General features: G+C 66.0%; 57 protein-coding genes, 1 tRNA gene and 1 pseudogene (1 of these 59 running past the window's edge). 32 read left to right on the top strand and 27 right to left on the bottom strand.

Annotated features, from left to right (window positions below; translation table 11 throughout):
• Both GS4_RS12135 and GS4_RS12130 read right to left on the bottom strand, forming a co-directional pair.
• Window positions 1-494: thiolase family protein (locus tag GS4_RS12135; RefSeq protein WP_007620898.1), on the bottom strand; the 494-nt coding region annotated here is incomplete at its 3' end.
• A 100-nt stretch (window positions 495-594) separates the two neighbouring features.
• Window positions 595-1,236 (bottom strand): PadR family transcriptional regulator, encoded by a 642-nt coding sequence (locus tag GS4_RS12130; RefSeq protein ID WP_007620897.1) that lies wholly within the window; start codon window positions 1,234-1,236, stop codon window positions 595-597.
• A 308-nt stretch (window positions 1,237-1,544) separates the two neighbouring features.
• Here GS4_RS12130 and GS4_RS12125 point away from each other — a divergent pair, with 308 nt between their 5' ends.
• Together GS4_RS12125 and GS4_RS12120 are read left to right on the top strand one after the other, a co-directional pair.
• Window positions 1,545-2,561: a daunorubicin resistance protein DrrA family ABC transporter ATP-binding protein gene (locus GS4_RS12125; protein WP_007620896.1), complete on the top strand. Its 1,017-nt coding sequence runs from the start codon at window positions 1,545-1,547 to the stop codon at window positions 2,559-2,561.
• Complete coding sequence (locus GS4_RS12120; protein WP_007620895.1) at window positions 2,558-3,319, top strand: ABC transporter permease; 762 nt, start codon at window positions 2,558-2,560, stop codon at window positions 3,317-3,319. Before GS4_RS12125 ends, GS4_RS12120 begins: the two co-directional genes overlap by 4 nt.
• Before the next feature lie 181 nt (window positions 3,320-3,500).
• Here the strand turns inward: GS4_RS12120 and GS4_RS12115 are convergent, their stop codons facing one another.
• The 3 genes from GS4_RS12115 to GS4_RS12105 form a co-directional block, all read right to left on the bottom strand.
• Window positions 3,501-4,571, bottom strand: coding sequence for a beta-ketoacyl-ACP synthase 3 (locus GS4_RS12115; RefSeq protein WP_007620894.1), 1,071 nt, complete (start codon window positions 4,569-4,571; stop codon window positions 3,501-3,503).
• A 121-nt stretch (window positions 4,572-4,692) separates the two neighbouring features.
• The gene (gene pth / locus GS4_RS12110; RefSeq protein WP_040510337.1) at window positions 4,693-5,259 is read right to left on the bottom strand and encodes an aminoacyl-tRNA hydrolase; all 567 of its coding nucleotides are present in this window, start codon (window positions 5,257-5,259) and stop codon (window positions 4,693-4,695) included.
• A 23-nt stretch (window positions 5,260-5,282) separates the two neighbouring features.
• The gene (locus tag GS4_RS12105; protein ID WP_007620892.1) at window positions 5,283-5,945 is read right to left on the bottom strand and encodes a 50S ribosomal protein L25/general stress protein Ctc; all 663 of its coding nucleotides are present in this window, start codon (window positions 5,943-5,945) and stop codon (window positions 5,283-5,285) included.
• Between the two features lie 343 nt (window positions 5,946-6,288).
• Here GS4_RS12105 and GS4_RS12100 point away from each other — a divergent pair, with 343 nt between their 5' ends.
• A complete protein-coding gene (locus tag GS4_RS12100) occupies window positions 6,289-6,720 on the top strand; it encodes a limonene-1,2-epoxide hydrolase family protein (RefSeq protein ID WP_040510371.1) in 432 nt (143 codons plus the stop codon).
• 129 nt (window positions 6,721-6,849) lie between these two features.
• Here GS4_RS12100 and asnB read toward each other — a convergent pair whose 3' ends face one another.
• From asnB to GS4_RS25600, 4 genes are all read right to left on the bottom strand, one after another.
• Window positions 6,850-8,691 (bottom strand): asparagine synthase (glutamine-hydrolyzing), encoded by a 1,842-nt coding sequence (asnB, locus tag GS4_RS12095; protein WP_007620889.1) that lies wholly within the window; start codon window positions 8,689-8,691, stop codon window positions 6,850-6,852.
• Between the two features lie 492 nt (window positions 8,692-9,183).
• Window positions 9,184-9,717 (bottom strand): hypothetical protein, encoded by a 534-nt coding sequence (locus tag GS4_RS25605; RefSeq protein ID WP_007620887.1) that lies wholly within the window; start codon window positions 9,715-9,717, stop codon window positions 9,184-9,186.
• Window positions 9,714-11,504 carry an alpha/beta hydrolase gene (locus tag GS4_RS12085; RefSeq protein WP_007620886.1) on the bottom strand — a complete coding sequence of 597 codons (1,791 nt, stop codon included), beginning with the start codon at window positions 11,502-11,504 and terminating at the stop codon, window positions 9,714-9,716. Before GS4_RS12085 ends, GS4_RS25605 begins: the two co-directional genes overlap by 4 nt.
• Complete coding sequence (locus GS4_RS25600; protein ID WP_007620884.1) at window positions 11,504-11,821, bottom strand: hypothetical protein; 318 nt, start codon at window positions 11,819-11,821, stop codon at window positions 11,504-11,506. The genes GS4_RS12085 and GS4_RS25600 overlap by 1 nt, the downstream gene beginning before the upstream one ends.
• 608 nt (window positions 11,822-12,429) lie before the next feature.
• Between GS4_RS25600 and GS4_RS26200 the strand changes: the two are divergent.
• The 4 genes and pseudogenes from GS4_RS26200 to GS4_RS12060 form a co-directional block, all read left to right on the top strand.
• Window positions 12,430-12,573, top strand: a pseudogene (locus tag GS4_RS26200) (dihydrodipicolinate reductase); the annotation flags it as partial.
• 1,032 nt (window positions 12,574-13,605) lie between these two features.
• Entirely contained in the window at window positions 13,606-14,235 is a 630-nt protein-coding gene (locus tag GS4_RS12070; RefSeq protein WP_007620882.1) for a TetR/AcrR family transcriptional regulator, read from the top strand.
• 26 nt (window positions 14,236-14,261) lie between these two features.
• Entirely contained in the window at window positions 14,262-15,419 is a 1,158-nt protein-coding gene (locus GS4_RS12065; protein ID WP_007620880.1) for an FAD-dependent oxidoreductase, read from the top strand.
• A 338-nt stretch (window positions 15,420-15,757) separates the two neighbouring features.
• Window positions 15,758-16,501, top strand: coding sequence for an SDR family oxidoreductase (locus tag GS4_RS12060; RefSeq protein ID WP_007620879.1), 744 nt, complete (start codon window positions 15,758-15,760; stop codon window positions 16,499-16,501).
• A gap of 12 nt (window positions 16,502-16,513) precedes the next feature.
• Here GS4_RS12060 and GS4_RS12055 read toward each other — a convergent pair whose 3' ends face one another.
• Complete coding sequence (locus tag GS4_RS12055) at window positions 16,514-17,374, bottom strand: arylamine N-acetyltransferase family protein (RefSeq protein WP_007620877.1); 861 nt, start codon at window positions 17,372-17,374, stop codon at window positions 16,514-16,516.
• 71 nt (window positions 17,375-17,445) lie between these two features.
• Window positions 17,446-17,964, bottom strand: coding sequence for a CGNR zinc finger domain-containing protein (locus GS4_RS12050; protein ID WP_245555636.1), 519 nt, complete (start codon window positions 17,962-17,964; stop codon window positions 17,446-17,448).
• 158 nt (window positions 17,965-18,122) lie between these two features.
• Between GS4_RS12050 and GS4_RS12045 the strand changes: the two genes are divergently transcribed.
• The 6 genes from GS4_RS12045 to GS4_RS25175 all read left to right on the top strand — a co-directional run bounded on the left by GS4_RS12045 (window position 18,123) and on the right by GS4_RS25175 (window position 22,021).
• Window positions 18,123-18,584, top strand: coding sequence for a VOC family protein (locus tag GS4_RS12045; RefSeq protein WP_007620873.1), 462 nt, complete (start codon window positions 18,123-18,125; stop codon window positions 18,582-18,584).
• 11 nt (window positions 18,585-18,595) lie between these two features.
• Window positions 18,596-19,522, top strand: a complete 927-nt coding sequence (locus tag GS4_RS12040) for a pyridoxamine 5'-phosphate oxidase family protein (protein WP_007620871.1) — start codon at window positions 18,596-18,598, stop codon at window positions 19,520-19,522.
• A gap of 19 nt (window positions 19,523-19,541) precedes the next feature.
• Window positions 19,542-20,306 carry an alpha/beta fold hydrolase gene (locus GS4_RS12035; RefSeq protein ID WP_007620869.1) on the top strand — a complete coding sequence of 255 codons (765 nt, stop codon included), beginning with the start codon at window positions 19,542-19,544 and terminating at the stop codon, window positions 20,304-20,306.
• A 222-nt stretch (window positions 20,307-20,528) separates the two neighbouring features.
• Complete coding sequence (locus GS4_RS12030; RefSeq protein ID WP_157226603.1) at window positions 20,529-20,939, top strand: GNAT family N-acetyltransferase; 411 nt, start codon at window positions 20,529-20,531, stop codon at window positions 20,937-20,939.
• A complete protein-coding gene (locus GS4_RS12025) occupies window positions 20,939-21,316 on the top strand; it encodes a VOC family protein (protein WP_007620866.1) in 378 nt (125 codons plus the stop codon). Before GS4_RS12030 ends, GS4_RS12025 begins: the two co-directional genes overlap by 1 nt.
• A gap of 357 nt (window positions 21,317-21,673) precedes the next feature.
• Window positions 21,674-22,021, top strand: coding sequence for a CGNR zinc finger domain-containing protein (locus tag GS4_RS25175; protein ID WP_157226608.1), 348 nt, complete (start codon window positions 21,674-21,676; stop codon window positions 22,019-22,021).
• Window positions 22,022-22,204: 183 nt separating this feature from the next.
• Here the strand turns inward: GS4_RS25175 and GS4_RS12020 are convergent, their stop codons facing one another.
• On the bottom strand, window positions 22,205-22,783 hold the full coding sequence (locus GS4_RS12020) for a dihydrofolate reductase family protein (protein WP_007620863.1): 579 nt from the start codon (window positions 22,781-22,783) through the stop codon (window positions 22,205-22,207).
• A gap of 83 nt (window positions 22,784-22,866) precedes the next feature.
• Between GS4_RS12020 and GS4_RS12015 the strand changes: the two genes are divergently transcribed.
• A complete protein-coding gene (locus tag GS4_RS12015) occupies window positions 22,867-23,736 on the top strand; it encodes an alpha/beta fold hydrolase (RefSeq protein WP_040510368.1) in 870 nt (289 codons plus the stop codon).
• Window positions 23,737-23,745: 9 nt separating this feature from the next.
• Here the strand turns inward: GS4_RS12015 and GS4_RS12010 are convergent, their stop codons facing one another.
• Window positions 23,746-24,363 (bottom strand): GAF and ANTAR domain-containing protein, encoded by a 618-nt coding sequence (locus tag GS4_RS12010; RefSeq protein WP_007620859.1) that lies wholly within the window; start codon window positions 24,361-24,363, stop codon window positions 23,746-23,748.
• A gap of 239 nt (window positions 24,364-24,602) precedes the next feature.
• Between GS4_RS12010 and GS4_RS12005 the strand changes: the two genes are divergently transcribed.
• Together GS4_RS12005 and GS4_RS12000 are read left to right on the top strand one after the other, a co-directional pair.
• Window positions 24,603-24,944, top strand: coding sequence for an ArsR/SmtB family transcription factor (locus tag GS4_RS12005; protein WP_007620858.1), 342 nt, complete (start codon window positions 24,603-24,605; stop codon window positions 24,942-24,944).
• Window positions 24,945-24,948: 4 nt separating this feature from the next.
• Complete coding sequence (locus GS4_RS12000) at window positions 24,949-25,434, top strand: SRPBCC family protein (protein WP_007620857.1); 486 nt, start codon at window positions 24,949-24,951, stop codon at window positions 25,432-25,434.
• A gap of 6 nt (window positions 25,435-25,440) precedes the next feature.
• Here GS4_RS12000 and GS4_RS11995 read toward each other — a convergent pair whose 3' ends face one another.
• The gene (locus GS4_RS11995) at window positions 25,441-25,908 is read right to left on the bottom strand and encodes a MaoC/PaaZ C-terminal domain-containing protein (RefSeq protein WP_007620856.1); all 468 of its coding nucleotides are present in this window, start codon (window positions 25,906-25,908) and stop codon (window positions 25,441-25,443) included.
• A 140-nt stretch (window positions 25,909-26,048) separates the two neighbouring features.
• Here GS4_RS11995 and GS4_RS11990 point away from each other — a divergent pair, with 140 nt between their 5' ends.
• The 5 genes from GS4_RS11990 (at window position 26,049) to GS4_RS11970 (ending at window position 30,738) form a co-directional block, all read left to right on the top strand.
• Window positions 26,049-26,306 carry a hypothetical protein gene (locus GS4_RS11990; protein ID WP_007620855.1) on the top strand — a complete coding sequence of 86 codons (258 nt, stop codon included), beginning with the start codon at window positions 26,049-26,051 and terminating at the stop codon, window positions 26,304-26,306.
• 113 nt (window positions 26,307-26,419) lie between these two features.
• On the top strand, window positions 26,420-28,141 hold the full coding sequence (gene ilvD, locus GS4_RS11985) for a dihydroxy-acid dehydratase (protein WP_007620854.1): 1,722 nt from the start codon (window positions 26,420-26,422) through the stop codon (window positions 28,139-28,141).
• 168 nt (window positions 28,142-28,309) lie between these two features.
• Window positions 28,310-29,335 (top strand): hypothetical protein, encoded by a 1,026-nt coding sequence (locus tag GS4_RS11980; RefSeq protein WP_040510331.1) that lies wholly within the window; start codon window positions 28,310-28,312, stop codon window positions 29,333-29,335.
• 183 nt (window positions 29,336-29,518) lie between these two features.
• Window positions 29,519-30,136 carry a ClpP family protease gene (locus GS4_RS11975; RefSeq protein ID WP_040510367.1) on the top strand — a complete coding sequence of 206 codons (618 nt, stop codon included), beginning with the start codon at window positions 29,519-29,521 and terminating at the stop codon, window positions 30,134-30,136.
• Window positions 30,133-30,738, top strand: a complete 606-nt coding sequence (locus GS4_RS11970) for a ClpP family protease (protein ID WP_007620850.1) — start codon at window positions 30,133-30,135, stop codon at window positions 30,736-30,738. Before GS4_RS11975 ends, GS4_RS11970 begins: the two co-directional genes overlap by 4 nt.
• A 34-nt stretch (window positions 30,739-30,772) precedes the next feature.
• Here GS4_RS11970 and GS4_RS11965 read toward each other — a convergent pair whose 3' ends face one another.
• Window positions 30,773-31,165: a helix-turn-helix domain-containing protein gene (locus GS4_RS11965; RefSeq protein ID WP_007620848.1), complete on the bottom strand. Its 393-nt coding sequence runs from the start codon at window positions 31,163-31,165 to the stop codon at window positions 30,773-30,775.
• An 83-nt stretch (window positions 31,166-31,248) separates the two neighbouring features.
• The gene (gene arsC / locus GS4_RS11960) at window positions 31,249-31,590 is read right to left on the bottom strand and encodes an arsenate reductase (glutaredoxin) (RefSeq protein WP_007620847.1); all 342 of its coding nucleotides are present in this window, start codon (window positions 31,588-31,590) and stop codon (window positions 31,249-31,251) included.
• An 87-nt stretch (window positions 31,591-31,677) separates the two neighbouring features.
• On the opposite strand from arsC, the gene GS4_RS11955 reads away from it, so the two are divergent.
• Window positions 31,678-32,271 carry a hypothetical protein gene (locus GS4_RS11955; RefSeq protein ID WP_157226602.1) on the top strand — a complete coding sequence of 198 codons (594 nt, stop codon included), beginning with the start codon at window positions 31,678-31,680 and terminating at the stop codon, window positions 32,269-32,271.
• 21 nt (window positions 32,272-32,292) lie between these two features.
• Here GS4_RS11955 and GS4_RS11950 read toward each other — a convergent pair whose 3' ends face one another.
• Window positions 32,293-33,270: a ribose-phosphate diphosphokinase gene (locus tag GS4_RS11950; RefSeq protein ID WP_007620843.1), complete on the bottom strand. Its 978-nt coding sequence runs from the start codon at window positions 33,268-33,270 to the stop codon at window positions 32,293-32,295.
• 10 nt (window positions 33,271-33,280) lie between these two features.
• On the bottom strand, window positions 33,281-34,771 hold the full coding sequence (gene glmU, locus GS4_RS11945) for a bifunctional UDP-N-acetylglucosamine diphosphorylase/glucosamine-1-phosphate N-acetyltransferase GlmU (protein ID WP_007620828.1): 1,491 nt from the start codon (window positions 34,769-34,771) through the stop codon (window positions 33,281-33,283).
• A 222-nt stretch (window positions 34,772-34,993) separates the two neighbouring features.
• On the opposite strand from glmU, the gene fabG reads away from it, so the two are divergent.
• From fabG to GS4_RS11930, 3 genes are all read left to right on the top strand, one after another.
• Window positions 34,994-35,749 (top strand): 3-oxoacyl-ACP reductase FabG, encoded by a 756-nt coding sequence (fabG, locus tag GS4_RS11940; RefSeq protein ID WP_007620826.1) that lies wholly within the window; start codon window positions 34,994-34,996, stop codon window positions 35,747-35,749.
• 78 nt (window positions 35,750-35,827) lie between these two features.
• Window positions 35,828-35,899: transfer RNA gene (locus tag GS4_RS11935), tRNA-Gln, on the top strand.
• A 41-nt stretch (window positions 35,900-35,940) separates the two neighbouring features.
• Window positions 35,941-36,183 carry a hypothetical protein gene (locus tag GS4_RS11930; protein WP_007620824.1) on the top strand — a complete coding sequence of 81 codons (243 nt, stop codon included), beginning with the start codon at window positions 35,941-35,943 and terminating at the stop codon, window positions 36,181-36,183.
• Window positions 36,184-36,241: 58 nt separating this feature from the next.
• Here the strand turns inward: GS4_RS11930 and GS4_RS11925 are convergent, their stop codons facing one another.
• The gene (locus GS4_RS11925; protein WP_007620822.1) at window positions 36,242-36,655 is read right to left on the bottom strand and encodes a nuclear transport factor 2 family protein; all 414 of its coding nucleotides are present in this window, start codon (window positions 36,653-36,655) and stop codon (window positions 36,242-36,244) included.
• A 76-nt stretch (window positions 36,656-36,731) separates the two neighbouring features.
• Window positions 36,732-37,037: a hypothetical protein gene (locus GS4_RS11920; protein ID WP_157226601.1), complete on the bottom strand. Its 306-nt coding sequence runs from the start codon at window positions 37,035-37,037 to the stop codon at window positions 36,732-36,734.
• 49 nt (window positions 37,038-37,086) lie between these two features.
• Between GS4_RS11920 and GS4_RS11915 the strand changes: the two genes are divergently transcribed.
• Together GS4_RS11915 and GS4_RS11910 are read left to right on the top strand one after the other, a co-directional pair.
• Entirely contained in the window at window positions 37,087-37,572 is a 486-nt protein-coding gene (locus tag GS4_RS11915) for a MarR family winged helix-turn-helix transcriptional regulator (protein WP_040510327.1), read from the top strand.
• Between the two features lie 45 nt (window positions 37,573-37,617).
• The gene (locus tag GS4_RS11910; protein WP_007620815.1) at window positions 37,618-38,322 is read left to right on the top strand and encodes a TetR/AcrR family transcriptional regulator; all 705 of its coding nucleotides are present in this window, start codon (window positions 37,618-37,620) and stop codon (window positions 38,320-38,322) included.
• A gap of 59 nt (window positions 38,323-38,381) precedes the next feature.
• On the opposite strand, the gene GS4_RS11905 is transcribed toward GS4_RS11910, so the two are convergent.
• Both GS4_RS11905 and GS4_RS11900 read right to left on the bottom strand, forming a co-directional pair.
• Entirely contained in the window at window positions 38,382-38,741 is a 360-nt protein-coding gene (locus tag GS4_RS11905; protein WP_007620813.1) for a hypothetical protein, read from the bottom strand.
• Between the two features lie 118 nt (window positions 38,742-38,859).
• Entirely contained in the window at window positions 38,860-39,648 is a 789-nt protein-coding gene (locus GS4_RS11900) for a dioxygenase family protein (protein ID WP_007620811.1), read from the bottom strand.
• 83 nt (window positions 39,649-39,731) lie between these two features.
• Between GS4_RS11900 and GS4_RS11895 the strand changes: the two genes are divergently transcribed.
• The 3 genes from GS4_RS11895 to GS4_RS11885 all read left to right on the top strand — a co-directional run bounded on the left by GS4_RS11895 (window position 39,732) and on the right by GS4_RS11885 (window position 45,021).
• Entirely contained in the window at window positions 39,732-40,229 is a 498-nt protein-coding gene (locus tag GS4_RS11895; protein ID WP_040510360.1) for a GNAT family N-acetyltransferase, read from the top strand.
• A gap of 37 nt (window positions 40,230-40,266) precedes the next feature.
• Window positions 40,267-43,851, top strand: a complete 3,585-nt coding sequence (gene mfd, locus GS4_RS11890) for a transcription-repair coupling factor (RefSeq protein ID WP_007620807.1) — start codon at window positions 40,267-40,269, stop codon at window positions 43,849-43,851.
• Between the two features lie 105 nt (window positions 43,852-43,956).
• A complete protein-coding gene (locus GS4_RS11885; RefSeq protein ID WP_007620805.1) occupies window positions 43,957-45,021 on the top strand; it encodes a nucleoside triphosphate pyrophosphohydrolase in 1,065 nt (354 codons plus the stop codon).
• A 27-nt stretch (window positions 45,022-45,048) separates the two neighbouring features.
• On the opposite strand, the gene GS4_RS11880 is transcribed toward GS4_RS11885, so the two are convergent.
• The 5 genes from GS4_RS11880 to efeU all read right to left on the bottom strand — a co-directional run bounded on the left by GS4_RS11880 (window position 45,049) and on the right by efeU (window position 50,566).
• Complete coding sequence (locus GS4_RS11880) at window positions 45,049-45,804, bottom strand: MerR family transcriptional regulator (protein WP_007620803.1); 756 nt, start codon at window positions 45,802-45,804, stop codon at window positions 45,049-45,051.
• Entirely contained in the window at window positions 45,797-47,047 is a 1,251-nt protein-coding gene (locus GS4_RS11875; RefSeq protein ID WP_007620802.1) for an MFS transporter, read from the bottom strand. The genes GS4_RS11880 and GS4_RS11875 overlap by 8 nt, the downstream gene beginning before the upstream one ends.
• A gap of 61 nt (window positions 47,048-47,108) precedes the next feature.
• Entirely contained in the window at window positions 47,109-48,428 is a 1,320-nt protein-coding gene (gene efeB, locus GS4_RS11870; protein ID WP_007620800.1) for an iron uptake transporter deferrochelatase/peroxidase subunit, read from the bottom strand.
• Entirely contained in the window at window positions 48,425-49,639 is a 1,215-nt protein-coding gene (efeO, locus tag GS4_RS11865; protein WP_007620799.1) for an iron uptake system protein EfeO, read from the bottom strand. Before efeO ends, efeB begins: the two co-directional genes overlap by 4 nt.
• Window positions 49,640-49,651: 12 nt before the next feature.
• Window positions 49,652-50,566 carry an iron uptake transporter permease EfeU gene (gene efeU, locus GS4_RS11860; RefSeq protein WP_007620797.1) on the bottom strand — a complete coding sequence of 305 codons (915 nt, stop codon included), beginning with the start codon at window positions 50,564-50,566 and terminating at the stop codon, window positions 49,652-49,654.
• A 165-nt stretch (window positions 50,567-50,731) separates the two neighbouring features.
• On the opposite strand from efeU, the gene GS4_RS11855 reads away from it, so the two are divergent.
• Entirely contained in the window at window positions 50,732-51,496 is a 765-nt protein-coding gene (locus tag GS4_RS11855; protein ID WP_007620795.1) for a lytic transglycosylase domain-containing protein, read from the top strand.
• A 152-nt stretch (window positions 51,497-51,648) separates the two neighbouring features.
• On the top strand, window positions 51,649-51,877 hold the start of the coding sequence (gene eno, locus GS4_RS11850) for a phosphopyruvate hydratase (RefSeq protein ID WP_007620793.1). It continues 1,058 nt past the right edge of the window; only the first 229 of its 1,287 coding nucleotides appear in the window; the start codon lies at window positions 51,649-51,651; its stop codon lies beyond the right edge, outside the window.

The following is a 51,877-nucleotide window of genomic DNA, read 5'->3' as shown; positions in this document are numbered from 1 at the left end:
AAGCAATTGCCGCGATCGGTCATGTCCATCGTCACCGACAACTGCTCGGCGCCGATCACGAGCACGTGGTGCGCGCTGCCGCCACGGATCATGTCGGTCGCCAGCGCCATGCCGTAGCCGAAGCCCGCGCACCCGACGGTGACGTCGAAGGCGGGCACGCCATTGGCGCCGAGCTCGGTCGCGACGGCGGTGGCTCCCGCCGGGGTGAGCAACAGGTGGGTGTTGGTCGCCAGGATCACCGCGTCGATGTCCGAGCCGCTGAGCAGTGCGTTCGCGATCGCCTTGCGGCCGGCTGCCACCGACATCTGCATGACGTCTTCGTCGCGCCGCGCGAAGCGTCGTGTCTTGATTCCGGTACGCGTGTAGATCCACTCGTCCGAGGAATCGATCTTCTCGCAGATCTCGTCGTTGGTGACGACGCGCTCTGGCCGGTATGCACCGATACCGAGCATGCCGATGTTGTTGATGCCGGTGGTGTCCGCGATCAGAGGCATGGGCTTCCTTCCGTTATGCGAGCCGACATAGACCGTCTCACATGAGTGGGCTACTCGGAAGTAGCCGCGATGTGAACGGTTGTCGGTGCCCGCGAGATGTTCATCGCAGCAGAGCGCGATAACGTTCCCGATCCGCCGACATCTGATGTCCGGGGTCATCGGGAGCGGGAACCCAGTCGGGCTGATCGTCGGTGAACATGGCGAGTTCGCCCGACTCGATGTCGTCCAGCAGTTCGATGAGCCAGCGCAGTTCCGCTCGTGCTTCGGCAGCCCACAGGTCGACCCCGCGCAGTGCGTGCGGTGGGACGTAGGGGTCGGTCGCGCCGGAGCCCCTGTCGAACTCCGCGACGGCTGCTTCGAGTGCGGTGAGGCGTCGACCCAGGAGGTCGACACCCGTCGCGCGGTCGAGCAGCGCGACGAGACCGAACCCGGCATGGAAGTCCCGTCGATCGAATGAGTTCACGGTGGTGATCGACCACTCCAGCAAGCGGTGCAGCTCGGCGCGCCCGGCGTCGGTCGACTCGTAGACGGCGACATCACGTGTGCCGTCGGTGAGATCGTGGCGGCGCAACAGGCCATCGGAGGTCAGCGACGCCAGGCCGTGGTAGATCGAGCCAGGCCGAATGCTCGCCCATTGGTCCACCTGCCACGACAGCAATTCGCGCCGGATCTGATAGCCGTTCACCGGCTCGAACAGCCGGACCGCTCCCAGCAGGAGCAGTCGGGTGACGGACGCGCGCATGCCTCGCAGCGTAACCATCGCCGATGCTCGCGTCTCCCGCCTCGGCCGTCGCCGTCACCGCGACTCGGGCCGACAACCCGAACGCCTTGTCATCGACCGATGACTTCTGGTCGGTCGAGTGGTCTCTTCTTCGTCGGGACCGTGAATTCCCACGCCAGGTGTCGGATTCTGGCGTTGACTTCCGACTGAGGTGTTGACATAGTCCTGAATATTCAAATTTGAACATAAGCGCAGACGGGCGCGACACCGTTGCGCGTATCGAGTGGATGGCACAGCCCGGGCCATCCGAGAAGTCGAGGGGAGAGAACATGATCCACGCACGCGGCCTCGTGCAGAAGTTCCACACGGGACGAGGCAAACAGAAGCGGGAGGTGCTCGCGGTCGACGGAGTCGACCTCGACATCGAGGAAGGCGAGGTCGTCGGGTTCTTGGGACCGAACGGTGCGGGCAAGACCACGACGCTGCGGATGTTGACCACATTGCTGCGGCCCACTGCGGGGACCGCGACGGTCAACGGCTACGACGTCGTCGCCGACTCGGTGATGGTCCGGCGCAGCATCGGGTACGTGTCGCAGGCCGGTGGGACATTCAGTCAGGCGCAGGCCGGCGACGAGGTGGTCGACCACGGCATGCTCTACGGGCTCTCGCGCGCCGAGGCGACCGAGCGTGGCAAGGCGCTGTTCGCCCAGCTGCAGCTCGACGGACTGTGGGAACGTATGCCCAAGAACATGTCCGGCGGGCAGAAACGCCGACTCGACATCGTGATGGGGCTGGTCCACGAGCCGACGCTGGTGTTCCTCGACGAACCGACAACCGGGCTGGACCCGCAGGCCCGGGCGAACCTGTGGGAACACATCCGCAAGTTGCGGTCCGAGCGTGGTGCCACGGTCTTCTTGACCACCCACTACCTCGACGAGGCCGACGAGCTCAGCGATCGGATCATCATCATCGACAACGGTCGGATCGTCGCCGCAGACACCGCCGACAACCTGAAGGCCCAGGTCTCCGGAGATCTCGTCGATCTCGAGGTCGCCGACGACGATCATGTGACGACGGCAGCCGAGAAGCTGACATCCATCGCGACCGCGGTCGAGACCGATGGTCGTCATGTGCGTGGCCGTGTCCGTCGCGCCGGCCGCGCGGTGCCGGGGCTTCTCCGCGACCTCGAATCGGTCAGCATCCCACTGGATTCCATCGAAGTCATCCGCCCGACCCTCGACGACGTCTTCCTCACCCTCACCGGTCGGTCGTTGCGAGACGCCGATTCGACCACCACATCAGACGCGCCCGACGGCGCCGAGCAGTCCGAAGGAGCCCGGTCGTGACCTTCTTCCGCGAGAGTTTCATCGTGTTCCGCAGGCAGATCCGGATGAACCTGCGCAACCCGGCGTGGGTGCTGATCGGCGTGATGCAGCCGGTGCTCTACCTGGTGCTGTTCGGGCCGCTGCTCAAGCCGCTGGTCGGGCAGTTCCCCGGTGGCGCCGACAACGCCTACACGTTCCTCGTACCGGGACTCCTGGTGCAACTGGGCATCTTCGGCGCATTCTTCGCCGGATTCAGTCTGATCGGGGAGTGGCGCGAGGGGGTCATCGAGGCCGAGCGCGTGACGCCCGCCAGCCGCACCGCACTGCTCACCGGGCGGTTGATGCGTGATGTCCTGCAGCTCTTCGTGCAGGCGGTCATCCTCGTCCTGCTGGGCTTCGCGATGGGGCTGCGCGGATCGTTCGTGGGGATCGTAGTCGGCATCCTGATCACGCTGCTCGTGGGTGGTGCGTGTGCCGCGGCCTCGAACGCATTGGCACTGACCACGAAGAGCGAAGACGTGATGGCGCCGGTGATCAACATGGTGATGATGCCGGTACTCCTGCTCAGCGGAATCCTGCTGCCGATGACACTGGGCCCGCAATGGTTGCAGAAGGTCAGCGACTTCATGCCGTTCCGGTGGATCGTCGACGCCGTGCGTGACACCTTTGCCGGCGAGATACTGACGTCCAGCGTCGCGTGGGGGCTGCTCACCGCAGTGATCCTGTCGGCACTCGGAACCTGGTGGGGCACCGCGGTGTTCCGCAAGGAGAACGCCTGACCCCTCGAACACGTTCGCGCTCACCCGGTGTCGGGTGAGCGCGAACGAGGTGGTGGTTCAGACGTCCAGGGTCAGTCCAGGTCGTCGAAGCTGGTCCGGCTGGGAGCCGGGGGTAGCGTCACGGCGTCATCCCAGGTCGTCGAAGCTGGTCCGGCTGGGAGCCGGGGGTAGCGTCACGGCGTCATCCCAGGTCGTCGAAGCTGGTCCGGCCGGGAGCCGGGGGCAGAGTCACGACGGCACCCGCGTAGCTGAGGCCGGCACCGAAACCCAGGAGCAGCGCGGTCTGCCCACCCTTGGCCTTACCGGTGGCCAGCATCTCCTCCATGGCCAGCGGGATGGAGGCGGCCGAGGTGTTGCCGGTGTTCTCGATGTCGTTGGCCATCGGGATCTCGTCGGCGAGTCCGAGGTTCTTCTTCATCAACTCGTTGATCCGCGCGTTCGCCTGGTGCGGGACGAAGACCTCGATGTCGTCGGCGGCGAGTCCGGACGTCTCCAGGACCGAGGACAGCGCCTTCGGCAGGGTGATCGCGGCCCAGCGGAACACCTTGGACCCCTCCATCGTCACGTACATCCGGCCGACGGGGTCGGTCTCGGGATCGAGGTGCTGCATCCGCTCGGCGCGGTCCATGTACTCCGGGATGTCCAGGTTCTGGCCGATGGCCTCGGCGTTCTCGCCGTCGCTGCCCCACACCGTCGGCGAGATGCCGTTCTCTTCGCTCGGGCCGACGACGACAGCGCCGGCGCCGTCGCCGAAGATGAAGGCCGTACTGCGGTCGGTCGGCTCCATCACCACTGACATGGTCTCGACGCCGACGAGCAGCACGTACTCCGCGGAGCCCGCGCGCACGGTGTCGGCGGCGATACCGAGGCCGTAGCCGAATCCGCCGCACCCAGCCGCGACGTCGTAGGCCGGGATGCCGTTGAGGCCGATGTCGTAGGCGACGATCGGGCCGCCGTGCGGGATCTTGGTCTTCCAGCTGTTGGTCGCGAGGATCAGCGCACCGATCTTCTCGGGCGGGATCCCCGAGTTGGCGATCGCGCGGCGCGCGGCCTCGGCGGCCATGGTGCGGGCGTTCTCGTCTCCGCTGATCCAGCGACGGTTGCGGATGCCGCTGCGCTCGTAGATCCACTCGTCGGAGGAGTCGAGGACGTCGCAGATCTCGTCGTTGCTGACCAATCGACGCGGACGGTATGCGCCGATGCCGAGCATCGCGACGTTCTGGTGTCCGGTCTTAGCTGCGATTCCTGCCACGATCTGTGCCCCTTCGGATGAATGTTCGCCGGTACGCGCCGTCCCCTTCGACGCGACCTGTGGAGACTCTAGACCTGCACTCCCTGATGCATGTGTGGACCGAGGGCGCGGATGGTCCTCGTCACCATGTGTGGACGGTGTTCTGTGCCGTCTCGAGTGGTCTGCTGACCAGGAGTTCGACCGCATCGCAGCCGTGCTCCACCAACAACTCGACGTCGGCCCGTGCCGACGTCGGGAACGGGCGCAGCACGAAGTCGGCAGGATCCTGCCGACCAGGCGGTCGCCCGATGCCCATCCGCACCCGGAGGAAGTCCTTGGTGCCGATGGATTGGGCGATCGACCGCAGGCCGTTGTGGCCGCCTTCACCGCCCCCGGACTTGAGGCGGACCGCCCCGAAGTCGATGTCGAGTTCGTCGTGCACGACGACGAGGTCTGCGGCCGCCACGGAGTAGAACTTCATCAGCGGGGCGACCTGCCGGCCCGACTCGTTCATATAGGTCCGGGGCTTGGCGACGAGCACCTGCTCGCCGCCGAGAACCAGCGACGCCAGCTCCGCCCCGGACTTCTTGTGGACCTTCCATCGTTCGCCGGCCGAGGCGACGAGGCCATCGGCGACCATCGCGCCGATGTTGTGCCTCGTCTTCTCGTATCGCGTACCCGGATTGCCCAGACCCACAACCAGCTTCACTGCCATGAAGAGTGGTCGACGACCTACTCGGACTCGTCCGAGGCAGCTTCCTCGGACTCGCCTTCGCCCTCGGACTCCTCGTCGGTACCCGGCGTTTCGGCTCCGGCCTCTTCGGCCTCTTCTTCGAGATCGGAGGCGGTCGGAGCCTCGTTCACGGCCACGATCAGGGTCTCCGGATCGCTCAGCAGGGTGACGCCCTCCGGCAGTTCCAGGTCGGAGGCGTGCACGGCGACGCCCGGCTCGGCGCCCTCGACCGACACGGTGACCTGCTCCGGGATCGAGAGCGCGTCGGCCTCGATCTCGACGTAGCTGGCGTCCTGGACGACCAGGGTGCCCGGTGCGGCGTCGCCCTCGACGACGACGTTGACCTCGACGGTCACCTTCTCGCCGCGGCGGATGACCAGGAGGTCGACATGCTCGATGTAGTTGCGGATCGGGTGCACGTCGACCTGCTTGGTCAGTGCGAGCTGGCTGTCGCCCTCGATCTGGAGGTCGATGACCGAGTTGGTTCCGCCGTGGCGCAGGATGGCGGCCAGCTCCAGCGCGGGCAGGAGCAGGTGGCGCGGGTCGGTGCCGTGGCCGTAGAGCACTGCGGGGACGTTGCCCTCGCGGCGTGCGCGGCGAGCTGCACCCTTGCCCTTGCCGGTGCGGACGGCGACCGTGAGCTTGGTGGTCTGAGTTGCCATTGGATCTCTCCTCGTTCGATGGCGGATCGGGGTCCCGGTCACGGCGTCTGCGCACCGTCACCGATTGATCGACGCCGGGTGTCGGATACCCGCGCGAGGAGATCGCGATGGTCGCGCCGATAACGGTGACTGGGTCACCCTCGCCGAGACAACGGGAGCCAGACTAGCCGATGGCCTGGGCCGATGTCACATCCGTCCAGGTGGGCGCCCCCTCCCGCGATCTCATTTCGTCCGCGACCTCGACTGAGGTCGCGGGAACGAGACGAGGTCGCAGGTGCGGGAGGTGCGATCGGCGGTCCCGCGGACCATCGCCACGGCCGACCCGCACGGGCATACTGACCCCATGACCTCTCAGACCCCCTCCGAGATCACCACTGCGTTCCTCGATGCGCTCGCCCGGCGTGACGTGAACGGCGCGGTCGCGCAGGTCCACGACGACATCCAGTACACAAATGTGTCGTTGCCGACCATCCGCGGCCGTCGCAAGGTGGCCAAGGTGATCAAGGGACTCGACAAACCGTCCATCGGGTTCAACTACCGCTACCTCAACATCGCCGAGGACGGCGCAACCGTCCTCACCGAGCGCATCGACGAACTCCGGTTCGGCCCGGTCGTCATCCAGTTCTGGGTGTGGGGTCGCTTCGAGATCCGTGACGCCCAGATCGTGGTCTGGCGCGACTACTTCGACTACTTCGACATGACCAAGGGGCTGCTGCGCGGTCTCGCCGCGGTCGTCGTCCCGGCTTTCCAGAAGCCCCTGCCCGCGCCCGCCTGATCGCCCGCGCCTGGCTCAGCGGATGGTGCGACGAGCCAGGCCCCCGACAGCAACTGCCGCCGATCGGAGCGACGTGCATGATGCACGCCGACCCGTTCGGCGGCAGAGGTCGTCAACCGGACGACACGGTCACGCCAGCTGGAGCTCGGGCGAATACATGTCGATCCAGTGGTACAGGTCGAGGACCCGATCCATCTGGTTGCGCTGCTCCGACGCGATCTCACTCGCAGGGGGCGTCAGCAGGTCACGGACACGTTGACGGTCGACGATGTCGAACACCGAATGGTCGCGCTCGGCGAGCACGTCGGCGACCTGCTGCTGCAGCGACTCCGTGTATTTCAGGTCCTGCGTCGACGGGTACGGGCTCTTCGTGCGGTCGATCACCGACTGCGGGAGCACGTGTTCGGTGGCTTTACGCAGGATGCTCTTCTCCCGACCGTCGAATGTCTTGAGGCCCCACGGCGTGTTGTAGACGTACTCGACCAGCCGGTGGTCACAGAACGGCACCCGCACCTCGAGTCCGACGGCCATCGACGCACGATCCTTGCGGTCCAACAGCATCCGGACGAATCGGGTCAGGTGGAGGTGACAGATGATGCGCATCTGACGCTCCTGCTCCGTCTCGCCCTCGACGGTGGGGATCGCGTTGACGGCGGTCGAGTACTGGTCGTCGATGTAACCGGGGAAGTCGAGGGTGCTGGCAAGTCCGTCGTTCAGCAGTCCGAACCGGTCCTTGGAGATCGCCGACTGGAAAGCCAGCCAGGGGAACGTCTTCGACGTCGTCGAGTCGGCATCGAAGAACCACCGGTACCCGCCGAACACCTCGTCGGCCGACTCGCCCGACAGCGCCACGGTCGACTCGCTTCGGATCGCCTTGAACAACAGGTAGAGCGAGGTGTCCATGTCGCCGAGCCCGGCCGGGATGTCCCGGGCGCCGATGACGGCACGGCGCACCGCCGGATCGGAGAGGTCGGCCGAGTCCAGGACCACGTCCCGGTGCATCGAGTTCACGTGCGCGGCAACATCTCGAACGAAGGGGGAATCGGGGGTGTCCCGCATCTCGTCCGGCCGGAATTGCGACTCCTGGTCGACGAAGTCGACCGCGTAGCTGTGGACGTTCTGCCCCTCGGAGCCGAGCTTGGCGGCCGCGAGTCCGGTCAGCGCGCTGGAATCCAGCCCGCCGGAGAGCAGCACGCACCGCGGGACGTCGGCGACCAGCTGACGCTCGACGATGTCGGTGAGCAGTTCTCGGACGTGCGCGACCGTGGTCTCCTGGTCGTCGGTGTGCCCGCGCACCGGCAACGACCAGTAGGTCCGGGTGTCGACGCCGTCGCGGCGCACGGTGACGATCGTTCCCGGTTCCACCTCGCGGATGTGCTTCCAGAGAGCCCACCCCGGCGCCTTGGTCATCGCGAACAGTTCGCGGAATCCGTCGGCATCGACCTCGCGCGGAACCCGCGGGTTGGCCAGGATCGCCTTCGGCTCCGAGCCGAACACCACACCGTCCGACGTGCGGGCGAAGTAGAAGGGCTTGATGCCCAGTCGATCCCGCACCATGATCAGCTCGTCGGTGCGGCCGTCCCAGATCGCGAAGGCGTACATGCCGTTCAGCTTGTCGACGATCGCGCTACCCCAGTGCAGGTAGCCGCGCAGGACCACCTCGGTGTCGCTCTCGGTCTCGAAGTGCTCTCCGGCGCTGCGGAGTTCGGTGCGCAATTCCTCGAAGTTGTAGGTCTCGCCGCTGTAGACGATCACCACGTCGCCGGCATCGGTGTGCACGGTGATCGGTTGATGCCCGCCTGGTAGGTCGATGATCGCCAGTCGGCGATGGCCGAGCCCTACGTGGTCGTCGAGATACGTGCCCGAATCATCAGGTCCGCGGTCGGCCATCGTGGCCGTCATCGCGTCCAGGATGTCGCGTTGTCCCCTTATGTCCGAGTCGAATCCGACCCAGCCGGTGATACCGCACATGACGCCTCCCATTTAGTTAGACAAGCTAAATAAAGCCGTAACACGGTTCTAACACGGATCGGGGAGGTGTGCCAGAACGGTGGTCGATGCCACTGTCGCTTCTTATCGGTTCTCCATCGCAAGTTCCAGTCGTTCGCACTGGCAAACAGCCCGACCGGTTATGGGCCGGCGCATCCGCGTGAGGCGACACACCGAGAACACCCACCTCGACAACGAGATGAGCCACGACGATCAGAGCTGTGAATACGTCCGAGACTTGATCGATAGCGATGTGATGCGTTCGGGCCGGACGTGCGAGGCGTGCGGAGCGCCGGTCGGTCTCGAACCGTCTTCGGCTACACCAATACAACGTGCTTTAGGCACTTGGGACGGCCGACACTCTTCACGACATCCTGGCGCGTCTGACAGTCGACGTTGTGCTCACCGATGACACTCGGGTCGCGACGGTCGGGTTTCTCGTTGCAGTCGAGTGTGCTGAGGGACGCGGCCCCGTCATCTACCTATCTGGTACTTGTCGTCGCCGGGAAAACGGATGCATGGTGAGCTCGAGCTGACGGAGTATTCCGGGGAGCCGGTGTTCGAGCTGATGTTCACCGATACGACGTACTTGTCGGTGTTGGTGACGGCCCGTTCGTCGGGTTCGGTTGTGTCATTTCCCGGCATCTCGGTGAATCCTTGCGTTAGCAGGGTATCGAGTCCGCGGTTGATCTCGTCCTTCTCGGAGGCCGTCGGGGTGCTGAGCGTCGCTTCGACGCGGACACTCCACGGAGGGCCGCTGGCCATGTATGACGGCGGCTCGGATTTGCATCCCTTGAGCCCGTTGAGTGGGCCGGTGGGGTCGTCTTCAGGGAAGGGGGTGTTGGTCGGCCAGTCGGGTAGGACGCTGTGGAGATTTGTGTTGACGGTGTGCCACGCTTGGTCTTTGGAGATGTCGGCTACGTGAAGCTCGTCGTCACCGCCGCACGCGGAAACGAGCGCGAGCGCTGCGATTGACGCTGAAAGCAGCCCAGTTGCGCGATGTTTCATCGGTTCCACAGCCTCAACGGGATGTCGGCGCCGGGAATGAGCATGCCGCCCAGAACTCGCAGTTGGAACTTTGCGTAGTCGCCTGCGGCCGCGACTGCATCGTCGGTGGGGCGGTCGTCTTCTCGGTGGACATAGGGGGTGGGGTGATCATCGTTGATGGCTTTGACCATGTTCTGAAATGCGGTGGATCGTTTGTCGTTCCAGTAGTCGCCGTGGCCGGATGGGCCTTCGACAAGTCCTCCGGGGTGTGCTGCATTGTCACGGTCGTAGTAGCCGGTGTCCAAGCGTGTGACGCCGGGAAGCACGTCGGGGTCGCCGCCGTGGGGGCTGCCGGGTATGCCTTGGACGTATTGGATGAGATCTCCTGGGGCGGTGAGGGAGAAGCGTTGCACGTTGGGGTTCGGGTTGTGCCATGGGCCGTCGAATACTCCGGTGCCGGCCGAGGATGCATAGATGACTTTGTCTGCGCGCAGACCCAGTTGTTCGGCGGAGCCGACGACAGATCCGCCGTAGGAGTGTCCGATGAAAGTGGTTTGTGCGCCGGGGGCGTGCTCGGCTAGTTCGATGTCGAGTTCCTTGCCGAAGCCGACTAGGCGTGGTGCCATATCGCGGGCGAAGTCGGGATCGACTGCGGAGCCGTCGAGAGATGCTGCGAAGCCGGTGACGGTGGCCGTGTTGACTCCACCCAGAAAGTTGGGCCAGCCTTCGTAGCCCATCTTCTGGGGGAGGTCGCCGTCCATGTACACGAACACGGGTCCTCGTGTCTCGTGTGCGAGGTCCCAGGCGGCGTTGTAGTTGACGCCGCTGCCGTTGAGGTTGGACCCGGTGCCGGGGACGTAGACGGTTGCGTTACGGGTGCCGGGTCCGTAGTTGCCGATCATCTCGATGAATCGACCGTTCTTGGTGTTCTCGAATGAGATGAACTGTCGCTCGACCATGTGGTCGTCGGGGCTGTCTTTGCCGAAGTCGTTGTCGCGGTCTCCGGCGACGCGTGGGTCGTTCTTCTGTTTGAGCATTGCTTCGAGCATCTGTGCGCGTGGGCTGTTGCCGTTGCCTGCTTGGCGTTCGTCGGCCAGTGCGTTGCGGATGCTGATTTCGTTGGCGTTTGCGCGTACCGGGAACGGGACTCCGTTGAGGTTGCCCATGGTGTGTGGATCGGCTTGCACGAGGCGGCGTACGTCGTCGTCGGTCATCTTCGCGAGGAAGTTGCGTACCTGTGTCGGGTGCATGGTCTTGAGTCGGTCGACTACGTCGTCGGGGTCGGCTTTGGTCCCGTCGGGCAAGGTCACGTCGGGTTGGCCGTTGACCATGGCGGCGAGATCGCCCTTGAGGTTGGCGATGCGTGTTCCGTAGTCCTGGTCGAACTGTCCGATGACGTTCAGGCCGTTCTTGATGCTGGCTTGCAGCGTTTTTGCAGTGTCGGCTTTGTCGTCGTCGGGGTGTGTGACGTCGCCGGTGTCGGAGACGGTGAAGCCGCCAGCTATGGCGCCGTCGACTTCGCGGAGAACGAACTCTCGCGAGTGCGTGAGGTCCTGTGCGGCGTCTTTGGCTTCATCGGCGATCTGGTTGAGGACGTTGCGGACTTCATCGGCGTGGTCGCGTTCCTGGTTGACTTTGGTGCCCGCGGCATCGTGGGTCTGCCCGTGCCAGTCCTCAGCTGAGTCCATAGCGCGTACGACGGCATCGAGGGCGCCGTCGAGTGTGCTTGCCGCAGTTTGTGCTGCGTCCCCCGCAGCGGTGATGGTGTGGGGGTTCCATCCTCGTAGCGTTGAGATGGTTGGTGGCATCAGCGGCTCGGTAGGTTGCGGAACTTCGTCGCTGAGGTTTGATCGTCTTGCTCGACCTGGCCTTTGAACTTCTGGAGGTTCGCGCCCATCGTCGTCAGACGTGAACCAATCGATCGCACCGTGGGCTGAGCTGCGGCCGGCGTAGCGCGGAGTTCGTCCATGACCTTGCTCGACGAGCCGATCACACTGGACATCGCCGCCAGGCTAATAGCGGTGACGTCACGCCCCTGTGCGCTCCATGTGTTAGCGGTTGCGGTGATCTGTTCACCGTCGATGCCGAACTTTGTCGGCGCCGGCGGTCGTGGTCCCGGTGGCATTCTGCCTCCCCTCAAAGCGACATGGTCAAAGATTCCTACGAACCGTTGGTTTGACGCAACTGAGCCCTCGCGGGTTCGGACTATTTAGTTCAAACGGATGAACCCTGGCGGAGCAGCGATGTCGGCAACTCCGGTCGGAGCTAGATCGCTAGATGCCTCGTATCTGCGAAAGGGCACGCGTGTTTCACAATGGGGAGCTGTCCCTGGGACTGGCAGCCTGCGAGCTTGTTGCGTAGTGCGCTCTGGTTCGCGACAGCGCGGGCACCGCGGTCGCTTCGCCGACGGTCTGCCGGAGAGTACCGGCGACTCAGTGTCTCAGGTATGCGACGACGCCCATGACGCCGGCCGAGGTTGGTGATGTTCGCGAGCCCCAGTTTGTCGAAGATCGAGTTCAGTTGTCGGATGACAAGGTGGCGGGACTGGTGGCAGATAGCTGAGGCAAGTCCCAGTGCGCCCGGCCGGCGCGAGACGAGCAGGGCCCGTCACGTATCAGTGTTGATATACAGCGGTTCCGGAGAGCCAGGTGAGGAGGAACCGACCCGCTGGGTCGGCAGCGCGCTCGACGACGTGCGCGACTTACCGGCCGAGGCGCAGGACGATCTTGGTTGCTTGAGAATCCGAGCGACTTCGCATCGATCGGCAAGACGGTGACGGCCTTCCCGGTCATCAACTCGATCCGATCCGACTACGAGGCTCGCTTGGGGATCATCACCAGCGCCGATCTACCGCTGCGTCCGTTCGCCCGGCGTTTCCCAGCGCTGAGGCCGCGATTGGAAGCCGCATATGAGAATTTCTGTCCGAGCTGGCGAGACGCTGTGGCTTCCAATCGCAGGTCGAACCGGACGGCGTTGGAAGAATGCGTTGAGAACCGACACCACTGTCGCTTCTCATCGCAAACTTCCGATTCTCTATCGGAAGTTCATTCTCCCGCAGTCTGGCAGTCCCTCTTACCGCCAACAGCGCCACCAGTCTCCAGGGCCATCAGTCGCGAGGTGCCATCAGTCACGAGGCTGCTTTCCGCATCGGTCACCGCGCAACGCATCGGATGGGCGGCGAGCGTTGGCCATCCCGTACGGCGCCGGGTTGCGCGAACGGTACCGATGGCGGTGGTGCGGGCGGAGCGATAGTCGGCGTGGATGGTAACCAAGCTGCAGTCAGTGTTCCGGCACTTGTCGAGAGTCCGAATTCGTTCACAGTCTCCCCCTTGGTCGAAATCTTCCTTCAGTTGCGGCTCCGGCGATGTCGGTCGGGTCTCCTTCCGTCGCCGGAATTGCGGCCAGTCAGCCGATGGTGAGATTGGCGTCGGTGCAGGTCATTCATCCACGTGACTCCTGACAGGCCAAGGCGTGAATGGTTGATGTGCACGATTCGTCCTGGACCAAGACGACCTTGCCGTACGAGAGGGTGTGTTGGCGGAGGCTGTAGAAGATCCCCCTGACTGGTGCGACGGTGGATTCCGGCGTCGTTCTCGAATACGACCAGATACTTGCTGTTGGCCTTGCCGCTGCACCGCGGTCTATGCGGGTGTAACGTTCCGCGCCGCTTGGCATCCGAAGTGCGTGAGGCTCGATCCGGCATGGGTCTCGGCCTGCACGCGATGCTGCCCGACGACGTGAAATGCGAATGCCCCGGCGCAATCTGGAAGACGCGTGCTCAGCTGTTCCGGCTCGAATCGACTCATTGGGCTGATTTTGTTCTTCACGACACCACGATGCTTGCGCGCACCGCCAGTCCGTGGCAGCCTCGATGCAAGCAAGTACTTGCTTGCATCGAGGAGGTGTGAGGTGCCGACGACCACGCGGCAGAGGATCATCACCGAAGCGTTACGTCTGTTCGGGGAGCGCGGCTATGCCGCCACGACCATCGCGCAGATCGAGGACGCTGCCGGGCTGTCACCCGGATCGGGATCGCTGTATCGACACTTCCGATCCAAGGATCAACTGCTGTACGAGGCGGTCGGAGAGACGCTGGCCGACCGTGGTGAATGGGCGCAGTATTTCGACCCCGACTTTTCCGTCACCGAACTCATGGCTCAGATTGCGCCGGATGCCGATCTTGTCGACACGATCACACTGTTGTGCCAGGTGGGACTCGGTCGCCTGGAACACGACAGGGACGTCACGCGCATTCTCTTCCGAGATAACTCCATCCCATCTGATGTGCTGGAAGTGTTTCGGCGCAACGAATTTCTACAAGCGCTCAGCGCGATCTCTCGCGGCCTGGCCGAACTGGCCGGCCCCCACCCAGCGGAGCAGGACTGGGACGCTCTGGCGACTGTGGTGCTCAGCGCGGTAAGTCAGTTCTGGGTGGAGAGCGACGCATACGGCGGACTCCACCCCTCCGGAATCGGCACTGAACGGTACCTGCGCACTCTTGCAGCCACGATTGCCGCGCGTTTGACGCCACAACCCTGATCTACCCAATCGAAGGAGAGGAAACTGTGGCACATCCCATCACCGTCATAGGAGGCGGCCTGGCCGGGCTGACCGCTGCGATCGCCTGCGCAGAATCGGGCGCGCCAGTTCGCTTGTACGAGGCCCATGATCGGCTGGGTGGTCGCGGCCGCGCCACCACCGGACAATACGTGGCTCACGAAGGCGCCCATGTCTTCTATGCCGACGGGCCGCATTACTCGTGGCTGAAAAAGCGTGGCTTTGTCCAAGGGGTGGGGTGGCCAAGCCTGCCGAACATGGTCACGCTCCTACACTTCCGTGCCGACGGGCGTGTCCGTGCATTACCGCCGTATTCGATGCTGCGCGCCCAAGCACGCAAGTGGCTCACGGCGCCAAGCGATATCGATTTCCATAGCTGGGCATCTGACCGGTGGGGGGACGATACCGCCCGCCAGATGGCCAACGCCATCGCAGTGGTCACCTATGACGCCGACACTGGTCGTCTGTCGGCTGCGTTCGTGTGGGAGCTGTTTCAAAGAGTCTTCGGTCCCAACGTGCCGGCGATTCGGTGGGTGCAGGGCGGCTGGCAGATGGTGATCAATCGGATGCAGCAGCAGGCCAAAGAACTTGGCGTGGAGCTGCACACTGGGACGCGAGTGGATTCGTTACCGAGCGACGGCCCAGTGATTGTGGCCACCGAACTGTCTGCCGCACGTCGGCTGCTCGGCGATGACACTCTTGACTGGACCAGCGGTCACGCCGCACTGCTCGACGTGGCGATCCCTCGTGACCGCCACGACGCCAATCTCGTCTTCGACCTCGACGAAGGCGGATTTCACGAGAGCTACAGCATGCAGGATGAATCGGTAGCTCCGCCGGGCGAGGCTCTCTTTCAGTTGCAGATGCCGGTCCGTATGGGTGAAGCCCACGCCAGCGCCCATCGGCGACTTGCTGGGTTTGCCGAACAGGCACTACCGAACTGGCAAGATCGCGCAACCTGGCATCGCACCGCGATCGCGAAGAACCGCACGGGCGCGCTGGACTTGCCGGGACAGACGTGGCGCGACCGACCAGCCATCGACCGCGGTGACGGGGTATATCTCGTCGGAGACATGGTCGCCGCCCCCGGCATGCGGGGCGAGATCTCCATCAACAGCGCGGTTGTCGCAGCAGCGGCTGTTACCGAAGACGCCAATCGGACGTAACGACAGCCTCGCAGATGAAACCCGGTCGTCGGGACGACGCCACCAGTCACCTGCCCCGATGGGCCAGTCCGGGAAGTGGCGTCGTCGCCCGATCCCGAATCAGACGACTAGGCGAGTGGTCTGATCTGGCCGCTGTCACGTCTTTCGGAGCGACATGCACCACGTCCGAGATGACGTCGGAGAGTCGGGGGCCCTCGCAGTCGCGGTGTATGACGACCGATGGCTCTAGGTACCGAGGATGCCCAGCGACAGGCTGGACAGACTCACTGCAACGAAGTCGCTCGACGCAGTTCGCAGATGCGGCGATAATCGGAGCACGGACTGCGAAGGAGCCCACGATGAGGATTGCCGTTGCCGGCGGTACCGGTCTGACCGGTCGACATGTCGTCGACCGACTGGGATCTCAGGGACATCAACCGGTGGTGTTGGCACGTTCGGCCGGTGTGGATCTCGTCGCCGGGACCGGAATCGACGACGCGCTGGCAGGGGTCGACGCGGTCATCGACGTCAGCAACATCGTGACCCAGTCCCGCCCGAAGGCGGTGGAGTTCTTCGAGACCGCCGGCCGGAATCTGACGGCCGCTGCGAGTCGTGCGGGTGTCCGACATCTGGTGACGCTATCCATCATCGGGATCGATGACGTCGACACCGGGTACTACGCGGGAAAGCGTGCACAGGAACGAATCGCGCGGGAATCCGGTGTGCCGTGGACGATCTTGCGTGCCGCGCAGTTCCATGAGTTCACCGATCAGCTCCTCGGATTGGTGCCAGGGCCGATCGCGGTGATCCCGACGATGCTCAGCCAGCCCATCGCAGTCGCCGAGGTCGCGGATGCATTGATCAGCGCCGCGACCTCGGAGCCGGTGGGGATGGCTCCGGAGCTCGCCGGACCGCGCCCCCGACATCAGCCGGAGTTGGCCCGTCGTCTCCTGCGGGCCCGCGGTTCTCGCCGTCTGGTCGTCCCGATCCCCATGCCCGGGGCCGCGGGGCGTGGGATGCGTGACGGCAAGCTGCTGCCACAGGGCGACGGGCCGCGCGGAATCCAGACTTTCGAAGAATGGCTCACGCAGCAGGGATCCTGATACGGCGCAGGCTTACGAATCCAGCACCTCGTTGACCCGCTTCTCGAGTCCGTCGAGAGTGGCGACATCGATCCCGAAGCGGTCTTCGAGGAGTTCGACGACCTCCGCTGCCGAGTCCAGCCGTTTCTTGGTCGACGTGCCGTCGCGGTGGTGGACGGACACGTTGCGGCCGCGCAGGTTCCAGCGTTCGTCCTCGGCGACGAGTGCGGCGGTGAGGCCGACGACGAAGACCGACCGGGGGTGGGTGGACACGTACCAACTGCCCACCTCACGGTCGATCCGTGGGACGGTGTCGGGGGAGAAGTGGTACAGCGGGCGCCAGGTGTCGCGGATGAGTGCTTCGAGAGCCAATCCGTTGCCGAAGGACGAGATCCGGTAGGGCTCGAGGCGTGTGGACTGCTCCTCGTCGATGACGAAACGGATGGGGGAGGGTAGCGTCTGGCCGCCGAAACCGACGTCGACCAGATACTCGTCGTCGGAGTCTGGAACGGTCACCGCCAGGACGTTGTGTGTGCGGGCCGGTAGCGGGGCGTCGTCATCGAGCATCCACACCACTCGCCCGCCGAGATGCCGTACACCGAAACCGATCTCGTCGAGAACGTAACGCATCAGCCCGTTGTGTTCGTAACAGAAGCCACCGCGTCGGCGCCGGACGAGCTTGTCGGTGAGGGCGTCGACGCCGAGGTCTGCGACGGGGACACCGAGCAGCGGGTCGATGTTCTCGAACGGGATGGTCCGGGTGTGTGCCTCGACAACGGTGCGCAGCGTCTCCGCCGTCGGCGCGACCGGTTCACGATGGCCGATCCGTGCGAGATAGGCGTCGAGATCGATCGCGGATTCGGTGGGTTCGACGAGATCCTCGCGTGGGCTCATCTTCCCATCGTCGGACTTCACGTGCGGGTGAAGTCAAGGACTTTCGCCGACAGCGAAGATTCGCGGCGCGTCTAGTCGTGCAGGGCCCGATGGCGACGGACCTTCGCGCGGTTTCCGCAGGCCTCCATCGAGCACCAGCGTCGGGTGCCGCTCCGGGTGTTGTCGAAGAACCACAAGACGCAGCCGCCGCAGGGTTTTATCCGATGTGGTCGGTCGTTCAGCAGGACGATCAAGTCGTGTGCTGCCTTCCACGCCAGCCACTCGTCGGGGTCGTCCACCTCGACGACTGTGCTCACCCCGTCTGCGTCCACGCGTTCGCGCAGATGTCCACGAGCGAGCAACGAGTTGAAGGCGTCGTAGGCCGATGCCTCGGTCGGACGTGGCAGAACGGTCCTGATAGCGGCCCGCGCGGACACCAGGGCACGGGTCGCGCGGTGGAGATCCGCGACGTCTGGACGACCGTGGTCGGCCATCCACGACCGGACGAAGTCAGGGTCGGTCAGGGCGTCGTGCGGCTCGCCCGAGATGACCCACTGCGTGTTGGCGAGATCGAGCGGCAGCGGTTCTCCTGTCAGCGGCCGATTCAACACGGTTCGAGTGTAACCGTCGTTCGGCATTGAGTGGCACTTCGCCTTGGCTGACGATTCGAAACCTAGCGCACAGCTGGGCCTTGTTGCTTGACCGATCAGCATGTAACTGTCTAACATCAAAACGACAGAATATCCAGCAATGCGACCAAGGAGCCTCCATGACGACGACCACGCCTCGCCTCATCACCGGCCACGTGGGTCTGAACGTGACCGACATCGACCGTTCGACCGCGTTCTACCGACAGGTGTTCGGGTGGGATGTGCAGGGTGAGGGGACGGACCCCGATCGGCGCTGGGCGTTCCTCGGTGACGATGGAGCACTGCTCGTCACGCTGTGGCAGCAGAGTTCGGGACGGTTCGACCCCGCCGGGCCGGGGCTCCATCACCTGTCGTTCCAGGTCGGTGACGTCGAGGCGGTTCGAGCGATCGAGTCGCGGGTTCGGGAGTTGGGCGGAACAGTGCATTTCGACGGTGTCGTGGTCCACGGGGAGGGCGCGTCGTCTGGTGCCATTTTTTTCGACGACCCCGACGGGACCCGGTTGGAGGTGTTCACACCGACGGGCGTGGACGAGACCGCACCTGCGCCGTCCGGTGAGGCGCCCACCTGTGGCTTCTTTTGAGTTGACCGGCGATGGCGATCTTCCATGACGGTGAACTGCGCGTTCAGGAGCGGGCCGGCGAACACGAGGTCGCGGTCAAGGTCGGCCGTGGCCTCGTCGGCGCCGAGATCCCCGATGTCGCTGCCGACTTCCTCGAGCAGCAGAGGCTGCTGTTCATTGGCCACCGCGACCCGCGGGGTTCCGTGTGGGCGAGCGTCCTCAGTGGCCCTGCAGGGTTCATCTCCGTGTCCGACCCACGCAGTGTGCGCATCGGCGCGGTGCCGCCGGAGGGGGACGTGCTCGCCGGGTCACTTGCTTCCGGCACGCATGATCTGGGCCTGCTGGCCATCGAGTTCGCGTCGCGACGACGGATGCGAATCAACGGACGAGGGCGTTCTACTGACGACGGCGTGCAGATCACGACCGATCAGGTCTATTCCAACTGCCCCAAGTACATCAGCGATCGGGACCGCGTCGAGGCACCTCCCGGCGGTGTTCCGGGGCCAGGGGCCGTTCGTCATCTCGATCGACTCGACCCGGTGCATCGAGAACTCATCCGCACGAGTGACACCTTCTTCATAGCCACCGCTCACGTGACCGCCGGAGCCGACGTCTCACACCGGGGTGGCAACCCCGGCTTCGTCGCGGTGGCCGACGACCGCAATCTGAGTTGGCCCGACTATCGCGGCAATTCGATGTACCAGACCCTCGGGAACCTGGATGTGGACCCGCGTGCCGGACTGCTGTTCGTCGACTGGTCGTCGGGAGATCTCCTGCAGCTCACCGGCACCGCCGTCACCGACTGGTCGGCGACCCGTAGCGCCGAGATCCCCGGCGCCCGACGGATGGTCGACTTCATCGTCGAGCATGTGGTGGAACTCCCGGCCGCGCTCGGCGGCAGTTGGCCACTGGCGGGGCTGGCCCGTACGAACCCGCCCATCGCTGGATGGCTGATCTGAATGCGGATACGGTCGATCCGTGACCTCGACCGTTCGCGAGTACACCACGATCAGCCATCCGGAACCGAACACCCGTATCTGGCACGAGGTGACCGGTGACGGGCCTCCGACCGTTCTGCTGCACGGAGCGTTTGCGGGCGCATCGTCGTGGGGTGCACAGGTTCCGGCATTCGTCGACGACGACCGGAGGGTCTACGTCCCCGAGCGTCACGGGCATGGCCGCAGCCCCGATGTGACCGCGGAGTTCCATTATGTGGACATGGCGCTGGAGACCATCGTGTATCTCGACGAGATCGTCGGAGCGCCCGCGGACATCGTCGGCTGGAGTGACGGAGCAGTGGTCGGCGCGATCGTGGCACTTCGCCGTCCCGACCTCGTCCGAAGGCTGGTCTTGATCGGGCAGTACTTCAACAGCTCCGGTCGTGCGTCCGGCGGAATCCTCGATGAGCTGGACTCCGCGGATTCCGACCTGATGGAGTTCTTCCGAGCGGCGTATGCCGAAGAGTCGCCGGATGGTGCGGAGCATTTCTCGATCGTGTTCGACAAGACGATGGCAATGATCGGCTCAGAGCCGGAGATCCCGATCGAAGACCTCGGTGCCATCGCAGTGCCGACGCTGGTGCTCCAGGGCGATCGGGACGAGGTGACGCTCGACCATTCGCGTGAGGTCGTCGATGCCATCGATGGCGCGCGGCTGGCCGTCATTCCCGGCACCCATCTCATCCCGCTCGAGGCGCCGATTGCCGTGAACAGTGTGATCCTGCAGTTCCTGGACGCACCGTGATCGCGAGTCGCGGAGACGACCAGGCTTGTCGATGATCCGGCTGCGTAGGTTGTGTCGGGCAGTCTGACCACGGTGGACGCGACCCTGCTGATCGCAGCGCTGGGCATCGAACCCCCGGTGCAGAACTATCAAAGCTGGGCGAACGCACCACGATTTGATTGACTTCTAGGTGTGCGCATAACCGACGACCCGCTGCCAAGCGACGTCGCGCAGCTGCGGTGGATGTGGACACGCGAGATCGACCCGACAGTGCCGCAGTGGGCCGGCAACGCCGAATTCTCTGCTGCCGTAGACCGATGGATGACCCACCCCGACCGGACCGTCTGGATCGCTTCCGAGTACTCGACCGCTGCGGGCATGGTCTGTATGACCGAGCACACACGGATGCCGCGCCCTCGCGCCGCATTCAGTTCCCGGTGGGGCTACTTGGGGCACCTGTACGTGCGCCCCGAATTTCGGCTACGCGGCATCGGGTACAGGTTGCTGGTCAACACGGTGCAGATCGCCGAGCAGCGCGGCTACAGCAAAGTCATGCTGTCTCCAACTCCGCAATCGATCCCCGTGTACTTGCGCGCCGGATTCACCCTCGACAACGACACCATGATTCTCACGATGGAGACTGGAGCGCGCTGATGGCGATGGCGTCGACGTGGGAGATCTTCCCCGCTGACCTGGACCGGTCTGCTCGCTTCTACGTGGGCCTGTTGGGCTTCACCGTCATCAGCGACGCTCGGGACAGCACAGACCCGTATCTGGCGTTTCGGTGCGGTGAGGTCGTCATCGGAGCATCGCTACGTCCGGCCCCGACGTCGGTGGCGCATCGGCGGCCACCGATCGGCGTCGAACTCGGACTGGAGGTCGACGATCTCGACACCACCTACGCCGCTGTCCTAGCCGCGCACTGGCCGCTGGCCGACGACATACAACACCGCCCATGGGGCGTCCGCGACTTTCGCATCCTCGACCCCGACGGCTACTACCTGTGCATCCGCGAACACGAGTACTTCTGACGACCGCTCGGGCATCATGCTCGCCGCCGCCCGGACTCGGTTACCCGCCACATTCCGCAAGCCCCGCACTGCAGGTATGCAACCATGCCGAGGCTGGTGTTGTGGGTCGAGGCAGTCAACCATTCGTGCGGGCAATCCATCGTCGGCATGCACCCAGCGTGATGTAATGGCATTGTGCATTTCAACCATGACGGTAGGGACGTTGTTCGCTTCGCGGCGGGGCTAGTCAACAATCGACCTGCCAGCCTGCCGGACCTCGTTCATCGTTGCGCTGCAGCGGAGATCGTCTTTGATGCGCAACAGCCCACCCCCGCGGACTTCACGCCGATCAATCAGTTCCTCGACGAGTGGGACGCCATGGCCCGTAGTGGATGGCCCCACCCACGCACAGACAACCTCAACGCGCTCATTGCCACCTACGTGGGCCCGCCACGGCTAACAGACCACCACGGAAGCACGGACTGGCACCTCCACTTCCGGGGCGACAACGTATCCACGACCACCCAACTGGCCGCACTCCTGTGTGTAGGCACCGCATTCCACCTCGCTGCGCGCGGTATCGACCGACTCGGTGAATGCGCGGCAGACGGGTGTCCTCGAATCTACGCAGACACCTCCCGAAACGGGCGTCAACGGTACTGCTCGCCCGCGTGTGGCAATCGCATGGCGGTGCGTCGGTATCGCCAACAGGATGCCGATCGTTGATCACATGGGCGCCGGCCGATAGAGCTGGTGCCACGCTCCTCCATCAGAGTGGTCGCTTCACTGTTCGGTGCCGGTCCTGGGCGGTGCGGGCGTGTTGACGTCGAGCAGGTGAGCGCTCGGCGGCGGCAGTTCTGGTCAGTGGTCTTCGATGACGCTCCGCGATCGCCGTGCTTTGAGAGCTTCTCAGTGCAGGGTGGGTCGGTAGGTCAGCTCCTGCGTGTTGCCGTCGAACACCCGGCTCGCGACGAGTTCGAGGTCGAAGTCGGCAACGTCCCGGAACACCGGGAGCACACCGGTCTCGCCGGTGAGGACCGGGAACACGGTCAGCTGGATGTAGTCGACGAGGCCGGCCGACAGAAGTGCGCGATTCAGCGAGAGGCTGCCGTGTGATCGCAACGGTTCGTCCGACTCCCGCTTGAGTTGTCCGATCACCTTCACCGCATCGCCGCTCACGACGGTCGCCCCCGGCCAGTCCAGGGGCTCGGACAGCGTCGACGACACCACCGTGACGGGGAGATCGCGCATCTTGGTGGCCCACGCGTCGAAGACCTCGGAATCGTCGGAGTGTGTCGCATACATCTCGGCGAAGTCGCGATAGGTGTTGGCACCGAACACCATCCGCGAACCGGGTTCGTACTGTGCGGCCCGGTGCTCGAGGAACTCCGGGCCCTGCTTGCCCCAGTACCCACCCCAGTCGCCGTTCTCGTAGCCGGCGAATCCGTCGAGACTGGAAAAGATGTCGAAGGTGTACGTCGCGGTCATGGCTGTCTCCCTCTGTTCGGTCTGCGAAGAGAGAGACCGTACGACCGCGCGGAACTCATCGGTGAGGACCTAAGGTGATCGCCATGGGGGTCGAACTGCCGGAGCCGACGTATCTGACTGTCGATGGTGTGGCCGTCGCAACCTGGGTGCTCGGTCCCACGGCGGGTGCTGTCGACGATGTCGTGATGTGTCACGGAACGCCCTGGTCGGCCCAGGTCTGGGCCGGCATCGCCCACCACCTCAGCCGTGATCGTCGAGTCTTCCTGTGGGACATGCCCGGATACGGACGCTCGATTGACCCCGGTGCCCCTCTCGATCTGGCGACGCAGATGGCCAGATTCGCGCAACTGCAGACCCTGTGGGGTGCGTCCCGCCCGCACATCGTGGCGCACGACATCGGGGGAGCGGTGGCGCTCGGCGCCCACCTGCTGCACGGCAGCGAGTACAAGTCGCTGTTCCTCTGGGACATCGTGACTCTCGACCCGTGGGGATCGCCGTTCTTTCGGCTCGTCGCCGACAACGCCGCGGTGTTCGAACGCTTACCCGCGGCGTTGCACACGGCTCTCGTGCGTGAGTACATCGCCGGGGCCGGTAATCATCTGCTGAGCGATGAATGGCTCGACCGACTGTGCCGACCGTGGATCGACGAGGTCGGGCAGACGACTTTCTACCGCCAGATCGCGGCGCTCCGACCTGAACACACCCGACCGCTGGTGGATCGACTGTCGAAGGTCCGGTGCCGGACGAGGGTCGGGTGGGGTGCCGACGATCCGTGGATCCCGGTCGAGCAGGCGGGCCGACTCCGCGAGTTGCTGCCCGACGATCCCGAAGTCGTCGTGCTCGACGGCGTCGGCCATCTCGCTCCGGTGCAGGCGCCGACCGAGGTTGGCGCAGCGATCAGCGACTGGCTTGCATTACTCCACACCGGCGGCGACGCGCACCGGCGCAGATGAATCCGCCGGTCACTCCGGGTGATCGACCTGCACGAGTTGCTCGGCGACCTCGACGACCGGGGTGTTGGTCTCCTGCGAGAGTCGCCGCAGCATGTCGAATGCACCGAACGCGCTGATGTCGTAGCGCTCCATCAGCATGCCCTTGGCCTGACCGATGATGTCGCGGGTGGCCAGCGCGCTGTGGAATTGCTGCCCGCGTCGGGCGGCGCTGAACGCGATCGCAGCGTGAGCGGCCAGCACCGTCGCGATGTCCTCGAGGTCGGCGTCGAACGACGCCGCGGTCTGAGAGTGGAGGGTGAGCGCGTCGAGTTCCCGCTCGGCGGTGAACAGCTGGATCGACAGTGTCGATCGGATGGGTGTCTCGGCCACCACGGCGGCGGCAAGCGCGGGCCAGCGGGTATCGGAGGTGAAGTCGTCGATCCGCACGGTGTGCTGTTGCCAGATCGCGTCGAAGCAGGGGCCGTCGCCGTGCTCGTGCTGCAGGGCGTCGAATCGACGCGACAGGTCCGGTAGCAGCAGTCGAGTCGAGTTCGGCGGCGGCGCTGTTCGATCGTTGCGTCCGGCGAACGAGGGTGACTGCGGCGTGATCGACTGTCGGCAGCAGCTCGATGGCGTGGTCGGTGACACTCGTCAGAACCTGGTCAGGACTGAACTCTCGGTCCGACGCCCCATGAACTGCACGAGCCAGTGCGCGATCTCCGCGTGGATGTTCACCGACTTCTCACTCCTCTGTCCCTGCGCGGTCCTCCGCCCCGGCGGTTGTCGATCATCTCAGATCTCTGTCAACCGCAGGAGATCTCCGCTCGAGGTCGCTCACCCGCGAACGAGGTATTGCACATACAACCAAACGGTTGTATGTTTGGCTCGTGTTCGAGTCAGACGAGGACAGAGCCGACGCTCTGTTCCACGCGCTCTCCGATCGGACCCGCCGCGACATCATGCGACGGGTCCTGGCCGGCGAGCACTCGGTCTCTGCATTGGCGGCGGCATACGACATGAGCTTCGCCGCAGTGCAGAAACACGTCGCCGTCCTCGAGCGGTCGGGCCTGCTGGTCAAACGACGCAGTGGCCGTGAGCAACTCGCGTCCGGGGATGTCGAAGCAGTGCGCGCGGTCTCGTCGATGCTGTCCGATCTGGAACAGGTCTGGCGAGGGCGGATCGCGCGGATCGACGAATTGCTCGCCACCGACCATCGACCGAAGGAATGACGCCATGCCCGTATCGACCGTCGAACACGATCTCGACGCACTCACACTGACCATCACCGCGGAGTTCGCCGCTCCGCGCGATCGGGTCTGGCAGGTGTACGCCGACCCCCGCCAGCTCGAGAAGATCTGGGGACCACCGGAGTTCCCGGCGACCGTCGTCGACCACGACCTCACCCCCGGCGGCCGCGTCACGTATTTCATGACCGGCCCGGAGGGAGAGAAGTTCGCCGGTTACTGGGAGATCATCTCGGTCGACGAGCCGTCGGGCTTTCGCTTCGCCGACGGTTTCGCGAACGAGGACTTCACCCCGATCGAGTCGTTGCCGGTGTCCACCAACGACTTCAGCTTCGTCGAAGACAACGGGACGACCGTTGCCACCTACGTGAGCACGTACGAGACGGCCGAAGGGCTGCAGAAGGTCCTCGACATGGGTGTCGTCGAGGGTGCGTCGTCGGCCATCAACCAGATCGACGACCTGCTCGCCGTCTGACGGGCATCACGAGAGCCGTGGGCCTCGTGCGGTATCGGCCCCGGGGCGTGCTCGCACGAGTACCTCGACGGTCATCGACAGCACCGGCTTGTCGGCCTGATTGACCAGCACGACGTCGTTGGCCACCTGGGCACGCCCCTTGTCGTCGACGGCCACCTCGCGCACGGTGTTGGTACCGGACAGTGTGTCGCCGACCCGGACCGGTCGGAGGAAGCGGACCTCGACCAGCCGTCGTCCCGCGATGACGTGCCACTGCGCGTAGACGGCGTCGACCGCGAGCCGTTGCCCGATGGCCAAGGTGTGTATGCCGCTCGCGATGAGGCCACCGTAGACACCCGATTCGGCAGCCGCCCGGTCGATGTGGAACGACTGCGGGTCCCACTCACGCGCGAAGTCGACGAGTTCCGCCTCGCTCACGGAGTGCTTTCCGAACCGTCGGGTCTCGCCCACGGTGATGTCCTCGGCGTAATCCACGGATCGCAGCGTATCCCCGTGTGGTCGAGCCTTCGCAGGTCGGATGACCGTGGCGGTTGTGCGAGGTGAGCGGGGAGCCGACGATGGGAGGGCACGGTCACGCCCCCATGACTCGAATACGACGGTGACGAGGAGACGACATGGACTACGACGAACCCATCCGGATCGACGACGATCGCACGGTCATACCTGTCTCGCGCGCCACGTGGCGCGGCCGATCCGTCGCGGTCGGGATCTTCACGGTGACCCCGACGGGCACCACCTGGACTCCGTCGCCGGATTCGGGTCGGGTGGCGATCATCGGTGTGATGACGGGTCTGATCGCGGCGACCCTCGGGAGCGCCGCGGTCTACAAACAGCCGCCCTGGCCAAAACTCACGCTGACAGAACATCGATGACCTGACCGCGCGCAGCATCGGAGGCGACATTCACCGGTGACCGCAGGGCGCCGGAAGGCGCGGGTCTAACCTCGAATGGAGACAGCCCACCCGTAGCCCAGGTCAGGAGTGTCATGTCGACTCCGAACGATCCGTCCACCTCCACGTCGCCGGACGTCAAACCCAGAAGTCGCGACGTCACCGACGGTCTCGAGCGCACCGCCGCACGCGGCATGCTCCGAGCCGTGGGGATGGGCGACGACGACTGGGTGAAGTCCCAGATCGGGGTCGGATCGTCGTGGAACGAGATCACACCGTGCAACCTCTCGTTGGAACGACTGGCGAAGGCCGTCAAGGAGGGGGTCCACGCCGCAGGTGGATACCCGATGGAATTCGGCACCATCTCGGTGTCGGACGGGATCTCGATGGGCCACGAGGGGATGCACTTCTCGCTGGTGTCGCGCGAGGTGATCGCCGACAGCGTCGAGACGGTGATGAGCGCCGAGCGCCTCGACGGCTCGGTCCTGCTCGCCGGCTGTGACAAGTCATTGCCCGGCATGTTGATGGCTGCGGCGCGACTCGATCTCGCCAACGTCTTCCTCTACGCCGGCTCGACGCTCCCTGGATTCGCCACCCTCTCGGACGGAACCGAGCGTCAGGTCACCATCATCGACGCCTTCGAGGCGGTCGGGGCGTGCTCGCGAGGCCTGATGTCGCGTGAGGACGTCGACACCATCGAGCGGTCCATCTGTCCGGGCGAGGGCGCGTGCGGTGGCATGTACACCGCCAACACCATGGCCAGCGCTGCCGAAGCCCTCGGGATGTCGTTGCCCGGCAGTGCCTCTCCGCCCGCACCGGATCGTCGGCGGGATGGATTCGCCCGGGCCAGCGGAGAAGCGGTGGTGGAACTGCTTCGTCGAGGGATCACCGCGCGCGACATCCTGACCCGGGAAGCGTTCGAGAACGCGATCGCGGTCGTCATGGCCTTCGGCGGCTCGACCAACGCGGTACTGCATCTGTTGGCGATCGCCCGCGAGGCCGAGGTCGAACTGACCCTCGAGGACTTCGCCCGGGTGGGGTCCCGCGTGCCCCACCTGGCCGACGTCAAACCCTTCGGACAGCACGTGATGACCGACGTCGACGCCATCGGGGGCGTGCCCGTCGTGATGAAGGCCCTCCTGGACGCCGGTCTCCTCCACGGCGACTGCCTCACGGTCACCGGGTCGACGATCGCGGAAAACCTCGCCCACATCGCGCCGCCTGACCCCGACGGCAAGGTGCTGCGGGCGATGTCCGAGCCGATCCATCCGACCGGCGGCATCACCATCCTGCGTGGATCGCTCGCTCCTGGTGGAGCAGTCGTGAAGTCGGCGGGTTTCGACTCCGACGTGTTCGTCGGGACCGCACGCGTCTTCGAGCGCGAGCGCGCCGCGATGGACGCGCTGGAGGATGGCACCATCACGGCGGGCGATGTCGTCGTGATCCGCTATGAGGGGCCCAAGGGCGGTCCGGGCATGCGCGAGATGCTCGCGATCACCGGCGCCATCAAGGGTGCCGGACTCGGCAAAGACGTGCTGCTGCTGACCGACGGTCGTTTCTCGGGCGGCACGACCGGACTGTGCGTCGGGCACGTCGCCCCGGAAGCGGTCGACGCCGGGCCGATCGCATTCGTGCGCGACGGCGACCAGATCCGACTCGACGTCGGCAAGGGCACACTCGATGTGTTGGTCGATGCTGCGGAGTTGGAATCCCGGCGCGCGGGGTGGGAGCCGTTGCCGCCGAGGTACACCCGCGGTGTGCTCGCGAAGTACCAGAAGCTCGTCGGATCCGCCTCGGAGGGTGCGGTACTCACCTGATCTGCGGTACTCACCTGACCTGCGATGCTCACCCTGTGCCGCGGTGGTCATGCGAGAGCCGCGACGGTCCCTGCCCCCTGTGACCCCTGCCCCCTACTCCGGAGGTAGGGGGCATCTGGCTCGTTCTGGTGAGGACGGTCGGTGGGGTGCGGCCATAGCGTCGCGACCATGAGCCTCTTCCGCACACAACGGGTCCTGATGACGACGGCCACCCTGATGGCGCTGCTTGCAGTGTTCGGCCTGGTGGCGATGATGATCGACGACCGAATGCTGCTCGGTGTGTCCGTATGGACCAAGCCGGTCAAGTTCGGCATCGCCTTCGCCCTGTACACGGCGACCCTTGCGTGGCTGCTCGACCATCCACACCGGGGGCGCAGGTGGACCCGCTATCTCGCTCCGTTGTTCGCCGTCACGGCGATCATCGACGTCGGGTTCATCGTGTTGCAGGCGGCGCGCGGTACGTTCAGCCACTTCAACACCGCGGGTGACCCGATCAACCATTACGGACAGATCATCTTCGCCAGCGGTGTGCCGGGACTCTTCGTCGCCAACCTGTCCATCGCGATCATCCTGCTGCGCCAGCGGATCGGCGATGCCGCGATCACCGTGGCGATGCGGATCGGGATGGTGGTCTCGGTGATCGGGATGGGCTTGGGATACCTGGTCGCGCTGGCCGGGACGCAAGTGGTCCGTGACGCGAACGGCGATCTGGTCGAGTTGGCCGGCGGTCACACCTTCGGCGCCAATGACGGCTCGTCCGGCCTACCCATCGCCGGATGGAGCACGGTCGCAGGTGATCTACGCATCCCGCACTTTCTCGGGCTGCATGCAATGCAGGTGCTGCTCGTCGTCGCTGCACTGTTGGTGCTGGCTGCACGACGTTCTCCGTGGTTGCGCGATGAGCGTGTCCGCGCGCGACTGGTGGCTGTGGTGGGGACGGGATGGGCTGCCGGCGTGGCGATCACGCTGTGGCAGGCCCTGCGCGGTCAATCGATCATGCATCCCGACGCGCGCACGTTGCTCGTCGGATCGGTGGTGGCGACGGTCTGCGTCGCGTGCGTTGCCGCGGTGGTGGGGTCGGCGCGTTCCGCGACCACGACACCTCAATCGGGAGTGGTCGAGGACGACCACTCCCGCGCAGCATCCACCACTGCGTCCCCCGCCAGTGCGGTCTCCGGGTCGATCAGCCACTGAACCTGAACCATGAGCCCGTTGAGGACGGCCAGCGAGATGGCGTCGACCGCGCAGCCGAGTTCGGGGCCGCTGCGCAGCCGTCGTCGTGACGCGAGCCGACGGGCGTCGCTGCTGTGAGCAGAATCGTTCTGCTCACAGCAGCGTGTCATGGCGTCGGTGCGACGGCCGGCGCACAGTCGGGACATGAGCACCGACACCCAGACCGAACCACTGGTGACCTGGACGGCGGAAGAGCTTCTCGCCCATCGGGTCCTCCTCCTCGACCGCGCTCTCGACGACGAGAACGGGAGTCGACTCTGCTCCCAACTCGTGCTGCTCGCCACCGCCGACCCGGTGACCGACATCAGCCTGTGGATCAACTCGCCGGGTGGGTCGGTACCGGCGATGCTCGCGATCATGGACACGATGCGGCTGATCCCGAACGACGTCTCGACCGTCGCGCTCGGGATGGCCTACAGCGCAGGACAGTTCCTGCTGTGCAGTGGCACCAAGGGCAAGCGCTATGCCATGCCCCACGCGAAAGTCCTCCTGCACCAGGGATCGTCGGGGATCGGTGGCTATGCGCCCGACATCGAGCTGCAGGCCGACGACCTCCGTGCCGTGCGGGACACAGTGCTGGAGCTCATCGCCCAGCAGACCGGCCAGACCATCGAACGCGTCTTCGCCGACTCCCTGCGCGATCACGTCTTCACCGCCACCGAGGCCATCGACTACGGATTCATCGACTCCGTGGTCACCGACATCACCCAGATCCGTCCGGACACCCGGTCGCGGCTGGGATTGGGGAGCGCGCTGCGATGAGCACCTACACGATTCCGAACGTCGTCACCCGCAGCCCGGCGGGCGAACGGGTGATGGACGTCTACAGCCGGTTACTGGAGGAACGAATCCTCTACCTCGGCACCGAGATCGATGACGGTGTCGCCAATGCGCTGATAGCGCAGATCCTGCATCTCGACTCCGACAACCCGGAACAGGAGATCGCCCTCTACATCAACTCGCCCGGCGGATCGGTGACCGCCGCGTTCGCCCTCTACGACACCCTGCAGTATTGCAACGCACCGATATCGACGACCTGTGTCGGACAGGCGTTCTCGGCCACCGCACTGCTGCTGGCCGCCGGTGAGCGCGGCCGTCGGTTCGTCCTCCCGCATGCGCGGGTCCTGCTGCATCAGCCATCCGGACAGGGACGTGGCACCATCCCCGACCTCATCCTGGCGGCCGACGAGATCCTGCGGGTGCGATCGGAGATCGAGACCGCGCTGAGCCGGCACACCGGCCAGGATGTGGAGACCCTGCGTCGGGACACCGATCGCGACCGGGTGCTGCGGGCGAACGAGATCGTGGAATACGGTCTGGCCGACCACATCATCGACAGTCGGGAGAAGTCGGTCCGGCGGTGACGGCTCTCGTGTGGCCGCGCCGGCCGGCCCGCGCTCAGGCAGCCAGTGCGATGACGTTGCTGCGCATCGCCGACGGTCGGCGGACGGTGTGCGACGCCGTGTCCGGCCCGGACGCGGAGCGACCGGTCGGGACGCTGGTCAGCACCGGCGGAGCGGACAGCGCACGAGCGACCTCACGGGTGAGGTCGGCGATGCCGAGATCGAGTGCGCCGAGGATCGCGGACAGGATCTCCGAGGACGGGTCCTTGAGGCCGCGTTCGAGTTCGGAGAGGTACTGTCCCGACACCCCTGCCCGACGCGCAGTGTCGGCGAGCTTCTCGTCGCGGAGCCTGCGGTGGCGGCGGAGGATCTCGCCGACGATCTCGCGCCACAGGGGATCCGGCAACCGCTTCGACGGTAGCGATGGTCGGATACGAGTGCCCTCCATGGAGCGAACGCTACCGACTCGGTGCGCCGGGACAGAGCCTGTTCGCTGTGAGCCGAACGCCGGTGTCGCCGCTCGGGGCTCGGCTAGATGATCTCGTCGAGCTTCGCCAGCGGCCGGGCCAGACGGGTTCCCTTGTCGGTCACCACGAACGGACGTTCCACGAGGATCGGATGCTCGACCATCGCGTCGAGGAGTTGGTCCTCGGTGAGCGAAGGGACATCGAGTTCGGTGTAGAGCGGGTCGCGGCGTCGGGCGGCCTCGTGTGCTGTCAGACCCGCGTCGGCGAACAACTTCTCCAGTTGGGCGCGCGTGTACGGCTCGTCCAGATACTTGACGACGGTCGGTTCGATGCCCGCATCACGGAGGCCGTCGAGGGCCTTGCGGGACGTCGAGCAGCGGGGATTGTGATAGATGGTGGCGGCCACGGGCTCAGCGTACCGACGACCGATCGGTGTCGGTCGATCGATCCACGCGACGCGTCGGATGCGGAGGTCTGCGGCTACCGTGGGCGGATGTCCGATATGCCGCGGTTCGGGAGGATCACCCGTTCGATGCTCGTCGTCGGTGTACTGCTCGCCGCGGTGATCGGATGGTCGACCGTGCGAGCCGCCCCGGCGTGCGCCTGTTCCTGCGTTCCGCTGTCCGAACGCGACGCCGTCAAGCGGGCGTCGGCGGTGGTCTTCGGCGTACCCGTCGAGAAGTCCGAGGGCGCCGATCAGACGACGCGGTACATCGTCGAGGTGCGGCAGAGCTACAAGCAACGGGTACCCGAGCGGATCACCGTGGTCACGGCGTCGAGTTCGGCGGCCTGCGGTGTCGACCTGGAGGTCGGCGTGGAGCGTGTGATCATGCTCGGCGGCGGCTCGGCGGGACCGGTCAGGCCCGCTGACGGCGAATGGTCGGCGTCGCTGTGCAGCAACCTGAAATGGATCTCGCTCGGTGAGGCGCTGCTCTACGGCGGCCCATCGATGGAACCCTTCCCGGCCGATGATTCGGAATCGGGCCCACCCGTCGTCCCCATCGTCATCGGAGCCGTGGCCGTGCTGCTCGTCGGAGCGGGAGTGGCCGGTTGGTGGTGGCGTCGGCGCGCGGCGGGAGAGGAGTGACCCGCCCGCCGCGCGACGATGTCAGGCGACGCCGTCGAACAAGCTCGTGACCGAGCCGTTCTCGAACACCTCACGGATGGTCTGCGCCAAGAGGGGCGCGATGGACAGCACGGTCAGGTTCTCGAAGTGCTTCTCGGGGCTGATCGGCAGGGTGTCGGTCGCGATGACCTCCTTGGCGCCGCAGTTGGCGAGCCGTTCGGCGGCCGGGTCGGAGAACACGCCGTGGGTGGTCGCGATGACCACGTCACCGGCACCGGCGTCCTTGAGCACCTTCACCGCACCAGCGATGGTGCCGCCGGTGTCGATCATGTCGTCGATCAGCACACAGGTCTGGCCCTCGACGTCACCGACGACGCGGTTGGACTTGACCTGGTTGGGCACCAACGGATCCCGTGTCTTGTGGATGAAGGCCAGCGGTGCACCGGCCAGCGCGTCGGCCCATTTCTCGGCGACGCGGACGCGGCCGGAGTCGGGGGAGACGACGGTGATGTTGTCGGTGCCGTAGTTCTCGCGCACGTAGTCGGCCAGCTGGCCCTGGGCGTGCATGTGGTCGACGGGACCGTCGAAGAAGCCCTGGATCTGGTCGGTGTGGAGGTCGACCGTGATGATGCGGTCCGCGCCGGCGGCCTTGAGCAGGTCGGCGATCAGACGGGCCGAGATGGGCTCACGCCCGCGATGCTTCTTGTCCTGACGGGCGTAGGGGTAGAACGGCAGGATCACGCTGATGCGCTTGGCGGACCCCCGCTTGAGCGCGTCGATCATGATCAGCGCCTCCATCACCCACTGGTTCAGGGGGAAGGGGCAGCTCTGCAGGACGAAGGCGTCGGAGCCGCGGACTGATTCCTCGAAACGGACGAAGATCTCACCGTTGGCGAAGTCGCGTGCGGTCTGCGGGGTCACCTTGATGCCGAGCTCGTCGGCGACCGCCTGCGCGAGGTCGGGATGGGCGCGGCCAGAGAACAGCATGAGGTTCTTCTGGTTGTCCGTGGTCCAGGTCATGAAAACTCTTCTACTCGGAAGTGGTGCTGTCAGGGGTCGGGCTACCCGGTGCGCGCTGGGCATCGAGCGCGGCCCGAGCCGCGTCGGTGTCCGGGCGCTTGCGCACCACCCAGTTCTCGATATTTCGTTGTTCCCCCGCCGAGACGGCGAGGGCCCCCGGCGGAACATTGTGCCGCAGGACTGTCCCGGCTCCGGTATAGGCCCCGTCGCCGACCTCGACCGGTGCGACAAACATGTTGTCAGACCCGGTCCGGCAATGGGAGCCGATCACCGTGCGGTGCTTGTGGACGCCGTCGTAGTTCACGAAGACACTCGATGCCCCGACGTTGGTGTACTCGCCGATCGTCGCATCGCCGACATAGGTGAGGTGGGGCACCTTGCTACCCGCGCCGATCTCGGCGTTCTTGGTCTCGACGAACGTTCCGATCTTGCCGCGTGCGCCCAGGACGGTGCCGGGGCGCAGATACGCGAACGGGCCGACAGTGGCGTCGGCGCCGATGGTGGACTCCGATCCGTGGGTCCGGATGACCGACGCACCCGAGCCGACCGCGACGTCGCGCAGCGTGGTGTCAGGACCGACGACGGCGTCGGCGGCAACGGTGGTGTGGCCCTGCAGCTGGGTGCCGGGCTCGATGCGCACATCCGCGTCGATACGGACGTCGACGTCGATCCAGGTGGTGGCGGGGTCGACGACGGTGACGCCGGCCAGCTGGTGCTCGCGGATGATGCGGCGGTTCAACTCGGCAGCGAGCTCCGACAGCTGGACACGGTCGTTGCAGCCGGCGACCAGCACTGCGTCGTCGACGGTCAGCGCGCGGACCGGACGGTCGTCGGCGCGCGCGATGGCCACGACATCGGTCAGGTAGTACTCGCCCTGCACGTTGTCGGTCGAGAGTCGGGTCAGCGACGACCGCAGGATCGATGCGTCGAACGCGTAGATCCCCGCGTTGACCTCGTCGATGGCGAGCTGATCGGCGTCGGCGTCCTTGTGCTCGACGATCGCCTCGACCTGGGCGCCGTCGGCGGAGCGCACGATACGGCCGTAGCCGGTCGGATCGTCGGCGATGAAGGAGGTCAGTGTCACCGCGGCACCGACGTCGGCGCGATGGGTGTCGAGGATTGCGGTCAAGGTGTCGCCCGTGAGCAGCGGGATGTCGGCGGCGGTGACGATGACGGTTCCGTCGAAGTCGTCGGGGAGTGCGGCCAAGCCGGCCCGAGCGGCGTCGCCGGTGCCGAGCGGCTGGTCCTGGGGTGCGATCAGGATCGGACGATCCAGCTCGCGGGCGTGGTCCTCGACCGCTGCACCGACCAGTTCTCGCTCGTGACCGACCACGGCGACGAGGTGTTCGGGCTCGAGGGTCGCGGCACCGGTCAACGCGTGACCGAGCAGGGAGCGACCGCCGAGGGTGTGCAGGATCTTGGGCGTCTTCGACCGCATCCGTGTCCCGGCACCCGCCGCCAACACGATCACCGCGGTCGTCGGCGCGGGCTTTGCCGTCATCAGAACCTCCGGCTGTCGGGTAACCGGCCGGGTCCACGCGTCGACGTGCCTGCCGGGCAACGGCCCGATACTACGCAGTCCGCGGTTGCATCCGTGACCTCCCCTGAGTGCGGTGTCGCCTGATAGAACCGTGTGGGGAACGACCCTCGTGTCCCGCGCCACGGCAGGTGCGGTGCGACATGTCGATCACACCGTCCACATCGAACCAACGGAGGCACATCGATGACCACTCAGAAGACCGCGATCGTCACCGGATCGGCGCGGGGGATCGGCGCTGCCGTCGCCAAGCGCCTGGCCGAGGACGGACTGGCCGTCGCGGTGCTGGACCTCACCGAGGAGTCCGGCGCCGACACCGTGAAGGCGATCACCGACGCGGGAGGTAAGGCAGTCGCGATCGGCGCCGACGTGTCGAACGAGGAGTCGGTGAACGCGGCCGTCGCCAAGGTTGTCGAAGAACTCGGCCCGCCGACGGTCGTCGTCAACAACGCAGGCATCCTGCGCGACAACCTGCTGTTCAAGATGTCCGTCGACGACTGGGATGCGGTGCTCGGCGTTCACCTGCGCGGAGCATTCCTGGTGACCAAGGCTGCGCAGAAGCACATGGTCGACGCGGGGTGGGGCCGCATCGTGAACCTCTCCAGCACCTCGGCGCTCGGCAATCGTGGCCAGGCCAACTACTCGGCCGCCAAGGCCGGCATGCAGGGCTTCACCAAGACCCTCGCCATCGAGCTGGGCAAGTTCGGCGTCACCGCCAACGCCATCGCCCCCGGATTCATCGAGACCGAGATGACCGCGGCGACCGCCGAGCGCGTCGGCGTCCCGTTCGAGGACTTCAAGAAGGCCGCTGCCGCGCAGATCCCGGTCAACCGCACCGGCGTTCCCGAGGACATCGCGCACACTGCGTCCTTCTTCATCAGTGAGGGCGCGGGCTTCGTCTCCGGCCAGGTGGTCTACGTCGCCGGCGGCCCGCGCGACTGAGCTGCCCCGCCGCTTGCTGCGCTGGTGAGACGGCCACGGCCACCGACAGTGGCTGTGGCACAATCATCAGCGCAGTATTCCCCCATGGTGTAATCGGCAACACTTCTGATTTTGGTTCAGGCATTCCAGGTTCGAGTCCTGGTGGGGGAGCAACGTATCGAGAACGACCCGGACGCTCAGGCGAGGACTGGATGCGATTCCTGGAACCTTTCACCCCCGAGCAGCGCGCGTTGATCCGGTCGAGCGTGCAGACGCACGGTGGCCCGAGCGGTCTCGTCGAACTGGAATCGCACGGGCGGCCCGAGCCCGGCTATGCAGAGCGGGTCATCGATCTACTGGGCAACGACGTGCAGGTGCGACCCGACGGAACGCCCGAGGGGAACGCTGACGAGATCAGGGCGGTCATCGAGGCCATCACCGAGTATTGGACCTGAACGGACGCGTTGAGGGGCCCGCGCTGTCGGCGACGTGCTGTCGGTCGGGGCCGGGCCCTCAGAGCTGTTTGTCGAAGCACTTCTCCAGGACTCGCGTCGCGATTCGCCAGCCGTCGGCGGTGTGCGACCAGGTGTCCCGGTACCAGAGGCCGAGGAGGAACGTCGACGAGTCGGGAGTCTGCATCGGGTTGAGACACAGGGTGCGGCTGGTCGCGGAGTCACCGTCGACCGCGATGTCGTGGTTGCCCAGGAAGTGGCAGTAGGCCGAGAACGCCGGCAGGACCTCACCCAGCCATCGCTTGACCTCCGTCGGGTTGCCGACGATCCCACCCATGACGCTGTAGTCGACGGTGGCATCCGTGGTGAACACGTGGTCGAGATCGTCGAAACGGCGAGCATCGACCGCGGTCGAGTAGTCGGTCAGGACCTGCGTGATCTCGAGTCGCGCGGAGATCTCCTCGATCGTCATCATGGCCGCGAGTCTCGCACCGGGAGAGCGTCGGTGAGGCCGGATCGCCGGATCGGGCGGTGCGTCGGCTGCCTGCGACTCAGCTGTCGATGAGGGCGGCCAGCCGCGCGGACCGGGGTGTGAAGACGTCGAGGACGCCGGCAGATCGAATCGCCGGCAGCAGCTCGAGCAACTGTGCCCGGATCGTCTCGTTGTCGGGGTCGTCCGCGGGCAGCCGGTCGAAGATCTTCGCGTTCGCGACGAACGCGGCCACCGAGCCCTTGCGGACCTCGACATCGCCGAACTGGGCCTTGTCGACGCCGTCGGCGAGCACATCCTCGGGACGGATCGGTCGCCGATCGGGATGTGTCGACGCCCTCTCGAGATACTTGTCTTTTGCACGCATACGGTGACGGTACTGGCCGATGCGTGCATTTGTCACGTACTTTCGGTGTATGACCTCTCTGTCTACGACACCGAGTGGCAGAGGTGCGCAGGTCGAAACCCAACTGGGTCGACTGTTGCTGCGCACCAACCGGAGTGGCTTGTATCCGGCGTTGGTGCGGGGCATCGACGGTGTGGATGCAACGACGTACCCGGTGCTGTCGGGACTGTTGCGGATGGGACCGACGACCGCGACGGCGTTGGCCGCGGAGATCGGGTTGGACCGCAGCGTGGTCACCAGGTACCTGTCCCGACTGGAATCGTCGGGGTATGTCGACCGCGCGCCGGACGGCAGTGATGGGCGTGCGACGCGGATCGAACTGACCCCACAGGGAACCGCGGTGGTGCATCAGCTCCGGCAGGAGCTGCGAACCGTGTGCGACGGCATCCTGGACTCCTGGGAACCCGACGACGGTGATCGGTTCGCCGCAGACCTCGAGCGATTCGTGGGCGCGCTGCTGGGGGCGGCTGTGGGGCGCGACGGCGATCCATCCTGATTCGGCCGAGTGACCCGGGGCTACGGCACCGTTACCCTGTAGCGCATGGCCATCAGCCGTCCCACCGACAGCACCGGCGAGGTCCAGCGTGCGCCGCGGGCCCGTATGACCGGCGCGCAGCGTCGATTGCAGCTCATCGAGGTCGCGCGCGGACTGTTCGCCGAACGTGGCTTCGAGGGCACGTCGATCGAGGAGATCGCGCAGCGCGCCGGAGTGTCGAAACCCATCGTCTACGAGCATTTCGGCGGCAAAGAAGGGCTCTACGCGGTGGTCGTCGACCGTGAGATGGAGACCTTGCTCGAGATGGTCACGTCGTCGCTGAGCAAGAACCGTTCGCTCTACCGCATCCAACAGGTCGCCCTTGCATTGCTGACCTACATGGAGGAACGCACCGACGGTTTCCGGATCCTGGTGCGCGGAGACCGCACCAGCACCGACGAGACCACCACGTACTCAAGCCTTCTCAACGATGCGATCAGTCAGGTCGAGCACATCCTCGGCGAAGACTTCGAGCGTCGCGGCTTCGATCCCGTGCTGGCGCCGCTCTACGCGCAGGCACTGGTCGGCATGGTGTCGGTCACCGCGCAGTGGTGGCTCGATGTGCGCGAGCCGAGCAAAGAGGTGGTCGCCGCCCATCTGGTGAACCTCTGTTGGAACGGCCTGACCCGCCTGGACCCCGACCCCCGTCTGGTCGGCCCCGACTACATCGAGCCGACGAGCCGGACCGTCGTCGACGACCCGGATTCGTAGCGCGAACACGCGGATTTCGCGTGTTCACGCTTCGGATTTCGTAGTACCCAAACGCCGACCTATCCGAGCCCGTACTCCAAGAACCCCGCCAGCAGCGCGATCACTCCGCCGGTGAACCCCACCGCGATGAAGTACGCCCAACCCGCTCCGCGTGTCCGTGCCGGAACGATGGTTGCGATCCCGGTGGCGACCAGCGCAGTCCACGCGAGCAACCAGGGCACCCAGTACGTAGCGGTGAACGGTCTGTTGATCGGCCCCACTGCGTCCAGTGGGACGGCGGTGGGCTCGGGAAGGTCCAGCCAGCTCCGGATCAGTTGCCCGAGAGGGACGACCGCGAGTATGCCGACCACGGTTCCGACGGCAACAGCGAGAACGATCCACACCGTCTTCGTGCGCGTGAAATCGGGCGTCGCGACCATCGGATCATTCTACGTGGGTGAGGACGAACCGAATCGGTAGTACTGAACGACTCTCAGAGACGTTTCGGACTACGAAATCGCGGGCGGGGCGGGCTCGAGGTCGCCGAGAGGAGCGGGCTCAGGCCAGCACCAGACTCCGTTTCGCGAGTCCCATCCAGAACCCGTCGATGGCCTGGTCGGGCTTCTGCTCGACATCGTCGCTCGCCCCGAGGGCGACGAAGAGCGGCGCGAAGTGCTCGACAGTCGGGTGGGCGTACGGCATCCCGGGCGCGCGATTGCGGAAGTCGATGAGCGACTCCACATCTCCGGCACCGAAGCGTTCGTGAGCCCAGGCGTCGAACTCGGCCGACCAGGTCGGGGGAGTCGCCTCCGGACGCACGTCGGTCAAGAAGGGCAGCCCGTGAGTGGTGAACCCGGAGCCGATGATCAGCACACCTTCGTCACGTAGGGGTGCCAACCGACGTCCGAGATCGAGCAGACGTTCGGGATCGAGTGTGGGCAACGAGATCTGGAGGACCGGGATGTCGGCGTCCGGATACATGACCGTCAACGGAACGTAGGCGCCGTGATCGAGCCGACGCTCCTGGTCGTGTGCGACGGGCTCGCCGTCGGGCATCGACGCGGCGATGCGGGTGGCGAGGTCCGGTACGCCGGGGGACCAATACGTCGTCTCGTAGTACCGGTCGGGAAAGCCCCAGAAGTCGTAGGTCAGCGGCACCGACCCATCCGTCGAACCGATGGTCAGCGGTGCGGCCTCCCAGTGCGCCGACACCACCAGGATGGCCGACGGACGGTCGATGCGCGCGGAGAGTCGCTGCAGCTGACCGACCCAGCGCTCACTGTCGACGAGTGGAGGCGCCCCGTGGCTGAGGAACAGCGCGGGTGGTCGAGAGACGGAGGTCGACATGGTCACAGAATACCTAACTGGACCGCGGTCCGTTTGATTCCCGCGATGCTGTTCCGACCTACTCATGCGGCATGCTGGCAGCCATGGTGAGCATCCGACCCGCCGTCGACGCGGACTGTCTTGCGATCGCCGGCATCTACACCCACTACGTCGAGCACACCGTCGCGACCTTCGACTACGACCCACCCTCGGTGACTGCGTGGGAGCACAAGCTCGCGACCGTCACCGCCGCCGGTCGCCCGTTTCTCGTCGCCGTCGACGACGGGGTCGTGCTCGGATTCGCCTACCTGGGTGGCTTTCGTGACAAGCGGGCCTTCGACTGGACCACCGAGGACACCATCTACCTCCGACCCGACGCCGGCGGTCGCGGACTCGGGACCGCGCTCCTGCGGGCCCTGATCGACGAGGCAGACCCCGACAACGTCCAGCAGATCATCGCGGTGATCTCCGCCGAAGGTGGCGAGGCGTCGATCGCACTCCACGCCAAGCACGGATTCGTCGAGGTGGGACGCACGCCGTCGGTCGGCTACAAGTTCGATCACTGGATCGACACGGTGTACATGCAGCGCGCTCTGACCTGACGATCGTCTGTCACCGGGGGTGCATACAATCGAACGAGTGTCGTCACCTTCTGCCCTCTCCGGGCTCGCCTCGCTGACATGCGCCGACCAGGCCATCGCCGGACTCGCGAAGCGTCGTGACGACGATCGTCTCGACATCACCGCCCCCGACGCCGCCCGACCGTTCGTGGTCACATGCCTGGCGCAGCGGACCGCCGCTCCGATGCTCGTGGTCTCGGCGAACGGTCGCGAGGCCGACGACCTGACCGCGGAGCTGGCCGAACTGCTCGACGATCCCACTTCCGTCGCACAGTTCCCGTCCTGGGAGACGCTGCCGCACGAACGCCTCTCACCCAGCGCCGACACCGTCGGTCAGCGGCTGGCAGTGCTGCACCGACTCGCCGAGCCCGGTGAGCACCCGCTGCGTGTGGTCGTCACCACCGTGCGGTCGCTGGTGCAACCGATGGCCCCCGGCCTGGGCCGACTCCGCAGCCTCGATCTGCGTGAAGGGATCGAGGTCGACTTCGACGATCTCCTGGCCCAGCTGGTCGAGATGGCCTACGAGCGCGTCGACATGGTCGGCCGACGAGGCGAGTTCGCCGTGCGCGGCGGCATCCTCGACGTCTTCCCGACCACCGCCGACTACCCGGTCCGCGTCGAGTTCTGGGGCGACGAGATCACCGACCTCCGCGCGTTCTCCGTCGCCGACCAGCGCAGTCAGCCCGAGATCGACACCGCGACGGTCCGTATCCACCCGTGTCGTGAGCTGATCCTGACGCCGAAGGTCCGCGCCCGCGCCGCCGACCTCGCCGCTGATGCCGGCGGCGACGAGAAGCTGGCCGACATGCTCACCAAGCTCTCGGAGGGCATCCCGGTCGAGGGCATGGAAGCGCTCATCCCGGCCCTGGTCGAGGGCGAGATGCAGATGCTCTCCGAGGTCGTGCCGGACGACACCCTGGTGCTCGTGCTGGACCCCGAGAAGGTCCGGACCCGCGCCGCCGACCTCGCGGCCACCGGCAAGGAGTTCCTCGAGGCGTCCTGGACGGCGGCAGCTGTCGGCGGCGACGCGCCACTCGACGGCGAGAGTGCGGGCGGCCTGGGCATCGACCTGCAGGCCAGTGCATACCGCGCGCTCGACGACGTGGAGAAGACGACCCTCGGCGCCGGACGTTCGTGGTGGACGATGAGCCCGCTGTCGTCGGGGAGCGGTGACGAGGTCGAGCTCGCGGTCACCGCAGGTCCCGCGCCGCGCGGCAACGACGCCGACATCCGTACCACCTTCACCGAGCTCCGCGCGCACGTGACGGCCGGCGGGACGGCCGCGATCGTGGTGGCGGGCAAGGGCACCGCGGCCCGGGTGGGCGAGCGCCTCGCCGACGCCGAGGTGCCTCATGTGGTGGCCGAACCGGGCGCTCGTCCGGAACCGGGGAGTGTCGCGGTTCTGCACGGCACGCTGCGCAACGGGCTGGTGCTGCCCGATGCGGGGCTCGTGGTCGTCACCGAAGCCGACCTCACCGGTACCCGCGTGGCCGGGGTCCGCGACGGTCGCCGGCTGCCGGCGAAGCGTCGCAACCAGGTCGACCCGCTCGCGCTCGCCGCGGGCGACCTCGTCGTCCATGACCAGCACGGGATCGGCAAGTTCGTCGAGATGATCGAGCGCACCGTGTCGGGCGCACGACGCGAATACCTGGTCATCGAATACGCACCGAGCAAGCGCGGCCACCCCGGTGACCGGTTGTTCGTCCCGATGGATGCCCTCGACCAACTGTCGCGCTATGTCGGCGGCGAGCAGCCGTCGTTGTCCAAGCTCGGCGGCTCGGACTGGCAGAACACCAAACGCAAGGCCCGCAAGGCGGTTCGCGAGATCGCCGGCGAACTCGTCGCACTCTATGCGGCACGGCACGCGGCCCCCGGGTTCGCCTTCAGCCCCGATACACCGTGGCAACGTGAGATGGAGGACGCCTTCGACTTCACCGAGACCGTCGACCAGATGACGGTGATCGGCGAGGTCAAGGGCGACATGGAGCGAGCTGTCCCGATGGACCGCGTCATCGTCGGCGACGTCGGTTACGGCAAGACCGAGATCGCTGTACGGGCGGCGTTCAAGGCCGTCCAAGACGGCAAGCAGGTCGCCGTCCTCGTACCGACGACCATTCTGGCGCAACAACATCTGCAGACCTTCTCCGAGCGGATGGCCGGGTTCCCGGTCCGGGTGCGCGGGCTGTCCCGATTCACTGACTCCAAGGAGTCGCGCGAGATCGTCGACGCGATGGCCGCCGGCGAGGTGGATGTCGTGATCGGTACGCACCGCCTGCTGCAGACCGGCGTCACCTGGAAGGACCTCGGTCTGGTCATCGTCGACGAGGAGCAGCGCTTCGGCGTCGAGCACAAAGAGCACATCAAATCCCTGCGTACACACGTGGACGTGCTGACCATGTCGGCGACCCCGATCCCGCGAACGCTCGAGATGTCGATGGCCGGCATCCGCGAGATGTCGACGATCCTGACGCCCCCGGAGGAGCGTCATCCGGTTCTCACCTACGTCGGCGGGTACGTGCCCAAGCAGGTGACCGCCGCGATCCGTCGAGAACTGTTGCGCGACGGCCAGGTCTTCTACGTACACAACCGAGTGTCGAGCATCGACAAGACGGCCAAGCAGATCTCCGACATGGTGCCCGAGGCGCGCGTGGTGGTCGCCCACGGGCAGATGAACGAGGATCAGCTCGAGCGGACGGTCGCCGGCTTCTGGAACCGCGAGTACGACGTGCTGGTCTGCACCACCATCATCGAGACCGGCCTCGACATCTCGAACGCCAACACCCTGATCGTGGACCGCGCCGAGAACTTCGGTCTCTCGCAGCTGCATCAGCTCCGTGGCCGTGTCGGCCGCGGACGTGAGCGCGGGTACGCATATCTGCTGTACAGCCCCGAGAAGCCGCTGACCGAGACCGCATACGACCGGTTGGCGACGATCGCGCAGAACAACGAGCTCGGCGCGGGAATGGCGGTGGCGCTCAAGGACCTGGAACTCCGCGGCGCCGGAAACGTCTTGGGCGCCGAACAATCGGGCCACGTGGCTGGTGTCGGGTTCGACCTGTATGTCCGGCTCGTGGGGGAGGCTGTCGAGGCCTACCGGGCCGCCGCCGACGGACAGCCGGTCACCTCGCAGGAGTCCACCGAGGTACGGATCGATCTGCCGGTCGATGCCCACATCCCGGTCGAGTACGTCGACTCCGACCGCCTCCGTCTGGAGGCCTACCGCAAACTCGCATCTGCGACCGACGACGACGCGGTGACGGCCGTGATCGCCGAGCTCACGGACCGGTACGGTGAGCCGCCGCAGGAAACCCTGCGCCTGGCCGCGATCGCCCGCCTACGACTACGCAGCCGCGAGCGCGGCGTCACCGAGATCGGCATGGCCGGTACCGGTGTCAAGATCTCGCCGATGTCGCTGCTCGACAGCGAGCAGGTCCGTCTGAAGCGTCTGTACCCCTCCGCAAGTCATCGGGCGACCACTTCGGTGATCACCCTGCCCATCCCGCGGACCGGCGGGGTCGGGTCCGCGAGACTGCGCGACGAGGAACTCATCGACTATCTGACGACCTTCCTGCAGATGATCAAACCCGACGAGGCCCCTGCCTGAGTGCAGCGACCCGACGGGCCTTCGATATCCCACGTTCGCCCCGACCACGGTCTACTCTGTGACAGCGACATCAACGGGGGGGCGACATCCGGAGGTGCAAGTGCGATGACGGTGATCCTGCTGGATCCCCTGCGTCCCGACACGATCCCGATCCCGGCGGTCCGGCACGTCGCCGGACCGGTGGTGGTGACCGAGGACGTGAATCCTTTTCTCCTGTGGGAGCTGGGGGAGGTCTCGGCCGCGACCGACGAGCATATCGCGCAGCGCGATGTCACGGTGGTCAGCACCGACCGCACGCATCCGGTGGTGCGGGCTCGGATCGACCTGGGTGACAACGTCATCGAAGCGAAGCGTGCCGGTGGAGAGGCCTTGCTGGACGCCGTCGCGCTGATGGACACGTTGCGGCGCAATGGTCCGTGGGAGAGTCAGCAGACCCATTGGTCGTTGCGCCGTTACCTGCTCGAAGAGGTCTACGAGACCCTTGACGCCATCGCGACGGGCGACCCCGATCACCTGCGGGAAGAACTCGGCGATCTGCTGCTACAGATCCTCTTCCACTCCAGGATCGCTGCCGACGACCCCGAGCGACCGTTCGACATCGACGACGTGGCACGAGCATTCACCGAGAAGGTCAGTCGCCGCACGCCCGGGATCCTCTCCGGTGCACACTCCGATCTCGAGACGCAGATCCGGGAATGGGAGGAGCGCAAGGCTGCGGAGAAGCAACGTGGCTCCGTCCTCGATGGGATCGCGGACAGTCAGCCGGCGCTCGCGCTGGCGCAGAAGGTACTCGAACGCTTGTCGGCCGCCGGCTACCCCGTCGACAGCATCGATCCCGACATCCTGACGGTCACCGTCCGGCTCGGTGACGACAGTGTCGAGGACCAGACCCGTCGACGCATCCTCGCGGTGATGGAGGGAGTGCGCGATCTCGAGTCCCAGGCGGCATCCGAGGGAATCGTGCTCGACTCACGCGACGGTTGGCTCCAGGTGATGGGTGTGGTGGAGGTGTCGGCCGGGGCTCCGGTGGGCGGGCCCGATTCGGCGTCGACGCCGGACCCGATCATCGACGACGGCGATGCCGACGACATCGTGGTGACCGCCGAGCCACGCCGTCGCGCAACCGATCCCGATGCCGCGCCAGGTGATCCCGCTCCGACGGGCGGGTGACGCCGACGGGGTGCGGAGCGCGTCAGGTCACCCGGTGTACAACTCCGACATCCGTGACATCACCTGGTCGAGCGCGCGTCGTTGCTGATCGTTGAGGCGTGCGGTGACGAACTCACCGACCAGGTCGAGCGCCGCGTCGAACTCGGCGGGGAGGTCAGAGGACTCCGGGGTGCCGACCACATCCGCCATGACATCCGCGAATCTGAGTGCAAGTGAATCGATGTCGTCGGGATCGCTGTCGGGTCCGAGCTGCTCGAAGATGGTGACGATGTCCACGATCAGGGGCGCACGATCCTCCTCGCTCATCCGGCGGTAGAACTCGGTGATCTGCGCGGCACCCGCCTCGCCCGCCAGGTGGGACAGCAGCAGCGACCCTTCCCGGTCGGCCCGGGCGATGTCGCCGCCCGCGCCGGCGCGGGCGAAAGCAGCGAAGAACGGGGCGAGCTCGGGCGGGACATCAGGACCAGCGCGATGGTCTCGTAGGTGCGCGATGGTGCGGCGTTGCGAGGTCAACCGCTCGATCTGCTCAGCCAGTTCGTGGTCGAGATCGTCGAGGACCGCGGCGGCGTCGTCGGTATCGTCGAGCAGACCCGGCATACGGTCGAGAGGGATGCCCAGCGATGCCAGGCGCCGGATCCGCAGCACGCGTACGAGGTCGTGGACATCGTACGAGCGGTAGCCGTTGCCGCCGCGCTCCGGCTCGGTGAGGAGCCCCACCTGGTGATAGTGGCGCAGCGTCCGTACCGTCACGCCGGCCAGCGTCGCCAGCTCGCCGCTACGCATCCTCGGACACCATCCGATCGTCGTCGATCCTGCCGCGTTCGGATTCCAGATTACCGAGCAGTGGTCGCACGACGAGTGCGATGGCGACCACCCAAGCCAGCGGGATCACGAGAGCGGCGACCTCGACACCGGCGAACTCGGTCAGCAGGGCCGCGCCCATGATCCCGATCGGTGGGGCTGCGGTGACAACGGCGTTCTGGGTGCCCATGATCCGACCGCGCATCGTGTCCGGGACGCGCTCGATCATCAGGATGCCGATCAGACCGGCGAAGGCGCCGTTGGCGAGTCCGACCACGAAGGCGCCGGCGAGGACCACCCAGGTCGAGAACAGCGGTGCGATGACCGCGAGCCCGATCGTCGTGCCGCCGAGCCCGACGATCAGCCACGTCCGGCGGCGCGCCCGTGCTCCGACACCGGCGTATACGCCGGCGCCGACGAGTGAACCGGCGGCAATCGCGGTGAGGACGAAACCCAACATGCCAGGGCGATCGACCGACGTGAAGAACACCGGCAGTACGAGTCCTTGGAGGCCGGCCAGCACGACGACGGCGAAGACGCTCAGAGTTGTCGTGGACAGGAGGAACCGACTGCGCGCCAGAACCCGCCATCCGTCGCGCAGTTGTGTCCACCCGTTCTGTGTCGATGCCTGCTGGGCTGCCGGGTCGACGACCACGGCACCGACCCGGTGGGGGATCGCCATGGTCAGGAGTGCGGCCACCGCGGAAGTGGCCGCGGTGATCCACAAGACGGTGGAGCCGTCGAGGACGGTCATCAGACCACCGGCCGCGGCAGGGCCGAGCAGCAGGCCCATCGCACCGAAGCTCTCCCGTAGGCCCATCAGGCGCTCCGGCTCCATATGGGTGTGTCGGATGATCGCCGGCAGAAGGGCATCCCGCGCGGTGAGGCCTGGAACATCACCCAGCGAGCCGATGATCCCGAAGAGGACGAACCATGCCAAGGTCAGCCCGGAGATCATGTCGACGAGGGGGAGTGCCGCCACGGCGGCGGCCGAGATGAGGTCGGTGATCACCGACGACGTACGTCGGTTGATGCGATCGATGACCACCCCCATGAGGAGCCCGGCCAGCACGGCGGGTACGGCGGTCGCGGCAGCGACGACTCCTGCGCCCAGCGCGCTGCCGGTGGTCTGCAGGACGATCAGCGGGAGCGCGACCCCCGCGATCGAGTTGCCCAGCACGGACAGCAGATACGACGACAGGTAGGCGAGCGGGATCGGTGACATGCCCCCAGTCGAAACCATGACGTAAGGGCGGGGTCAAGCGACGAACCGAGGGCCTGTCGTGTCAGCCTTCGAACAGGCGTTGCCCCCACCACTCGTCGGGGCCGAGTCCAGGTGGGATGGCGAACGTCGACGAGCCGTTCGGGATGAGGTACTCGGTCATCGCGTCCTGGCGGGAGAGCACCTGTTGCATCGGCACGAACTGCTTGGCGTTCTCGCGATTGAACGCGATGAAGAACAGCCCGGCGTCGAGGTGACCGAAACCGTCGGAGCCATCGGTGAAGTTGTACCCGCGGCGCAGGATCTGGACGCCACCGAGGTTGTCCGGGTGCGCGAGCCGGACGTGCGCCGTCCGCGGGATCATGGGTGCGCCGTAGGACGTGACCGTGAAGTCCGGCTTGTCGAACTCGGCGGCCTGGCCCAGCGGCGCGCCGGACCCCTTCGTACGCCCGACGATCTGCTCCTGTTCGAACAGGTTCGCCCGATCCCACGGCTCGATGTCCATCCGGATCCGTCGTGCCACCAGGTAGGTGCCACCCGTCATCCACTGTGCGGATGCCGGATTGTCCTCGGCGCCGACCCAGACCCAACGCTCCAGCAGATCGGTGTCCTCGGCACGCAGGTTGGCCGTTCCGTCCTTGAAACCGAACAGGTTTCGCGGCGTCGACTGGTCCTTGGTGGTCGCCGACGTACGGCCGAACCCCAGTTGCGACCATCGCACGGCGACGACGCCCAGACCCATCCGGGCCAGGTTGCGGATCGCGTGGACGGCCACCTGCGGATCGTCGGCGCAGGCCTGGATGCAGATGTCGCCATAGGAGCGTGACGGCTCGATCCGCTCGGCGGCGAAGGCGGGCAGGTCCACCAGTGCGGCGGGACGATGCGCGCCGATGCCGAAACGGTCGGTGCGAGTCGGGTCGGACGCGCTCGGACCGAACAGGCCCGGGCCGAAACCGATGGTGAGGGTCAGATTGGATGCACTGAGGCCCAGCGCTTCTCCGGTGTCGGCAGGCGGGCTGTACTCGCCGCCGTCCACCGCTCCGCCCGCGACGGTCTCCTCGCCGCGGGTCATCCGCTCGGCTGCCGACGTCCATCGTTTGAGCATCGCCACCAGGTCGTCACGTGAGTCGGTGATGACGTCGAAGCTCGCGAAATGCAGGCGGTCCTGCGCGGCGGTGACGATGCCCGCCTGATGTCGTCCGCGGAAGGCCACCACGTGGTCGGCCCCCGCATCGGCCGCGGTCGCACGGCCGACGGCGACCCCTGCGGCTCCGCCGACGACACCGGTCACCACACCGACACCCGCTCCACCCAGGAGTGTCCGCCGGGAGAATCGGCGGCTGCGCCCCTGGTCGGTCTCGGGTGTCGGTGCGGAGTCGGTCACTTCTGCAGCACCAGCCCCGGAACCTCGGACAACGTGGCGGACAACGCGTCGATCTTGTTCGACAGGTCCTTGCGTTGGGCGGCGTTGACCTGGGTGTAGGGCACGTAGGTCTCACCCTGGCGGAACTGGTCGATGGCTGTGCGTACCGCGGCGAACTGAGCGGTGATCTTGTCCATCAGCTGCTGGTTCTTGGCCGAGATGATCGGCTGCATCTCCGCGATCAGGGTTTCCGAGCCGTCGACGTTGGCCGCGAAGTCCCAGAGGTCGGTGTGCGAGTAGCGATCCTCTTCACCGTCGACCTTGGTGGCCGCGACCTCGTCGATCAGAGCCTGCGGGCCCTGCACGAAACTGCGTGTCTCGAAGGTGAAGTCGGGCTTGTTCACCTCGTCCTTGAGCTTGGTGACGTTCTCCTGCAGACCGTCGGCGACCTTCGCGATGTTGTCGGGTGTGTCGGTGGCCTTGGCGTCGGCGGCGTCGGCCGGGGTCACCTGTCCCGGCTGGTCACCGATCTCGGACTGCTGCGGCGGCCACAGGTAGCGCTCGAGCCGGTGGAAGCCGGTGAACGGCTGCTTGCCGTCTTCGGTGTCGTCCCACCGCATGTCGATGGCGGGATCGAGGTCGGGGAACGACTCGGCGACCGGCTCGATGCGCTCGTAGAAAGTGCGGACCTGCCCGAACTGCGCCTGTGCGGCAGCCCGGTCGCCCTTCTTCACCGCGTCGACGAACGTCGCGGTCTGCGCCTGCAGTCCGTTGAGCTGTCCGCGCACGTACTCGAGGTAGCGCTCCTTTGCGGCGTTGACGTCCGCGGGCGCCTCGGACTTCTCCTTCTTCTCACCGGTGACCGAGATCGTCTGCCGGATACCGGTTCCGACCATGCCCGGCTTGCAGGCGACCTGGTAGTCGCCCGGGTCGACGACCTCGACGGTGAGGCTGCCCGACAGGCCCGGACCGATGTTCTCCACCTCGCCGAGTACTCGATTGTTGTTGCCGTAGACGTAGAACTCGGTCACCTTCGACCCGGAGTTGGTCACCTTGAAGTTGACGTCTCCGGTCTGGGCCTCCGTCGTGGCCAACTCACAGTCGGAGTTGCTGGAGGTCACCGCGATGGCGTCCTCCTGGCCGGACTTGGAGGTGCAGCCCGCGAGCAGCATCGGTGCAGCCACGGCAACGGATGCCAATGCGGCCACGGTGGTGATTCTTCTCGGATTCACCTGTCGTTCCTTTCACACGCCGGCATCGGTTGGAGCCGGGGTCTCAGTGGTGGATTCACCGGATGGCTTCGACGCAGACGCGGGCCGGCGCTGTGCACGAAGGAAGAAGAAGAGGACGACGACGAGGTAGACCGCCCATGCGATCACCTGCAGCACGGTCGGGTCGGGACGGAAGTTGAAGATGCCCGCGAGGACGGTTCCGTACCAGGACGACTGGTCGTAGGTCTCCGAGAAGTCGAAGGCGACGTCGTTGATCCCGGGCAACCAGCCGACCGTCTGCAATGCCCGCACGCCGTAGGCGAGGATGCCGGCTGCGACGACGATCAAGAAGATGCCTGTGTACAGGAAGAACGTGTGGAAGTTCAGGCGGATGGCGCCGCGGTAGAGCAGCACGGTGAGCACTATCGCCACCACGATCCCGACGACGAGTCCCAGCAACGGCCACAGACTGCCGGAGACACTCTCGGCGTACCCGACCATCAGCAGCGCGGTCTCGAATCCCTCTCGGCCGACGGCCAGGAACGCCAGCCCCATGACCGCGGGACCGCCGGTCACCAGGGCCTTGGACAGTCCGCTGCGCAGTTCGGACGAGATCGAGGCCGCGGCCGTGCTCATCCAGAGGACCATGAACGTCACGATCACCACCGCGACCAGCGATGCGAGACCGGCGATCAGTTCGGCGGTGAGGGTGCTGACGGTGGAGGTGCCCAGGTGGATGATCAGGAAGATGAGGACGACCATCGCGACGGCGATGGCGACGCCCGCCCAGATCCATTTGAGTGCGTCCCGGCGGTCGGACTTCACGAGGAAGGCCACCAGGACCATGACCACTATGCCCGTTTCGAGGCCTTCGCGAAGGCCGATGAGTCCGCTGCCGAACATCTGCGCGAAAATCGAGGGCGCGCCACCCGCTGCGAGGAGCTGCATCGTGACCTTCTGTACTGCACCGACTGGGGAGTTCGGTGAGGCTAACCAGACGACAGTAGCCCTTCCGGCGCGGGAACCGGAAGGCGACGCGAGAAGTTGAGATGGTGTCGGGGCGAAGGTCCCCGATGGTGCGGTCGCGTCGGCCGCAGGGGAGAAGTGGGTGAGATGGTGGCGGGTGAAGCCGTGACGCGCAGGCGTCGACGCCGGGTGCTGGCGCCGATCGTCGGCGGACTGACCGTGCTGCTGGCGTCGGCATGCCTGGATCTCCCGTCGATCAACCGGCCCGACATCCCCGACGGCATCCCGCCGGGTGCCGGCGCGCCGACCCCGTACATCGACATCAACGCGCCCGGACGGACGTCGGAGCTGCTGCGTGACTGGGCCGCGCCGATCGCCGACGCGACAGGTGTCCCGTTCATCGCCATGGAGGCATACGGCAACGCCGCCGAGATCCAGCGCCAGCAACATCCGGAGTGCGGGATCGCATGGACCACCCTCGCGGGGGTCGCCGCGGTCGAGAGCAAGCACGGCACGCACGGAGGTGCCGACATCGCGCCGAACGGTGACACCTCGCCGCCGATCCGGGGCGTTCCGCTGGACGGCACCCGCGGCAACCTGCAGATCCGCGACACCGACAACGGTCGGTTGGACGGCGACGCGACCCACGACCGCGCGATGGGGCCGTTCCAGTTCATCCCCGAGACCTGGAAGCGCTACGGCGTGGACGCGAACGGCGACGGTCGGGCCGACCCGGACAACATCGACGACGCGGCACTGTCGGCCGCGCGCTACCTGTGCGTGTCTGCGGGCGGTGACATGACGACGCCGGAGAGTTGGGAGAAGGCCGTGAAGGTCTACAACAACTCGATGAAGTACGTCCTCGACGTGCGGGATCGGGCGAACGCCTACTCCATCAACGTCCGCTACTGATCGACGATTCACGGCGGGTCGTCGGGCCGCTGCCGCTGTGATGCGGTGCCCGGAGATCCTTGCTGCATGCAGCCCGGGGGCAACGTCTAGGCTTTCACCCGTACCCGTCGGCGAGCGCAGGTCGCCGACACGACGACCGATTGGGGCCAGCGGTGGCAATCATCCAGCAGGTAGGCGCACGCGAGATCCTCGACTCGCGGGGCAACCCGACCGTCGAGGTCGAAGTGGTCCTCGACGACGGCACGTTCACGCGTGCAGCTGTGCCGTCCGGCGCCTCGACGGGTGAGCACGAGGCCGTCGAGCTCCGCGACGGTGGCGAACGCTACGGAGGCAAGGGCGTCACCAAGGCGGTCGAGGCCGTGCTCGGTGAGCTCGCGCCCG

The organism is Gordonia soli NBRC 108243, from assembly GCF_000334455.1.
GTDB lineage: Bacteria > Actinomycetota > Actinomycetes > Mycobacteriales > Mycobacteriaceae > Gordonia > Gordonia soli.
The sequence above is the reverse complement of the archived record's forward strand: the minus strand, read 5'-3'. Positions and strand labels throughout refer to the sequence as shown.

What these genes read in the sequence shown, in the direction of transcription:
- GS4_RS12060 (WP_007620879.1), top strand. Translation starts at nt 15,758, where the DNA reads ATGAGGATTGCCGTTGCCGGCGGTACCGGTCTGACCGGTCGACATGTC.
- GS4_RS12040 (WP_007620871.1), top strand. Translation starts at nt 18,596, where the DNA reads ATGGCGATCTTCCATGACGGTGAACTGCGCGTTCAGGAGCGGGCCGGC.
- GS4_RS11875 (WP_007620802.1), bottom strand. Translation starts at nt 47,047, where the DNA reads ATGTCACCGATCCCGCTCGCCTACCTGTCGTCGTATCTGCTGTCCGTG.
- GS4_RS12130 (WP_007620897.1), bottom strand. Translation starts at nt 1,236, where the DNA reads ATGCGCGCGTCCGTCACCCGACTGCTCCTGCTGGGAGCGGTCCGGCTG.
- GS4_RS25600 (WP_007620884.1), bottom strand. Translation starts at nt 11,821, where the DNA reads ATGCCACCGGGACCACGACCGCCGGCGCCGACAAAGTTCGGCATCGAC.
- GS4_RS25175 (WP_157226608.1), top strand. Translation starts at nt 21,674, where the DNA reads ATGGCCCGTAGTGGATGGCCCCACCCACGCACAGACAACCTCAACGCG.
- GS4_RS12105 (WP_007620892.1), bottom strand. Translation starts at nt 5,945, where the DNA reads ATGGCAACTCAGACCACCAAGCTCACGGTCGCCGTCCGCACCGGCAAG.
- GS4_RS25605 (WP_007620887.1), bottom strand. Translation starts at nt 9,717, where the DNA reads ATGAAACATCGCGCAACTGGGCTGCTTTCAGCGTCAATCGCAGCGCTC.
- GS4_RS11910 (WP_007620815.1), top strand. Translation starts at nt 37,618, where the DNA reads ATGGCCATCAGCCGTCCCACCGACAGCACCGGCGAGGTCCAGCGTGCG.
- ilvD (WP_007620854.1), top strand. Translation starts at nt 26,420, where the DNA reads ATGTCGACTCCGAACGATCCGTCCACCTCCACGTCGCCGGACGTCAAA.
- glmU (WP_007620828.1), bottom strand. Translation starts at nt 34,771, where the DNA reads ATGACGGCAAAGCCCGCGCCGACGACCGCGGTGATCGTGTTGGCGGCG.
- GS4_RS11900 (WP_007620811.1), bottom strand. Translation starts at nt 39,648, where the DNA reads ATGTCGACCTCCGTCTCTCGACCACCCGCGCTGTTCCTCAGCCACGGG.
- GS4_RS12100 (WP_040510371.1), top strand. Translation starts at nt 6,289, where the DNA reads ATGACCTCTCAGACCCCCTCCGAGATCACCACTGCGTTCCTCGATGCG.
- fabG (WP_007620826.1), top strand. Translation starts at nt 34,994, where the DNA reads ATGACCACTCAGAAGACCGCGATCGTCACCGGATCGGCGCGGGGGATC.
- GS4_RS11905 (WP_007620813.1), bottom strand. Translation starts at nt 38,741, where the DNA reads ATGGTCGCGACGCCCGATTTCACGCGCACGAAGACGGTGTGGATCGTT.
- GS4_RS12085 (WP_007620886.1), bottom strand. Translation starts at nt 11,504, where the DNA reads ATGCCACCAACCATCTCAACGCTACGAGGATGGAACCCCCACACCATC.
- GS4_RS11855 (WP_007620795.1), top strand. Translation starts at nt 50,732, where the DNA reads ATGGTGGCGGGTGAAGCCGTGACGCGCAGGCGTCGACGCCGGGTGCTG.
- GS4_RS11950 (WP_007620843.1), bottom strand. Translation starts at nt 33,270, where the DNA reads ATGACCTGGACCACGGACAACCAGAAGAACCTCATGCTGTTCTCTGGC.
- GS4_RS11965 (WP_007620848.1), bottom strand. Translation starts at nt 31,165, where the DNA reads ATGGAGGGCACTCGTATCCGACCATCGCTACCGTCGAAGCGGTTGCCG.
- GS4_RS11930 (WP_007620824.1), top strand. Translation starts at nt 35,941, where the DNA reads ATGCGATTCCTGGAACCTTTCACCCCCGAGCAGCGCGCGTTGATCCGG.
- efeU (WP_007620797.1), bottom strand. Translation starts at nt 50,566, where the DNA reads ATGCAGCTCCTCGCAGCGGGTGGCGCGCCCTCGATTTTCGCGCAGATG.
- GS4_RS11955 (WP_157226602.1), top strand. Translation starts at nt 31,678, where the DNA reads ATGTCCGATATGCCGCGGTTCGGGAGGATCACCCGTTCGATGCTCGTC.
- GS4_RS12020 (WP_007620863.1), bottom strand. Translation starts at nt 22,783, where the DNA reads ATGACCGCGACGTACACCTTCGACATCTTTTCCAGTCTCGACGGATTC.
- GS4_RS11920 (WP_157226601.1), bottom strand. Translation starts at nt 37,037, where the DNA reads ATGCGTGCAAAAGACAAGTATCTCGAGAGGGCGTCGACACATCCCGAT.
- GS4_RS11885 (WP_007620805.1), top strand. Translation starts at nt 43,957, where the DNA reads ATGACGGTGATCCTGCTGGATCCCCTGCGTCCCGACACGATCCCGATC.
- GS4_RS11880 (WP_007620803.1), bottom strand. Translation starts at nt 45,804, where the DNA reads ATGCGTAGCGGCGAGCTGGCGACGCTGGCCGGCGTGACGGTACGGACG.
- GS4_RS12030 (WP_157226603.1), top strand. Translation starts at nt 20,529, where the DNA reads ATGTGGACACGCGAGATCGACCCGACAGTGCCGCAGTGGGCCGGCAAC.
- GS4_RS11980 (WP_040510331.1), top strand. Translation starts at nt 28,310, where the DNA reads ATGAGCCTCTTCCGCACACAACGGGTCCTGATGACGACGGCCACCCTG.
- GS4_RS11975 (WP_040510367.1), top strand. Translation starts at nt 29,519, where the DNA reads ATGAGCACCGACACCCAGACCGAACCACTGGTGACCTGGACGGCGGAA.
- GS4_RS12000 (WP_007620857.1), top strand. Translation starts at nt 24,949, where the DNA reads ATGCCCGTATCGACCGTCGAACACGATCTCGACGCACTCACACTGACC.
- asnB (WP_007620889.1), bottom strand. Translation starts at nt 8,691, where the DNA reads ATGTGCGGTATCACCGGCTGGGTCGGATTCGACTCGGACATAAGGGGA.
- GS4_RS11895 (WP_040510360.1), top strand. Translation starts at nt 39,732, where the DNA reads ATGGTGAGCATCCGACCCGCCGTCGACGCGGACTGTCTTGCGATCGCC.
- GS4_RS11915 (WP_040510327.1), top strand. Translation starts at nt 37,087, where the DNA reads ATGACCTCTCTGTCTACGACACCGAGTGGCAGAGGTGCGCAGGTCGAA.
- GS4_RS12125 (WP_007620896.1), top strand. Translation starts at nt 1,545, where the DNA reads ATGATCCACGCACGCGGCCTCGTGCAGAAGTTCCACACGGGACGAGGC.
- GS4_RS11990 (WP_007620855.1), top strand. Translation starts at nt 26,049, where the DNA reads ATGGACTACGACGAACCCATCCGGATCGACGACGATCGCACGGTCATA.
- GS4_RS12045 (WP_007620873.1), top strand. Translation starts at nt 18,123, where the DNA reads ATGACGACGACCACGCCTCGCCTCATCACCGGCCACGTGGGTCTGAAC.
- GS4_RS12015 (WP_040510368.1), top strand. Translation starts at nt 22,867, where the DNA reads ATGGGGGTCGAACTGCCGGAGCCGACGTATCTGACTGTCGATGGTGTG.
- GS4_RS11970 (WP_007620850.1), top strand. Translation starts at nt 30,133, where the DNA reads ATGAGCACCTACACGATTCCGAACGTCGTCACCCGCAGCCCGGCGGGC.
- GS4_RS12055 (WP_007620877.1), bottom strand. Translation starts at nt 17,374, where the DNA reads ATGAGCCCACGCGAGGATCTCGTCGAACCCACCGAATCCGCGATCGAT.
- GS4_RS12025 (WP_007620866.1), top strand. Translation starts at nt 20,939, where the DNA reads ATGGCGATGGCGTCGACGTGGGAGATCTTCCCCGCTGACCTGGACCGG.
- GS4_RS11925 (WP_007620822.1), bottom strand. Translation starts at nt 36,655, where the DNA reads ATGATGACGATCGAGGAGATCTCCGCGCGACTCGAGATCACGCAGGTC.